The following is a 57,336-nucleotide window of genomic DNA, read 5'->3' as shown; positions in this document are numbered from 1 at the left end:
TCCGGCCTCCAAATCGTTCATAAATGCTCCATACTGAGCCATCATGAAGGTGAACGCCAGCATGGGCGGATTGAGGCAAACCGCACTCCCCCGCTCTTTCATCTCGTTCAAATACGCGGTCAAAAACGTTAGCAGCTGACGGGGATGCCGCAACCGCCGTTCTTTAAATCCGGGAATATACCGTTCATCCTTTAAAGCAATCTGGATCAGCTTGCGGTCACGGTTCATGGTCTCGTGATATTTACGGCTGATGGCCAGCAGATCGGTTTCCAAATCCCATACCAGCTTTTCGTTAAAAAGCACCTGCATCTCCTCCGCATACTGGAAACGTTCAAGAGCCGCTTCAAGCAAGTTTTGCTTGCTTCCGAAATGCCGAAACAACGTCTTCTCACTTAATTGTGCAGCGGTGGCGATTTCCTCCGTGGTGACGCCATTGTAGCCTTTTTCTGAAATCAGATCGATTGCAGCGCGTAATAATTTCTCCGCACTTCCCTGCTTGGACTGGTGCATGACCTGCTCCTTTTCTACAGACCGTCCAATATGACTGTCAGTGGTGACTGACATTATCATAACCTACCCTTCCGCCTGCCGTCAAGCGGATGCACCTGACAAGCTCTAGCCTTAGCCTGACGCCATTTTAGCAGTCTTCAAATCCAGCACGCTCCCCTCTTTCTTTAAAATGCCATCCACGCCAGCCATACAAAAAAGCTACCGACAACGTAACGTCAGTAGCTTTCTCGTATTTTCACACCAACTTTAATGGCCCATTCCTTGGCGCTGTTCTTCGCCTTCAGGCGGCTTCGTGCGGCGGATGAACAGACCGATGACAAACGCCAGAATACCGATGCAAAGACCTGCCCAGAACGCATTGTGCAAACCTTCAATCATGCCTCTGAGCGCTTCAAGCGGATCGGTCGGGCTGGCCGATTTCGCCAAATAATCCTTCGTGCCGTTAGACATAATGCTGATGAACAACGCCACGCCGATAGCTCCGGCCACCTGCTGCAGCGTGTTCATAATCGCCGTACCGTGCGGATACAGCGCGCGCGGCAACTGATTCAACGCCGTTGTTTGCGCCGGCATCATCACCAGCGAAATCCCGATCATCATCAGGATATGAACCATAATCAGATAGCCCTTCGTCGTCTCCATATCCACGCCCGTGAACAAGTAGATCGCCACGACCACAATCGCCAGCCCCGGAATCACGAGCACGCGCGGACCGAATTTGTCGAACAGAACGCCGGCAACCGGCGCCATCATCCCGTTGACGATGCCGCCCGGCAGCATAATCAGACCCGACGTGAACGCCGTCAACATCAGCGGACCTTGCAAATACAGCGGCAGCAGCGTCAACGTCGAGAACAACGTCATCATCATCGCGAGCATCAGCACTGTGACCAGCGAAAACATCGGGAATTTGAACGCGCGCATATCCATCACCGGACTTTTGAGCATCAGCTGACGAACGGCAAAAATCACAATGCCGAGTACGCCGACCGCCACCATCCAGTACACCTGCGGATTGCCCCAGCCCAAGTCACCTGACTTGCTGAAGCCGTACACCACACCGCCAAAGCCAATTGTCGAGAGCACAATCGACAGGATGTCCACTTTGGGCTTCGTGATCTTCGATACATTCTTCATATAGATGGTTGCAAAAATAATCGAAAATGCCGCAAGCGGAATAATCAGATAGAACAGCCAGCGCCATTGCAGCTGGTCAAGAATGAGACCCGATACCGTTGGCCCAATCGCCGGGGCCACCATGATCACCAGACCGATCAGCCCCATCGCTCCGCCGCGCTTCTCGGGCGGGAAAATCGCCAGAATCGTATTCATCATAACCGGGAGCATCAAGCCGGTTCCGAGGGCTTGTACTACACGCCCGACCAGCAGCACCTCAAACCCCGGCGACACAGCGGCAATGACCGTACCCGCCAGAAACAGCGTCATTGCACCGATGAACATCTGCCGCGTCGTAAACCATTCTTGCAAAATCGCCGTTACCGGCACGAGCACGCCGACCACCAGCATATATGCCGTAGATAACCATTGAATCGTAGACGGAGTTACATTTAATGCCTTGATCAAATCGGGAAAAGCATTACCGAGCAAAGTTTCGTTCAAAATCGCAACGAATGCGCCGATGATCAGCGCAATCACAATCGGGGCGCGTTTGATTTTGCTCAAATCCGGCCCATCTACATTCGTTGCAGCTTGATTTGCAGCTTCCATTGTAATCAATTTCCTCCTCATAGTGTCTTCACGACATTCGGCTCAGGTAGCGGCAGAATCCTCGCCACGAGCGGACGAATCGGCCCATTGACGGTGAACTCGCATATACCCTCGCATTTTCCCATAATCGCCGACTTGCTGCAAAAAGTCAACTGCCGACTTGTCCATCATCAAAGAAACAAGAGGCCGTCCCTCGACCACTCTCATGGCCGTCGAGACAACCCCGTTGTCGGACATCTTGGTGCCATTGCCCGCTCGTTACAACGAGCAACCGCTAGGCTACCTTTCCAGCCGCTTTCAGCTTGAACCTGGAAGTCCGGTGAAAAATCAGAGTCCTCCGGTCGATAGCGGCTTGCACTCGCTGTTCCAACTCCCTATCGACTCTCCGGCCACTTTTTCACTGGACTTCTAGAACGTATTGTATACGTTCTGACATTCTTTTGGAGTCGGTTCGTAAAAGCAGTGCTTCTTCCACCGGCCCACAAGCGGCTGATTGTACCAGGTCGGCGGACAAGGTCCGGGATTCTCGAACGTCCCGGGACGGAAATACCACAGGGAGAACTTCCCCGGCCAATCGCGCTCCCCGTTCACCGCCCGTTGCGCCAGACGGCGTTCCCGCTCCCTTGCGTTCTGGTAGTACGTAGCGTGCTGCAACGCTTCGAACGCATGCGGCTGATTAATCATTTGGGGGATCGTGCGGAGTCCTTTGAAATCCGAGCAATTCGCTCTGATCCGGTTAATGCCGACATTCCCGACAAGCAGCATGCCCTTTTCGCCTTCGGTCTCCGCTTCAGCCCGAAGCAACCTCGCCAACATATCAATATCCTGTTTCCTGGCTTTTACGACTGCCATTGGCTCACCTCTTCAGATTTATAGACACATTCATCATACTGAAGATGAACCGGATGTGTGACTCATGCGTTCGTGACAATCACAGCTGCCGCGTCTACAACTTGGCTGCATCGCTTTGCTTGACGTTCATTACGGCATGATTCTCCGCGCTGTTGTAACGGCCAAGCTTCCAGGCCATCCTTCCTTGGCTGCCGGTCAATGCCTGCCTTTAAACCGTTGAATCGCCTCCTCGGTCACCGGCTGGAAGAGGTTAACCAGATTGCCGTCGGGATCGCGGAACAGTAGCGCACGATTCCCCCACGGCATCGTGGTTGGCTCCATGACCCAAGTATCGACAACGGGCTTCAAACGCACATATTCGGCATCGACATCGTCGACATGGAACTCCAGAATGACAGTGCGATTGCTGGCTGCCTCTACAGAACTCGCGCCAAAGAACTGCGCCGTCTGGGTGTGGCCGATGGCCAACGTGCATGACGGAACAACCAGCTCAGCAAATACAGGCGCAAGCCGCGCCGCTGAAACCCCCAGAACCTTTTCATAGAACTCGACAAGACGATCCACATCGTCAGTGATGATGCGTACAGAAGCAAAATTCACAAGCTATCCTCCTTTCGTCTATAATCAGCTTCTACTCTCGTGTACAGGCTTTATTATAAAAAAACACTACTGACAACGTTCTGTCAGTAGCGGCAATCGCTAGGAACCGTCAACTTCAGCTTGCACAAGGTGCCTGGTGTACGGCTCCAGCAAAAACAACAGCTGCTCCGTAGTTTTCTGCACACTGCAAGGCATAGAATGCTGAATCCACCATTCCAATACGCCAATAAACCCGGAAGTCAAAAAATGCGTCGTGACCTCATTAGCAAGTGAGCTGTTTCCCGATTGGACCCCGACCACCTCCGTGACGGTTCCCGCAATTACCGCATACAAACGCTTGCGAAAATATCCAAAGCCTTCATTGCTAAGCAGCAGCTTGTATATCGTGAAGTGGGCCTCCAGAAATTCAAAAACACGCTGAAAAGCGCTGATGTCCAGACGCGTGTCCGCGCGGTCGACACAATGAGCGAGAAGCCGCTCCACATAGAATTCAATACACTTATCAAGCAAGTCGAATTTATCGACGTAATGCAAATAAACCGTCCCGCGGTTGATGTTCGCGCGTTCGGCGATGTCGTTGATCGTTATTTTCTCCAATCCCTTTTCCGCCAAAAGGTCAATGAACGCATTCATGATCGATTGCCTGGTTTTTTGAATCCTTCTATCCATAAAAGCCCCTCCACATATTCAACAAATGAACGCAAGGTGTTGAGTTCTCAACAAAAGAGACTCAGGCAACCATTGAACATCTCGCCGCTGACGAGTACGCTCAGAATATCAAACATTTGTTTATAATTCAACAATTGTTCATTAAGGAGGATCCGTTTTGAAAATACTATTTTTTGGACGCGGCGTCATCGGGACCCAATACGCGTGGGCCTTGGAACAAGCAGGCCATACCGTGGAATTTTATGTGCGTGAAGGCAGGAAGGCGCAATACGGCTCCCATGTAACCTTGGACATACGGGACGCACGGAGACGCAAAAAAGACCGGCTGATCCAGCAGCAATGGCCCATCGTCATTCATGAAGAAATCAAAGAGAATCACGACTACGACCTCATTGTGATGAGCGTGAACCCTGAACAAGTATCCAGTGCGGTCAAGTACCTGGCACCGCGGGTCGGCCCTGCGACCGTGCTGTTCTTCAATAATTATTGGCACGATCCCCGAGTGGCTGTTCAGCCGATTCCGCTCCGTCAGATGGTCGTGGGCTTCCCCGGTGCCGGCGGCGGATTTGAAGGAAATACCCTTTACGGCAGCCTCTACAAAATGGTTCAACTCGGAACCCTTGCATCCGAGCCTACCCCAAGAGAGATACAAGTGCGCAAGCTTTTTACAGAGGCGGGCTTCACAACCAAGGTTCAAAAAGATATCCAAGGCTGGCTGCGGAATCACTTTGCTTTGAACGTTGCAATGGAAGTCGAAGTCTTAAAAAGCGGCAGCTTTAAGCAGGTCGTCACTTCCTCCGAAGCGCTTGCCGGCATCAGCCGCAATCTGAAGGAAATGCTGCCTGTTTTGCAGGCAAAAGGCTCCAAACCGGATGCCATGACCCGACTGCTGGCCGCCCTGCCGCCGCGATGGATTGGGTATCTCATGCATTCCTTTGTTTTTACACCTACAAGCATGGCCTATATCGCGGTGGAGCATAATCATTATCCAGTTGGCCATGCCGTCAAGGAAGTTATCGCCGATGCCCGAAAGCACGGCATTCAGGTGCCGCGGCTGTTCGCGGTAGAACACTTGATTAAGTAGGCGGGGAGTCTGCCGCCCTGCGGATCAGGACTAGCAGATTCACGCTGCGCACGATAAACGGATACACCGTGGAGGCGAGCTCCGCGCCTCCGGTAAATCCACTAAACGCCACGGACCCACCAGAACGCACAAAAGCAAGACTGCATTGAAATGGACTCCAAGCAGCCTTGCTTCATTTTCTTTGAAGTTAATCCGAAATGCCCCGCCTACATAGGGTTCATCACGTCGCCGCACCTCATCTTCAGCTGCCGCTTTCAACCGCAGCAGCGCATCGTCCCAGAAAGAACTTTAAGATGCTGCGAAACAGCCGGTGCTGTGATGTCAAAGTGCGCCGCGATAGCGCTTGAGGACATCTCCTGATCTTGGATGAGCGTGAGAATTTCGCGACGCCGAGGTTCCGCCAAAGCCAAAATGGTTTGTTGTATCATGAAGGCATTGAAGCAAATCACCCCGCGGGGGATGTCGTGCTAACACCTTGAATCGTGAATTCGACCAAAGGGAAGCCAAACGATTCGTCGTCAACGACCTTTAGGAGATACGTCCTAGCCCTTGGCATCCTGCTGTTCCAGCAACCTCACAATCGCTTAGTTTGTTTCTTCCGGCTTTTCTTCCATGATCCAATGACCGCAATCCAGACTAACCACTTCCACATGGGGCACGAAATTCTTCAGGTTTTCAGACTTCTGGATCGTATCCCGGTCGCCATAGATCATGAGGGTCGGTTGAATGATGGGGTTCACATCTGCCAATAAGCGCCAGTTGCGGTCAAGGTTCCTGTACCAATTTATGCTGCCCGTAAACCCTGATGTTTCAAAAGCCGAGACGATAACGGCCAGCTCGCTTACGCTCATCAAGAGCTCACCCCTTGGTGTCTCTGCGTTGGCGAGATTGATCCACACCATACCTGGCTGTGGCTCTGTGGGAGGCTCGTTCTTCCGGTACAGGTTGCGAAGGAATCGGAACTTTCGAAATTATTTATGTCAAATGATGGACAATTATTCCTGATCAAAGTCTCGTCTCAGCCTATATGACCGATTCCACACGAGTTGGGTCTTTACGCGCTTCTTCATAGCTTTAGCCTCAAAGCTTCATCCTTCAACTCAACTTTTCGCCGTCACTTGTGATACGGTTCTCCGCGTTGTCTAAAACGCGTATCGTTAACGAAATACTTAGACCGAAGTACAGCTATTGAATATCTGTCGCCTATGTATTAGTCCACAATTTTATTATAAAAAGCGCCAGGTTTAATAACCTCAATGCCTCCGATATTTTGAGGGAAGCGCTTTGTATTACTGGTGACGATATATTTGCACTCTTCGTTAATTGCCGTTACCCAAACGTGAACATCGTTTTCGTCATAGTTACTCAACGGCTTTTGTAGTCCATGATCTTGAGCGATCGAAATGGCCTTTTCCGTATCGCATTCGCTTATTTCCGCCAGTGCTTGTCCGATGGGGCTGCCTAATCGACTAACGATATCAAGGGCGTGCCTGCCAACTTGACTGTTTACGGCTGGTTGATTATCTAGGATTGGATAAACAAAGAGATCCAAAAAATTACGAACTATTTCCAGAGGATATATTGTACCACCAATCCCTTTGAATAGGGCATTATGATAAAACTCCATCAAGCATACACGCGATAAAACAACCCGATAATCAACCGTCTGCGCGGCAAGAGTTAACAACTGACGGTTGATTCCCGGACAGCCCCGCATAGCACCGTTGTATCAAAAAGAACGCGGGGAGAGGTGTTAAATCCACTCACTCTCAGCTGCCTCCCCTGTTGATGCGTTAAATTCATTCAGTTGTTGCTCAAATGCCTTGCGCTTTTTTGCTTGCTCTGGAGTAATTTTGAAGTACCTTTGAGGAATTCTCCAGTGACCGCCCTCGGTCTGGTATGCTTCCGGATATTTACCTTTTTCACAATAGCGCCGAATCGTCTGATCCGTTACGCCTAATATTTCTGCAGCTTCCGACGATGTGTATACTTCCACCTTCTCTTCAACGAGAATGTTAGAGGGCTGTTCTGAAGAAGCCAACAAATTCGCCAATATTAATTTTCGAATCTGCTCCAGGTTACTGTCGGGAACAAACCGTGGTAGCAGATCAATGTAATCGACCAAAAGTTCATGCGCCCTGTGGTACTCCCTGGACCGAATAGATCGTCGAATTTCTCTGTCCAATCGGTGAAAGGATTGGAAAACATCTATCGAAGGTAATATAAAGGGCAAGTCATCCAAAAAGTTAGTGGACTTATGCAGCAATGCAAGGGTTCTCTCGACCATAATTTTCACGACAACGCTCACGCTATCCAGCTTACTTTCATGTTCCAGTAGAACGACGGTATCCGTAAGAACCTTCTCATCTTGCTCCTTAATCATAAAAACACCTCCCCTATATCTTATTATAGTCGGAATCATGTTGGTTATTCAACAAAAACTCAACAATACCAACTTCCTATTGAAATTTGATAAGGCAACGATATTTAACGGAAGTTTAAACGGCAGTAAAATAAAAAATCCCACTTTCAGACTGTTAGTCTCAGAGACGAGATTTGAATTTCTCATGGTACCACCCAGGTGCGCCGATAGGTCACCCAATCAGCCTCTTCAAGTACCCTCACATAAAATGTGGTTCAACTGTGCAGCTCAGATGCTTTTTCGATAACTGAATGCTTTGCTCCTTTTCAGCTTCCAGAGCTCTCTGTAAAAGAATTCATGTATTTACTGCCCTCATCATCGCCTTATAATATTGAAAATATATTGCCCAAGGAGAGCAGGCAAATTGTAAAAAACTATGTTCCTTTCAAGCGCTTCCTTAGCCCGAGACTTAGACTCATATAAACGAACCTATGCCCCGCAAGGAACTCCGCAAAAAACTTGCCATCACTTATGATAAGGTTCCCCCCGATTAATCTTAAACCCCCGATACACCTGCTCCAGCAAAAGCACCCGCATCATCTGATGCGGATACGTCATCCGTCCGAAACTCAGCTTCTTGTTCGCCCGCGCCAGCACGGCCGCCGATAAGCCCAGCGATCCGCCGATAACAAAAGTCACCGCGCCCCCGCCGTACACGGCCCGCTGCTCCAGCTGCGCAGCCAGCTGCTCGCTCGTCCAGGCTTCACCGTCAATCGCCAGCGCGATCACATACGCGCCATCTTTCACCGCGCCCAGAATCCGCTCTCCCTCGCGCACGCGCACCTGCTCCTCTTCGACAGCGCTCATGGAATCCGGCGTCTTCTCATCCGCCAGCTCTCGAATGTCCAACCGCGCATACGCGCCCAATCGCTTGGCGTATTCCGCCACCCCGTCCGACCAATATTTCTCCTTCAGCTTGCCCACACACACAATTTGAATCTGCACAACCGTAACCCCCACCCTGATATTTACGTGTAAAATCCAGCCGCAGCACGGCGCCATAACCATCCGTTAACATGCAAGGACGTTGTCCTCACCGCACCTTGCCGCCATATCTCGGTCCCTGGCCCCTGCTCTCTGACCGCCTCACAACTTCTCCACACATGAAAAAAGGAGGCCCACAGCCTCCTCCCCTTACACCACCAAAAAACGCCCCGCAGCCTGACAATGAGCGCAATGCGCCGGCGGCTGCCAGTTGGCAAACTGGACCTTCAGCAGATCGACCACATCCGGCGCTTCTTCATATTCATCGATGAACTCGTCGATGGCGATCTCTACATGTTCCTTGCAAACTACGTACATCCCTGTACCTCTTTCGTCTCGATGTCCAGCAGCCAAGCAGCGCTTTGCTTCTCTTCGTTTCACTTGCTGCCTCGGATTCCCATTATGCCCGTAAACGCTGCACTCGCCGCAGCCGGCTATCCGCTTAGCCAGAACACCCGCCAAATCGTTCTCCGGCTGTTCCCCGACCGGACCCGCCAGCCACCCTACTTCTCCCCGGCCTCCGCCAGCGTCACCGTCGCGCTCATCTTCTTGCCGCCCCGGTAAAAGCCCACGACAACCTTGTCGCCGATCTTCTTCTCATTGTACAAATATTTCCGCAGCGCCAGCGTGCTGTCAATCGGCTGATCGTCGAGCAGCACGATCACGTCCTGCGGCTTCAAGCCGGCGTCTTCGGCCGGACCCGATACGTCAAACACGATAATTCCAGTCTTCACTTCATCGGGAAGCTTTAATACGTCCGTCCCCTTAAAACTTTGCAGCTCCTGCGTCGACACGCCCAGCAGCGGCCGCTTCACCTTGTGATCCTTGATCAAGCTGTCGAGCACCGGCTTCACCGAATTGATCGGAATCGCAAAGCCCAGCCCCTCCACGCCCATATCGGCGATCTTCAAGCTGTTAATCCCGATCACCTTGCCCTCTATATTCACGAGCGGCCCGCCGCTGTTGCCCTGATTGATCGCGGCATCGGTCTGGATCACGTCCATCTCCCAATCGTAGTCCGTGCTGTCCCGGTCAATCGCTACGGGAATCGTCCGCTTCGGCGAAGAAATGATGCCCCGCGTCACCGTCGGCGAGAAGCCGAGCCCCAGCGGGTTGCCCACCGCAATCGCCGTTTCTCCCGCCTGCAAGCTGTCCGAATTGCCGAACTCGGCCACCACCTTGAACCCGCTTCCGTCGGCCTCCAGCACGGCCAGATCAGTCACCTGATCGCGCCCGACCAGCTTCGCCTTGCGATGCTCGCCCTGGAAATTCACCACCTCGAACTCCACGCCGTCCTCCACGACATGATTGTTCGTGACAATACGCACCTTATCCCCATCACGGCCAAAAATCACCCCGGACCCGATGCCCATGCCGCCCGGCGTCTCCTCATCATCCTTGCGCATACTGATCACGCTGACCACAGCCGGCTTGATCTTGTCTGCCGCCGCAATCACCGAATCGTTGCCGTTCATCGGCTGCGCCCCAGCCGCCACGGCTGCCGCAGCTCCAGGCTTCGCCGCCAGATCGTCCCCGCCGCCGGCGATCCATACTGCAAGCAGCGTCAGCAGCGCGCCGCCCAATGCGGACCCGATCATCCAATACCGCTTCCGGCCGGTCCATGCGGGCCTGCGGTAGCCGCCTCCCGTGAGGTCCCATTCCCGTTTTTTCGACGATTTCGTCGAGAAAAAATCATCATCAAATAAACTCATAGCCGGCCCCTTCCCGCTGCTGACGCCCACGCACTGCATTTTTTTGCAAAAATCAGGAATGTTTCGCCGCCAATATGCCTACAATAATAGTAAACCAGAACTTCGAAAGAAAAACTAGAGTGATAGAAAAGGAGCCGTGCTCATGAACCGAATCCATTCCCATCTCGACCAAATCAACCTGATCGGCAAGCTCGCCGATATGAAAGAGGATCATTACCAGCAGACGCTCGCGCTATCCACCGTCATCGAGCTGCTCGTCGCCAAAGGCATCATCACCGAGCAGGAGCTGCTGGACAAATCGCGCAAGCTCCATCAGGAGCCTATTCCCGGTCCATCGAATCCCACCTGGTAGATCGGTCGAAATACGTGTCCATCAGCCGCGGCTTCACGCCGCTTGCGCACGCGTTCCGCTCCTCTAATACATTATTCACCGTCAGCCTGGCCAAATCCATCAAATTGTGATCGCGGCTCAAATGCGCCATATACACGGCGTTCGTCCGGCCGCTCATGATTTCGCACAACGCCTCGCCGGCCGCTTCATTGGACAAATGGCCCTTGTCGCCGAGAATGCGGCGCTTGATGCTCCACGGATAATGGCCCATGCGCAGCATCTCGACATCGTGATTCGTCTCCAGCACATACGCGTCGGAGTCGGCAATTTTTTCCTTCACCTTGGAGCTCATATAGCCCAGATCAGTCACCAGACTCAGCTTCTGCTCACCTTCATAAAAGCAATACCCGACCGGCTCCGCCGCATCGTGGGAAATGCCGAACGACTCCACCTGCAGCGCGCCAAAATCCAGCGTCGAGCCGGTCTCCATCACCCGCTTGTTCCCCTCGGCGATTTCGCCGATCTGCTCCTCCAGCGCCCGCCACGTCTTCTCGTTGGCGTACACCGGCAAGTCGTATTTGCGCGCAAACGCGCCCAGTCCCTTGATGTGATCGGAATGCTCGTGCGTAATCACAATCGCATCAATCTCGCGCCCCGTCACCTCGCGTTCCTTCATCAATTGATCCATCTTTTTCGCGCTAAAACCAACGTCGACCAGCACCTTCGTCTCGCCGTTGTCGACCACCGTCGCATTGCCCGTCGATCCGCTCGACAGCACCGTAAACCTCAATCCCATCCTACCTGCTCCTTATACCTGCAATTCCGGTTAGTTGTCGGCGTCCTTCTTCTTGGGCAGCACATCCGCTACCGGCCCGTTATCGAAGCCGTTTTGCGGCGCCTCCACCGCTCCGTTAAACGCCTGCACGTAATAAATATCGCCATTGCCAATCGCCACCCGCCAATACGGAATCATGTATTGCGTCTGCGAATTGTATATTTGCCCATGATACCCAAGCCGGACATCGGTAATAATCGAGCCCTCGCTCAAGTAGTTCTCTACAAGACTACGCACGGCCAGCTGAGCCGGAATCAGCTTCTGCTCCTTCTGCTCGCCGCTTGCCTCCACCACCACGTAGGTCTGGCGGTACTTCGTCACCTGCCCCTGATCCTCGAACAGCTCGACGCGCACCTCAAACATTGGCAGACCGCCGTACATCTGATTAAATACATACACGCCGTCCTTGCTGGCAATTGCATCGAACTGATACAGATCCAGATGCGGAATCTCCGAGCGGGCCGGCACGTCCTTGCTTGTACCTTTCCCCAGTATACTGTTCATCGTCGTTGGTGTCTTCAGGGGAATTTTCTCATCCGGCTTCATATTCTCATCGAACTTGACCGTGATCTCCGTCAGCTTGGGCACATCCTTGGGCAGCTCTTCGCTGAGGCGAATGTTTTTGCTGCTGAGCACCCGGTTCAGCTCCTCGACAATGCCGGTCGTATCCGCCGCCAGCTCCGTCTGCTTCGATTTGCTCGTCCACAGCTGATAGCCGAGAATCATATTCAGAAACAGAAACGACAATATCAAAATCGTCTTGGCCCGGCCCCAATCCATGCCCTCACCTGCCCTTGACCAACATCGCTGGTCTATTCCATATAATCAAACGTGCCGTCGCGCAGCTCAATCGCCCATACCGGCCTCAGCAGCATCGACTGCTCGGACACCACCGGCCGGTAGGCCGGGAACATCGACACGACCGCCGAGCGCCGCTGGTACGTCTGCAGCCGCGCCTCCAGCGCCTCCCCGGACATCAGCTCGGCATCCTGGCGCGTCGCTGCCTTAGGGTCCCGCATCATCATCATCGAGCGCTCATAGGCCGACACGATGCCCTTTTGCACCTGCAGCTTGATCGTGCCGTAGCCCTCCGCCTGCGGGTTAATAATGGGAAAAGCTTCATAATACTGCCGAAACACAAACATCTGATTCGAAAACGACTGCCGCTGCGGCGTCCGCGCCACCACGTAATTGCCGTCCCAGCCGACATGCTGGTTGATAAACTGCACGCCCGCCAAGAGATTGTCGAGCATATCGTTCCGGCTTTCCACCGGCGCTACCGGGTCGGTATACGTAATCCAGCGCTTGTCGCTTTTAATCTGGAAACCGCGCTTGCCGTCGGTATAAATTTCCGAGCCGTCCCGCTCCTTGAGGTTCCGCGTAATTCCCGGATCAACGAACAGGCTGCCCTTCAACTGATCGGCCGTCAGCAGGCTGTAAGCAAACGTATAGCTCGACGTATGCAACGGCTTTGTCGGAATGTAGTAATCGCCGCCGTTCATCGGCCGGTACAGATTCGACATATCGCCGTAGGTTACGAAATTTTCGACATCCTTGCTCGTAAAATCGGCGCGAATCACCTCATAGCTCACACTCGGAGAATCCGTGAAAAAATACGTCCGCACATCGCCCTTATTGGAAAAAATCCAGATCCGCGTAATCGTATCGTTGTCCGCCGGCGTCTCTCCCTTGATCTGCAGCATCATCTGCAGCAAATTAAACGGCAGCCCGTCGCGGAACCGGATCTCCACGCCTTGCTCGTTCGTCCGCACATCCTCCCAATCGACATTAGCGAGGAACGTCGTCGTGCGGCGGAAGCCTTCAATGCTGCGCTGCTTGATATTATCGAGCAGGCGCAAGTAATTGTAGCTCTCCGGATACAGCACCGAATGCTGCTGATTCCCCAAATGCACAATAATCTGATCGGGAAACAGCATGTCCGCAATTTCCTTAGGCTTGCCCAGCGGCTCCGTCTGCACATAATCATTTTGCTGAATCGGGTCGAATTTGGGCGAGCTGTAGGCCAGCAAATAGCTTTGATACAAGCTGGCGGCAATCAGCACGACCAGCAGCAGCGATTTCAGCCTGTCCATCATATCGCTTCACTCTCCTCCGCCTGAATCGGCAGCGTGAACAGCGCCTTCGTCCCCTGCCCCAGCTCCGAATCCAGCGAGATCGTCCCGCCGTGAGCTTTGACAATTTCCCGGGCAATAGACAACCCGAGCCCGGTGCCGCCCATATTGCGCGAACGCGCCTTATCCACGCGATAAAAACGCTCGAAAATCCGCGCCAAATCCTTTTTCGGAATGCCGATGCCCGTATCCTGAATCCCGATCTCCAGGAAATCGCGGTCAATGCGCCGCGCCGACAACCGCACCGTGCCTTCATCAGCCGTGTATTTAATCGCGTTGGATACCAGATTGTCCAGCACCTGATCGATCTTGTCCCGGTCGAGCATAATCGGCGCGATGCCCGGCTCCACCGCAATTTCGACACGAATCTTGCGCTGCTGCAGCTGGAACGAGAAGCGGTCGGCCACCTCGTCCAGCATCTCCGCCACGTCCGTCGACTCCTTGCGGATGATCGACTGCCGCGAATCGAGCCGCGACAGGTGCAGCAAATCCGTCACCAGCCGGATCATCCGCTCCGTCTCGCTGCGCGTCACGCTGACGAACCGCGAAGCCAGCTGCGGCTCCTCCAGCGCGCCGTCGTCCAGCGCCTCCAGATAGCTCTTGATCGTCGTCAGCGGCGTGCGCAGCTCATGCGATACGTTGGCGACGAATTCGCGCCGTGCCTGCTCCAGCTTTTCCTGCTCCGTCACGTCCTGCAGCACGGCAATCGACCCGCCGCTCGCCCCTTCGCCCCTACGGTGAATCGACGTGAACGTCACCCGCACCGATAGCGGCTCCTCCTCGTCAGGCAGCTCAATACCCAGCAGCGTCGTATTCACATCGCCGTACACCAGCGCCTGAATGCGATCCTTCGTCATGCCGAGCAGCTCGCTGATCTCCTTGCCGAACGAGCTTTCCTCCTCGATCTGCAGAATCTGCTTCGCCCGCCGGTTCAGCACGATCACCCGCCCCGTATCGTCGGTCGCAATCACCCCGTCGTTCATGTTCGTCAGAATCGAAGCCAGCTTCTCCTTCTCCTCCTCATTCATCGACAGCGCTTCCTTCAGCCGGTCCATCATGAAATTGAACGTATGCCCAAGCTGCCCAATCTCATCCTGGCCCTGCACCTTGACCTGGTCGTCAAAATTGCCCTCGGCCACCGCCGTAACCTGCTTCGTAATCTCCTTGATCGGATTCGTAATCGTGTTCGACAAGAGAATCCCGAGCGCCGCCGTCAGCCCCAGCGCAATCAGCGTCCCCGAAATGAGAATCCGGTTAATGCTGCTCATCGTATTGTACAAATCCTCCATCGACGCGATCAGATACACCGCCCCGAGCACCCGCACCCCGCTGCCCACCGGCTTGGCAATCACCATCTTGCGATACCCGTCCGTGTCCGTAAACATCCGCTGATTATCCTTGATGCCCTGCAGCGCGCGCGTCACCTCGGTTTGCGTATTCTTTTGCCCCAGATGGCTGGGCACCGACGTACTAATCACAATCCCGTTCGCATCGATAATCTGAATTTCCGCATTGCTGATCGAAAACAAATTGTTCACGATATCGTTCAGATCGGTATACGTTTTCTTCCCCTCGCCCGCCTTGCCCGACGGATCGGGGTTGCCAAGCAAATAAGACTCCACGAAACCGGCCAGCAGCGTGACCTGCTTGTTCCGGGAGTCCAGGAAATCATTTTTGAAATAGCTCTCCAGCGTCCGGTAAAAATACACCCCGATCAGCTGCATCGCAATCAAAATCAGCAGCACATAAATCATGATCAGCTTCGCCTGAATCGACTGAAAAAAGCGAATGCCTTTCATGCTCAAAAGCCTCCGGCTTTGGGACTGCGCATCAAATAGCCCAGCCCGCGCCGAGTCATAATGTATTCCGGCCGACTCGGATCGGTCTCCAGCTTCTCGCGCAGCCTGCGGATCGTCACGTCCACCGTGCGCACGTCGCCGAAGTACTCGAAGCCCCAGACCGCTTGCAGCAGATGCTCGCGCGTCATCACCTTGCCCGAATGCTTCGCCAGATACTGGATCAGCTCAAACTCGCGGTGCGTCAAATCCAGAGGCTCGTCATCCTTGTACACCATATACATATCGTTGTCGATGAACAGGCCGTGAATCCGGATGCCGTTGCGCTGCTCCTCCGCCTCCGGCTCGGAAGCCTGCACCTTGTTGCGGCGCAAATGCGCCTTCACTCGCGCCAGCAGCTCGCGCGTGCCGAACGGCTTGGTCACGTAATCGTCCGCGCCCATCTCCAGCCCCAGCACCTTGTCCAGCTCCGTATCCTTGGCCGTCAGCATAATAATCGGCGTATTCAGCCGGGTGCGCACCTCCCGGCACACATCCATGCCGTCCTTGACCGGCAGCATCAAATCCAGCAGAATCAGGTCCGGCTTTTCCTGAAAAGCCAGCTCCACCGCGCTGCCGCCGTCATAAGCGCAGACGACCTGATAGCCCTCTTTTTCCAAATTAAATTTCAAAATATCAGCAATCGGCTGCTCATCGTCCACCACCAGAATTTTGCCAAACAAACGAACCACCGCCTTGTTCAAAGTCCACTCGCGTATCTTTTCATTTTACCATAAATCCAAGCAAAAAGAGACAAAGCCGCCCGCTTGTCCGGGCCGACCCTGCCTCTTCGTCATCTCTGTCTATCTGCTGCTCTTATCGGTTCAAATATTTCAGCGGATTCTCCAGCTTGCCGCCTTTGTGCACTTCAAAATGCAAATGCACGCCGGTCGAATCCCCGGTACTGCCCATGATGCCGATCTTGTCGCCCTTCTCCACAATCGTACCCCGGGTCGTCGTAATCTTGCTCATGTGTCCATATAACGTCTCATAACCATTCAAATGACTAATAATCACATAATTGCCGTAATCGGATTTGTACCCGGTTTCGATGACCTTGCCGTTGTCCGCTGCCATAATGTTTTTGTTGCCTGTAATGTCGATACCCTTGTGAAGCTTGCCCCAGCGCGTGCCGAACGTGCTCGTAATATTCGGCGATAATACCGGCCACGAGAACTTGCCTGTCCCTTCGCCGAGAACGACCTTCGTGCCTTTTTTCGCTTTCGCGGTCACCGGCTGCTCGATGATTTCCTCATGCAGCACTTGCTCCTCCATCATCTCGCCGTTGATCTTCGTCAGCTGGATGGTCACCTTCTTTAGCCCGTTCTTGCCGGGTGAGATCGGTTGAACGACACCCACGCGCAGCGAATCGTCCTTCACGTATTCCGTATCGTATTGAATCTCCTGATTTTGCACGACCTTCTCCAGCGTCTTCACCGAAAGCGTCGGCTGAAGCACCGTCAGATCAAGCGTATCGCCAATTTTGAGCATGTCGTCGTGAATCCACGGGTTTTGCTCGTAAATGAATTGCTTGGTCACGCCGAATTTCTGGGCAATGCAAGACACGCAGTCGCCTTCGACCACCGTATATTTCGTCGGCTGGACATCGCCGGTTTGCAGCTTCTTCACCACTTCCTCGGGATCGGCCAGCTGCTCGCTGGAAATCGGCACCTCGCTCGTCTCCACCTTCTGCACGAACCCGGCCTCCTGCAATTCGGAAGGCAAAGCGTTAATATCCTCGGCCGTCGCATTCGCTGAAAGCACACCAACCTTAGCGGTTTCCTTGCCTTTCGGGTTGAACGGCTCCTTCACCTTTTCCAGAATGGCGTCTGCCGTTTCCTGGTCCTTCACAATCGCGATCAGCTTGCCATCCACCTTGAGCTCGACGCCACGCGCTTCCGGCACAATGCGCTCGTTGAGCGCCGCAATGACCGCTTCATCGTTAGGCTTGACATTGAAAGCCTTCTCAGTTGTGTACGTAATGCCGTCCATCGGCACCACCATATGTACCTCGGGGTGGCTCATCTGTACTTCCAACGGGCGGTTCATCTTATAATTCTCAATAATCGAGCTGTCGCTCGCGATTCCTATCTCTTGACCGTTCAGCATGACATGATAAATATCCTTCATGTTCGCTTGCACGTATTGGTGTCCAGCTAAAGTTATAATAGCGGAAAAAGCTACCGCACCCGCTCCGAGTGCAATCGGCCATTTGTGCTTCTTGATTACCGCCAGCGTCGTAGTCGTTGTGTCCTGCTGCTGCTTGTCTGATTCACTTCCGGTCAAGCTTTCTCGCTTGGTTTTGAATCTCTCGACGAGATCCTTGACAAAGCGCATTCCCCTGAAACCTGTCATGATCTTCTCCCTTTAGACGGTTTTGCATCCACAGATACATAAATCAACCTTGATTAGACATAATATCCTTTGAAGTAACTCCCTTTTGTTAAATTTACCACACTTCTTCCGCCCATTTCAACAAATACTCGACAGCGGTGTGATAGACTGTGTCGATTCTACGACTGGAGGCAATTCAATGGAAAAAAATCTAACAGCGGTTTTCAAATCCGTGGACGACCTGGAGCATGCGGCAGACGAGCTGAGAAGGCAGGGCGTGCTTGATATTCGGATCGATGCAGCGGCTCCGATCAAGGTCGATTACCAAGCGGACACGCTGGTGCAGACCCTCGAAGCGCCGGTGAACGACGGCTCCTTCGGCCTGGCGGTTTGTGTGGAAAAATCCCGCTATCGTCAAGCCGAAGATACGATCGTCAAATACGGGGGTGAGCTATAGCGGCTCGCCATCCAGCTAATACTTTTGAATGATCTCCATGAGCTGTTTATATTCATCGGCAGTCAAATAGCTATGCAGCGTCTGATCGACCTCCTTCAGCTCCTCAGCGGTGATGCCGTCTTCGAGCAGGGCGGACAGGCGCTGTACCTCGTTTTGCGGCAGCTTCGCCACCACGAGGGAAAAGATCTTCATTTTATCCTCGCTCGTTAATTGCTCCTTTTTCTTGGCGAACGCTTCGGTCGACATGACCAGCTCGCGCTGCTGCGCCTCATCGTCGTGTACCTGTCCCATGACGGCTACCGCATCGTCCTCTGCGCCCGCGGAAGCAGCCGCATCCGGCGAAGCGGAAGGCAACGCGCCGGCGGCGCCACTGCCTGAGTCCGGGGAAGCGGTGCTCGCGGAGTCGGAGGTGGAACCGGCTGCCGAGCCGTTCTTTGCGCCGCTGGATGCATCCGGGCTCGCTCCGCCCGCATTCGCGTCCTGCGTTGACCCCGTTGACGACGAACCTCCGTCGGCAGCCTGCTGACCCCCCGCTCTCGGCTTAACTATATTCAACTCCTCCGATAATCTTGCGGCAAAATCCATAAATTGAATCTTTTTACCTATAGCCGGTATCTGAAATTGTCGAAGCAGCTCCTCGACATACATATTGACGACCGCCCAAGCTGTAACCACCGATAACAACGAAATAAGGACCGTGGACAAGATCAGCTTGCTTAACCAGCCCAACAACTTCATGCCGTTTCCTCACCCTTTGCAGACTCGATTTTGACCTCCCTTCCAGTATTGACGCTTTTGCTTCCAGCCAATCCCAACCCTCCAAGAAAACTGATTGATTTTACTAATGTAAAATTATATTATAAAAATGTTAACTTTCGTTTACGCCACTTGCCTGAATGGAGGAATCACGCATGTATTTTTACGATCAATTGCGGGATCTGCGTAAGCACAGGGGCTTTACCGTACGCGAGCTTTCGGAGCGCTCCGGCGTCTCGCACGCTTACATCTCACAGCTGGAGAGCGGCAAACGCCGCATTCCCTCACCGGACGTGCTGGCCAAGCTCTCCAAGGGGTTGAACATCCCTTACGCAGAACTGATGCGGGTAGCCGGCTACCTCGAGCCCCCGACTCGGGAGGAACCAACGAGCGAAGCCGGAAGCCGTCCGGTTCACCTGCGTGCTTTCCTGCGCGATAACGAACTGATGTTCGATGACGTTGTGCTGACCGAGCTGGACAAGGAATGGATCGAGCGCATGCTGACTGTGATGTTCTGGCGGAAGTCGTCGGCTGCCGGCTTGTCGGAGGAATAAACGTTAAGTTAAGCCGCCAAGGGATTCGCGCGCGGTGCGGAAGCCGACAGACACGCCCCACATACAAAAAAATCCCGACGCCACCGGGCGCCGGAATCTTCAACTTCGTATGAAAGCCGATTTGTTCTGCCTATACGTAAATCGGACGTACCAGGTTCGTCTGGTCGCGATTGCGGCCAACCGAGAAGATCGCGATTGGAATGCCGGTCAGCTGCGACACGCGCTCCACATAGTGGCGGGCGTTCTCTGGCAGATCGCTCAGCGAGCGCGCCGTCGATACGTCTTCGCTCCAGCCCGGCATTTCCTCATACACCGCCTCGCACTCGGAGAGCGCTTTGAGGCTGGCCGGATAATGCTCGATCAGCTCGCCGCGGTACATGTAGCCCGTGCAGATTTTGACCGTCTCCAGGCCCGTCAGCACGTCGATCGAGTTGAGCGACAAGCCGGTAATGCCGCTCACGCGGCGGGCGTGGCGGACGACCACGCTGTCGAACCAGCCGACGCGGCGCGGACGGCCCGTTACGGTGCCGTACTCGAAGCCTTTTTCACGGATCCAGTCGCCGGTTGCATTGTTTTGCTCTGTCGGGAACGGACCGTCGCCGACGCGCGTCGTGTAGGCTTTGGCTACGCCGATGATGCTGTGGATTTTGGTCGGGCCGACGCCCGAGCCGATGCACACGCCGCCGGCCGTCGGGTTGGACGACGTCACGAACGGATACGTGCCTTGGTCGATGTCGAGCATGACGCCTTGCGCGCCTTCGAACAGCACGCGGCGGCCCTGATCGATATATTCATTGAGCACAACCGACGTGTCGGTTACAAAAGGACGCAGCACTTCAGCGTACTTGAGGTACTCTTCGAGAATCGGCTCGACTTCGAGACCTTGAGCGCCATATACCTGCTGAATAATCACGTTTTTGTCCGCGACGAGACGGCGTACTTTTTGCTCGAACTCCTCTGCGTCCATCAGATCCGCGATCCGAATGCCGTTGCGCGCCGCTTTATCCATATAACAAGGTCCGATCCCTTTGCGGGTCGTTCCGATTTTATTGTCGCCCTTGCGCTCTTCCTCCAGTCCGTCGAGCAGCAAATGATACGGCATGATCACATGCGCGCGATCGCTGATCTTGAGGCTTTTGGTCGAAAAACCGTTGGATTCGATATAATTGATCTCTTCAATGAGAGCTGCGGGATTAATCACCATGCCATTGCCGATGACGCAGGCTTTATCTTCGTAAAAAATGCCGGATGGAATCATCGTTGTCTTGTATTTCTTGCCTTCGATCAGGATCGTGTGGCCTGCGTTGTTTCCGCCTTGATAGCGGGCAACAACCTCTGCCGTCTCCGCCAGATAATCCGTAATCTTTCCTTTTCCTTCGTCTCCCCATTGCGTTCCGACAACAACAACCGTTGACATTAAGCACTACCTCCGTACGGTGCGGCGCACCCATAATGAGCCTGTTGGCTTTGCTTTTCCCATTTTCCCATAGGAAAGCATGAAAAACGACCTTGATCGAAGCCCGGCGTTCCGCCCGATTTCGTTAAGGTATTTTTCACCGTCTTTAGTGTAGCAGTCCGCCAAAGCAAAGTCAAATAAAAACGAACAATCATACAAGAGCTTGTATAATTGTTCGGAATTTGCCGCAAGCTATGACGTTTAATATTGACCGGCCGCGACTTCCTGATGGCTGCGGTCCATATTGACGAATTTATTGAACTGCTTGAGGAACGCCAGCTCGACTGTGCCGACCGGACCGTTCCGCTGCTTGGCGATGATGATCTCAATGATGTTCTTTTTCTCCGACTCCTTGTCGTAGTAATCGTCCCGGTACAAGAAAGCCACGATATCGGCGTCCTGCTCGATCGAGCCCGATTCACGCAAGTCGGACATCATCGGCCGCTTGTCCTGCCGCTGCTCTACGCCCCGGCTGAGCTGCGACAGGGCGATGACCGGCACGTTCAGCTCCCGCGCAATCTGCTTGAGCGTCCGCGAAATCTCGGACACCTCCTGCTGACGGTTGTCGCCTTTGCCGCGGCCGTGGATCAGCTGCAGGTAGTCGATGAGGATCATGCCGAGCCCCCGCTCCTGCTGCAGCCGTCGGCACTTGGCGCGAATGTCGGCCACCGTAATCGACGGCGAATCGTCGATGTAGATTTGCGCCTCCGACAATGCGCCGATCGCCATCGTCAGCTTCTCCCAGTCGTCGCCTTCGAGGAAGCCCGTCCGCATCCGGTTGGCGTCCACGTTGGCCTCCGCGCACACCATCCGCTGGACGAGCTGGGCCGCGCCCATCTCCAGCGAGAAGATGGCGACGGTTTCCTTGGCCCGTACGCCGACGTTCTGCGCGATGTTGAGCGCGAAGGCGGTTTTGCCGACGGAAGGACGGGCGGCGACGATGATGAGGTCCGAGCGCTGAAAGCCGGACGTCATCTTGTCCAGGTCCACGAAGCCCGAAGGGATGCCTGTGGACCCGCCCTTGTGCGAGTAGAGGAACTCGACTCGCTCGAACACGTCCATGAGCACGTCACGAATGGACACGAAGCCCGTGGAGGATCGGCGCTGCGAGATCTCCATGATCCGCTGCTCGGCGTCGCTGAGCAGCAAGCCGATATCGTCGGCGCTGGCATAGCCGTTCGAGACGATTTGCGTCGCCGTGCGAATCAAGCGGCGCAGCATCGACTTCTCTTCGACGATGGCTGCATAGTAGTCGACGTTGGCAGCTGTCGGAACGGCATTGGCCAGCTCCGACAAATACGTCACGCCGCCGACGTCTTCAAGCTGCTGCTTGTTGGCCAGCCGGGACGTCAGCGTAATCAGGTCGACCGGCTCGTCTTCTTCGGCCAGCTCCACCATCGCCTCGAAGATGCGCTGATGCGAGCCGCGATAGAAATCATCGCTCGTCACCCGCTCCATCGCGGTAATGAGCGCTTCGCCGTTTAACAAAATAGCGCCGAGCACGGCCTGCTCGGCTTCTATATTTTGTGGGGGTACGCGATCCAGAAACAATTCCCCGCTCATAACGCCCACTTCTCCTTTATGCTTTGGCTCTCTGCCGACTGCAGGCCCAGCCGGCGTAACACGGCGGCAGCGCAGCACCCGACGGCTAGGACCATCTTATCCCGTTCCGTCAAGCTCCGCGCTGCCTCAATCAAGCATGTCCTGCGTGTCAATTACTTCTCTTCGCTGATCTGCACGTTCAGCGACGCCGTAACCTCGCTGTGCAGCTTAACCGGCACCTTCGTTACGCCCAACGTGCGAATCGGCTCGTCCATAACGATTTTGCGCTTGTCCACTTGGATGCCGAGCTTCTCCAGCGCTTCCGCGACCTGCTTGTTGGTGATGGCGCCGAACAACCGGCCGCCTTCGCCCGCTTTGGCTTTAATGACCACCGTCATCTCGCCCAGCTTCACGCCCAACGCCTGTGCATCGGCCTTCTCCTGATCCTTGCGGCGCTGCTCGGCTTTCTTCTGGTTGTCGAGCTGCTTGACGGTTCCTTGCGTAGCCGGGGATGCCAAACCCTTGGCAATCAGAAAATTTTGCGCATAGCCCTCGGAAACCTCTTTCACTTCCCCTTTTTTCCCTTGACCCTTAACGTCCTTCAAAAATACGACCTTCATTCGAAAAGTCCCTCCTCATCCTTCATCTCCTGAATCACATGCTTCAGCCGTTTCGTCGCTTCCTCCAGCGTGCCGTCGAGCTGTGTCGCTGCATTGGTCAAATGACCGCCGCCGCCCAGCCGCTCCATCACCAGCTGTACATTCAACTGGCCGAGCGATCGGGCGCTAATGCCGATCAGGCCGTCCTGACGCTCGCTGATTACAAAGGAAGCCATAATGTTCGTCATATTCAACAATGTATCAGCTACCTGGGCAATCATCAACTGAGAATATTTGCGATTCGGCTCCGCTACGGCTAAAGCGATATGCTCGTGCAAAATCTCCGTATGCTTGATAATCTCCGCCTTCTTGATATACGCGTCGAGATCTTCCTTCAGCATGCGCTGAATGAGCCCGGAATCGGCCCCGTTGCGCCGCAAGAACGACGCGGCTTCGAACGTGCGCGCGCCCGTGCGCAAGCTGAAGCTTTTCGTATCGACGACAATGCCGGCAAGCAGCACAGTGGCCTCCAGCACGTCGAGGCTCAGCTTGTCGTTGATGTACTGCAGCAGCTCCGTCACAAGCTCGCACGTCGAGGACGCATACGGCTCCATATAGACCAGCGTCGCTTCATTAATGAACTCCTCGCTGCGCCGGTGATGATCCACCACCACCACGCGATTGGTCAGCTGCAGCAGCTTGGGCTCGGCGACCATCGACGCTTTATGCGTATCGACGACGACGGCCAGCGTCCGCGGCGTCATCATCTGCATCGCCTGCTCCGGCGTAATGAACCTGCGGCCGAGCTTCTCGTCGCCAGCGAGCGCCTCCATCAGCTTCTGGATCGATGGGTTCACACCCTCCAGCACGATGAAGCCTTCCTTGCCAACCACCTGCACCGCCTTCAGCACACCGACCGCCGCGCCGACCGAATCCATATCCGGAAAGCGATGACCCATCACAATTACTGAATCGCTTTCCTTCATCAAATCGCGCAAGGCATGCGAAATGACCCGCGCCCGTACCCGTGTGCGCTTCTCCACCGCGTTCGTCCGTCCGCCGTAGAACGACAAGCGCTGCCCTACCTTTACCGTCACCTGATCGCCGCCGCGGCCGAGCGACATGTCGAGGCTCATCTGCGCCATCGAGCCGAGCTCCACCAACTGTTCCACGCCGGAAGCGATGCCGATGCTCAGCGTCAGCGGCAGCTTGTTCTCAATCGTCAAATCACGCACGTCGTCGAGAATTTCGAACCGGCTTTGCTCCAGACTGCGCAGAGCCCGCTGGTCCATCAGAATCAGGAAGCGGTCCGAGGCGGTACGGCGCAGGTAGAGCTGGTATTTTTGCGCCCATTCCGTAATCTCGCCCGTCACCTTGGCCATCAGCAAGCTGCGCGTCTGGTCGTCCAGCCCCTGCGTCGCTTCGTCCAGATTATCGAGCATGACGATCCCGATTGCCGTCTTCTCGTCCTCATACCGCTTCGCCAGATTGGCCTGCTCGGTGATCTCGCGGACATAGAGCAGACGCTCTTCCGCCTTGACCCACACCTGATAGATGTGCTTGCCGACCACGATTTCCAGCTTGTCGTCCTTTTCCTTCTTGCTCTTGATATCCGGAAACAGCTCGTACAGCGACTCGCCGATCACGGAATCCAGCTCCAGCATCTTGGCAATAAACGGATTGTGCCACTCGATACGCTTCTCTTCATTATAAAGAATAATACCGATCGGCAAGCCACTCATCACCTCATTGCCCGCCTTTTTCACGCGATGCGTAATCGTCCCGATGTAGCCGGCAAAGTCGCGGCGGAAAGCCGCTTCCGCTTGCAGCGTATAATAAGCCATCAAGCCGGTGAGAAGAAAAGCGACGACGCCTAACACCCATTGATAGGCAAAAATCACCGCCGTCAGCAGCAGCAGCAGCGCAAACAGCCAGACAACATGAAGTCCGTGCCACCGCTTTAACAGAAATTTGGGCATGGCCAGCAGCTCCTGCTCCTACATATTTTTCTTAAACCGCTCCCGAATGGGGAATGCCACGTCAACAACCCCCAGCAAGCTGTACACAAACATCAGCGGCCACATAATCGCCAGCAGCGCCGTCGCCGTAAACGGCAGCGCGCGGTTCCAGCCCTTCTGATGAATGATGTAATACAAGAAAGCCAACGCCTGAATCGTAAACACGAAAATCAGCAGCGGCAGCAGATTTTGCAAAATCGTGGAGACCATCGATGTCGACGTCGGGATGAACAACCCGAGAATCAAAGCCAGCAAATACAGCCAGACGAACGTCCGCGGCAGCATCCACTCGCGCATCGGGCGCAACCCGGGGATCGACTCGCCGGTCTTATTCAACAGCCAGCGGCTCAAGCCGTGCGAGACGAACACATAAAACACCGCCATCATAATCAAAAAGGTCGGAATCCACTGCACCATCGCATTCAAATACAAGTCCTGATCGCTGCCCAGCATCTGCTTGAGCGCCGGCTGCATAATATTCTGGAAATAATCGTTCATCATCGCTTTGTAGCTGCCGATCGGATTCAACCCCGACAGCGCGCTGATCATCAAGCTCAGCAGCGATTCGCCAAGCAGCGTTACCGTCCCGGCCGTCAGCACCGTGCGCGCCGCAGCCTTGCGCTTGTACAAGCTGCCCATTGCCAGCACCGGCGGCAGAAAGAACAACGAGATCGAGATCAGGAACAAGCCCTGCAGCGCCGACAGCAAATAGACGACCAGCAGGCTGCCGACATAATACAGGATAAACGATCGCGTGGTCGTTTTGACATACAGCATCAGGACAGGCACCATCAAAAATCCAATCGTCAACGGCAGCAGCGGCGTCATGAACGACAGCAGCCATACCACCGTAACCAAACTCCATATCAGGCCGTGCCAACTACGCTTCCCCAACGTGGGATCACCTCTTACGCAAATGTTCTTCCAAAGATGAAATGTCGCCGTACCAATCCTCCAGCTGGTGACCATCCTTGCGATGCTTCTTCAATTTATCGGCAATGGCTTCGTCCAGGCTCTGATAAGAGATGCCCAGCCGCCGCCCCAAGATGTAGCCGCAAGAGATCAGACTGGCCAGCCCGTCCACGATCTTCGCCTGATTGCCTTCCCAAATCCCCTTCAGCAAATGCGCGACCTGATCGACGACTTCGGTCTTCAGCCATTCGATAACCTTGACCCTTCGGGCCAAATCGACGTCCTTCTCCACTACCTTCTCCCCCAACCTGTATCGGTTTGAATATCCTCACCCTTGTACAAATGAAAACTTCGGACTGGTCAAAAAGGCTTTGCCTTCGATTATACCACAAAATACCCGCGAACAAGAAAAGGCGAATCCCTCCAGACACAAAAAAACGAAGAGCATCCTCTCGAATGCTCTTCGCCGTCAGCTCGCTTAGCCGTGGAATTCCTGGCCGCAGCGCACTTCTTTGACATAACCGGCGCGAATGACGAAATCGCCAAAATGCTCGCCGGGCGTTCTTTCTTTTGCATACTGCGTAATGATCGGCTGCAGCGAGGACAGAATCTCCGCTTCGCCGATGTTTTCTTTGTACAGCTTGTTCAGCCGGTTGCCGGCAAAGCCGCCGCCCAGATACATATTGTATTTGCCTGGCGCCTTACCGATAAACGAAATCTCCGCCAGCATCGGTCTGGCGCAGCCGTTCGGGCAGCCCGTCATCCGAATGACGATTTCCTCGTCGCTCAGGCCCGCTTCCGCCAGCATCGGCTCGATTTTGTCCATCAGCTCAGGCAGATAACGTTCCGATTCCGCCATCGCCAGACCGCATGTCGGCAGCGCTACACACGCCATCGAGCTGCGGCGCAGCGCCGAGTAATGCAAGCCGTCCGTCAAGCCGTATTGCTTGATCAGCTCTTCGATTTTCTTCTTCTTCTGCGTGCTAACATTGCCGATGATCAGGTTCTGGTTCGCCGTCAGACGGAAATCACCGTTGTGAATCTTGGCAATTTCGCGCAGGCCCGTCATCAGCAGGTAGCCGTCCTCGTCCTTGACGCGGCCGTTCTGAATGAACAGATTGAAGTGCCATTTGCCGTTGCTGCCCTTCACCCAGCCATAACGATCGCCATTGGAGTCAAAATGGTACGCGCGCGCCGGCTCCAGGCTCCAGCCCAGACGCGCGGTCAGCTCGCCCACGAACCAGTCGATGCCGCGGTCGTCAATCGTATACTTGAAGCGCGCGTGCTTGCGCACGGAGCGGTCGCCGTAATCACGCTGAATCGTGACCGTTTTCTCGGCCAGATCGACCATTTGCTCCGGCTTGATGAAGCCGATCACTTGCGCCACTTGCGGATACGTCAGCGGATCGCCGTGCGTCATGCCCATACCGCCGCCGACCGAGACGTTGAAGCCGACCAGCTTGCCGTTCTCCACGATGGCAATAAAGCCCAGATCCTGCGAGAACACGTCCACATCGTTGGACGGCGGTACGGCAATGCCGATTTTGAACTTCCGCGGCAGATAGACGCGGCCATAGATCGGCTCCTGCTCTTCATCGCTGCGGCTGTCGACCACCTTCTCGCCGTCGAGCCAGATTTCGTGGTACGCCTTCGTCCGCGGGTCCAGATGATTGCTCACCTCGCAAGCCCATTTGTACACTTGCTCGTGGACCTCGGACTGATGCGGGTTCGGGTTGCACATCACGTTACGGTTCACGTCGCCGCAAGCCGCCAGCGTGCTGAGCAGCGAATCGTTCACCTCGCGGATCGTGCTTTTCATGTTCCATTTCAGCACGCCGTGCAGCTGGAACGATTGACGCGTCGTCAGACGAATCGTGCCGTTTGCGTATTGCTGAGCAACGCGGTCCATCATCAGCCACTGCTCCGGCGTTACAACGCCGCCTGCCGCGCGCACGCGCAGCATGAACTGGTAAGCCGGCTCCAGCTTTTGCTTGGCCCGCTCGTTACGCAAATCGCGGTCGTCCTGCATATAGCTGCCGTGGAATTTCATCAAACGGTTATCGTCTTCCGGAATTGAGCCCGTTATGCGATCCTGCAGCGTTTCTTCCAGACTGCCGCGCAGGTAGTTACTGCGAATTTTAATTTCTTCAACATCGCTGTGCGGGGCGCTGTTGGGATTAAGCAAATTGTTTTCTGACATGTTGGCCGTTCTCCTCTCGTAATCTTAGGGCGCTACGCTTAGTAAACATCCCGCTGATAACGTTTCTGCTGTTGCATCCGGGTCAAATATTCCGCAGCTTCGTCCGGGCTGAAATTGCCCTCTTGCTCAAGAATCGCAAGCAACGCCGCGTGTACGTCATGCGCCATTTTCTTCTCGTCGCCGCATACATACACATGCGCGCCCTCTTGCAGCCATTGGTAGAACTCGCGGCTTTTCTCCAGCATGCGGTGCTGCACGTATACTTTTTTATCCGTATCGCGGGAGAACGCCACGTCCATGCGCGTCAGCACGCCGTCCTTGAGCCAGCGCTGCCATTCCACTTGATACAGGAAGTCCGTCGAAAAATGCTGATCGCCATAGAACAGCCAGTTCTTGCCGGCCGCTCCCGTTTCTTCACGTTCGCCGATAAAGGCACGGAACGGCGCTACGCCCGTTCCCGGTCCGATCATGATGACCGGCGTATCCGGGTTCTCCGGCAGCTTGAAGTTCGGATTATGCTGGATATAGACCGGCAGGTGATCGCCGGCTTGCACGCGCTCGGCGAGCTGTACGGAACAGACGCCGTAGCGCTCGCGGCCATTCGTTTCGTAACGAACAGCGCGCACCGTAACGTGTACTTCCTCCGAATAAGCCGACGGGCTGCTGGAGATCGAATACAGACGTGCCGGCAGCTTGCGCAGAATCGCGATGAAATCGGCGGCAGCAATGCCTTTAAGCGAGTAGTCCTGCACCAGATCCAGCAGATCCCTGCCCTGGATATAGGCCTTCAATTGCTCGTTGCCCGCTGCCAGCAATTGCTGCAGCGCTTCGTTGCCGGTCACCTTGGCGGCTTGCTCCAGCAGCGGCTTCGTCAGCACGGTAATTTCAAAATAACGCAGCAGCGCTTCGCGCACCGAGCGCTTGTCGCCGTTTTTGTTGACGGCTACTTGCTCGTCGGCGTTCCAGCCGAACGCCGCAATCAGCTCGTCCACAAGCTGCGGGTGATTCTCCGGGTAAATGCCCAGGCAATCGCCCGGCTCATATTGCAGGTTCGAGCCCGCCAGCGAAATTTCCACATGGCGCGTCTCGCGGTCCGAGCCGCGACCGTTGAGGTTCAGGTTCTCAAGCACTTCCGCCTGGAACGGATTCGTCCGCGAATATTCGGACTCCTGACCGCCTGCAGCGCTTGCCGCGGCTCCAGCCGCTGCCGCGCTAACGGCCGCAGGAGCTGCTGCTGCGCTCAGCGCGCCCAGCACTTGATTCGTCCATTCCGCAGCAGCCTCGTCAAAGTCCACGTCGCAATCCATGCGCGGTACAATTCGCTTACCGCCCAACTCCTCCAGACGCTTGTCGAAGTCTTTGCCGGTTTGGCAGAAGAATTCATAAGACGTATCGCCCAGCGCCAGTACGGAGAAGCGAAGCCCCTCCAGCTGCGGCGCGCGCTTGCTGTTCAGGAATTCATGGAAAGCGAGCGCGCTATCCGGCGGCTCTCCCTCGCCATGCGTGCTGACGACGATCAGCAGGTTTTGCACTTTTTTCAGACCGTTCGGCTTGAAATCCGCCATTGAGGACAACGTCGGCTGGAAGCCGAGCTCCTCCAGCTTTTTCGTCAGCTTCTTGGCCAAGCCCTGCGATTTACCCGTTTGCGAGCCGAAAAGCACGGTTACTTCCTTGGAAATAGCCGGTGCCGGTGTGCCAGCGGCAGCCGGCACCGCAGCCACGTTCACAGGAACGGCTCCTGCTGCTACACCAGCGCCCTGAAGCGCCGTCAAATAGCCGCTAAGCCAAATACGTTGCGAATCCGTCAGGCTCGGCAGCAGCTTGTTCAGCAGCTCCACCTGCTCCTGACTAAAAGGACTGTTCGTTACTTGAAGTTCCAACTGAATCCACCTCTCATGACATGCAAGGATGTTGATTTCCCAGACTGCATCATCTATCGATTATTCACTCTCCTGAACCTAACACAGCCAGCCTGTAGGGTCAATTAGAATGATTTTATATGATTTATCAGATAAGCTGATAAAAGCGAAAATCACCCGGCTCCGTCAAATGAGCGGTCCTTGGCAAGCAAAAACAGCCGACCCAATTGGCTGGCCGGCTGTCCGTTTAGCGCGTAGTTCCTATTCCGTTGTGTAAGGCAGCAGCGCGATTTGACGCGAGCGTTTGATCGCAATCGTCAGAGCGCGTTGATACTTCGCGGAAGTACCCGTTACACGACGAGGCAGAATTTTACCGCGCTCGCTGATGAATTTCTTGAGCGTTTCAATATCTTTATAGTCAATGTGAGTGATTTTGTTTACGGTGAAGTAACAAACCTTACGGCGTTTACCTTTTCCGCCTTTACCACGGGGAGCGAATTTGCGATCGCCACGATCGTCGCCTCCGTTATCTCTCTTTTGGAAAGCCATGATGTTGTCAGTCCTTTCTACTTTAGAATGTTCGTTCCCGCCGCTCGTTTAGAACGGCAAATCATCATCGGAGATGTCGATCGGCTTGCCGTCATCGATGAAAGGGTCCTGCTGATCGCGCGATCCACCGCCACCGTATCGATTGCCGCCTCCGCCTCCGTTGCCGCCACCATAGCTTGCGCCTGGTCCCGGTCCGCCGCCTTCTTCGCGATTGGCATTGCTCGATTCCAGGAAACGAACGTTATCGGCAATAATCTCAGTGACATATACCTTGCGTCCCTCGTTATTGTCGTAGTTACGCACCTGAATTCTACCCTCTACCGCGGCCAGTCGTCCTTTGCGCAAATAATTCGCACAAGTTTCGGCCAGCTGCCTCCAAGTCACAACCGGGATAAAATCAGCTTCCCGTTCGCGGGTCTGGGAGTTGGTGAAAGGACGATCGACTGCAAGCGTAAATTGCGTTACGGCTACTCCGGCCGGCGTATAGCGAAGCTCCGGGTCACGGGTCAATCTTCCGATGAGAATGACGCGGTTCAACATGGTCCATTCCCTCCTGACGAAATTACTGGCAGCTCTTAGGCTACGTCGGCAACGATTAAGTGACGAATGATTTCGTCCGTAATCTTCAGTACGCGATCCAATTCCGCTACAACTGCAGGCTCTGCGTTGAAGTTAACGAGCACGTAGTGACCGTCACGGAACTTGTTGATCTCATACGCAAGACGGCGTTTACCCATCAGATCTTGCTTGGTAATTTCGCCACCACCGTTGGTGATGATGTTTTGGAACTTTTCTACAGTAGCTTGAACTTGTTCTTGTTCAACATCTGTACGAATAATGTACATCACTTCGTATTTGCGCATGTGTTTCACCTCCTTTTGGACTAAGCGGCCCCGCGTTCAACCGACTCGCATCGGCTGCGGAGCAAGGAGCGAGGATTCTTTTTCAAAACTCGCACCTAAATACTATAGCAAATTCGCAAACATTTGACAAGCTCGTCCGTCCGCACTTGCAGCGGTACTGGAAATTTACGCATCACATGGCTGCGCCCGCTTTCGGGAACGCTACCTCCGAGACATCATTTCTCTGCACAGAAAGGTGGTGAACACAATGGGCGAATGGACGCAATTCAGTCCCGGGGATACCGCGCCAAACGACGGGCAGTACATCGAAATCGGTGAGGACGCGTTTCATATGGGCGTCAACAATCCGAAGATTGTCTCCTTGAAAAAAGGCGACACTTTCCCCGACACCAGCAACCACAACCGTAAATGGAAGCGTAAGGACATGAAGCAATAAAATTGCCGCTAAGGGGCGTTCCATGTGAGAACTAAAACATTTACCGTACTGTTTACCGCGATCGGCGCGGCCCTCTGCTTGATTCATTACGTGTTTCACCAGTTTGACTCCATCTACATGATCTTTTACTCGCTGAGCGTGCCGCTCTGGTTCGCCTCCATGTTCACGAGCGTTTATAACGTCTCGGCAGGGAAGCTGCTTGTCATCTATGCCCTTACCGTCGCTTCATGGGCGGTTATCGGGTATGTAATTGATCGCTTTGCTTACACCCGTAGGCGGAGCCGCTGGTAGGGCCCTTGTGACCGCTTCACGCGCTGTCTGTGCAGCCCGTTGCTGCAAGATGGAACGGAGCCGCACCAAAAAGCGCCGCGTTCGCTTCAGGACTCGTGATGAGCTGGAGCGACGCCGGCGCTTTTTATTTTTGAAATATATTCTTTTCTAAAATATTACCGTCCTTATCATACGTAATGTGTACGTAGTAATGACCTTCGCCCGAAAGCTGCAGCTCATACGTTTTTTTACCGTTCTCGTCCTTGACCAGCTTGCCTTTCGAGCCTGCCGCCTTCTCTACCTCGTTGATCTTGCTCGTCGGCTTGAGCTTATCCACCGCATCGCGGGTGATGGTCGGCAGCTTCTCCGCTGCCGGTGTCGAAGCCGTCGGCGAAGCAGCGGCTGTAGCCGCCGGCGTAGCTCCCGCTCCGGTCTGGGCGCCCGGCGACGGCGCTGTCGGGCTTCCTGCTGTCGGCGTGGCCGTCGTCTCCCCGGCTTGCTGATTCGAGCAGCCCGACACTGGCAGTGCGATCAGGCAGGCCATCGCCATTCCTATCCATGCGCGCATCCTGCACCTCCTCGTCCTTTTACCCCTATTGTGCCGGTGCCCACCCGCTTTTATGCAAAATAAAGAAAAAAGCCTCCTGCTTGAGCAGAAGACTTTCTTCTATAACCTTGGGTCTTTCTTGTTACGGAAAGAGTGGGATTCGAACCCACGCACGGCGCGAGCCGCCTAGCTGATTTCGAGTCAGCCCCCTTGGGCCTCTTGGGTACCTTTCCCCATTCAAAAGTGGCGCAAGAACTATAGTATCACAAACCCTTACGCTTGGCAAGCTCGGCAATAAAGTCAAATTTTTCAAACTGTTTCTTTGTAAAAATGCACGAAAGCCCCATACCTAGATTCTCTCATTATACGTGTATGATAGAGCAAACGAAAGTAAAAAAATGTATTTTATAGCTAAAAAACAAAAAAACTCCTGCCAACGAATCGCAAGAGATTTTAGCTCCATTTCTATATAAGCTGCTTCACGCCCTAACCTACGTCTCGCTTCCCTCGCCAGGAGCCGCCGAACGCAGCACCTTCTTCAGCTTGCTTTCGAACTTCGTCCGCGGAACGAGCACGCTATGCTTGCAGCCCACGCACTTAATGCGAATATCCATCCCCATGCGGATAATTTCCATCTCGTTCGTTCCGCAGGGATGCGGTTTTTTCATCTGAACAATATCGCCCAATTGATAGACCTTCTTTTCCATCCTATTCCGCCGCCTTCTCCGTTCTCATATACGTAATGGTTTTCGGGTAAGCCATCTCGATGCCGTGTTCATCCAGCTTCTTCTTAATTTCGGCATTCATCAGCCGTCCGATTTCCCCTTGCGCGTTCGGTAAGCATTCCGCCGTAATTCGCAGCCGCAGCTCCGAGTTGCCGAAGGCCTGCACACCGAGCACCTCCGGCTCCTTGACGATTTTCTCCGAGCTTTGATACAGCTCCCCGACCGTTTCCTTCAGCACCTTGACCGCTGCATCGACGTCTGCATCATACGCAATCGACACATCCACCACAGCCAAAGAATTATATAACGAAAAGTTCGTCACCTGCTTAATATTCCCGTTCGGAATAATATGTACCTCGCCGGTCCAGCTTTTAATCCGCGTCACCCGAATGCCGATCTCCTCCACCGTACCTTTGAACTGATCGATCTGAATAACATCCCCCACGCCGAATTGATCCTCGAAAATAATGAAAAAGCCGGTGATCACATCCTTCACCAAGCTTTGAGCGCCAAAGCCGATCGCCAGACCCAGCACCCCGGCTCCAGCCAGCAGCGGCCCCAGATTGATACCCAGCTGCCCCAAAATAAGCAAAATACTTATGAAGTTGACGGTATACGAAATTAGATTATGGACCAGCTTGCCAATCGTGTTCGCCCGCCGTTGATCAAACTTGAGCGGTGCCCGCTTCCGGGCCGTCATCATATGGGAGATCGCTTTATTGGCGATTTTGATCAGCATCCGCGCCGCCACATAGATCAGAACGATCTTGACTGCAATCAACAGCAAAGCCGCCAACCTGTCTGGGTCCGTGAAATGCAGCTTTCCCCACTCTATCAGCTTATCGACCAACACCAAAGAAGCTCCCTCCTAACCTTCCTCCATCGTAACATACTTGCCTTCTCTTTTAAAATAAATCCCGCGGATTTCCACGCTTTCGGACCTGATAATGTCCTGCACCTGCACCAGCTCCGCTCCGGGAAATTCAATCGACAACGCGCAGCCCGCCGTCACTTCCTTGGGCGTTGGCCGGATATCGATGTCGATGTCCGCATACTCCAGCAGCATCTCTGCGCGCAGCGCCTGCTGCGTCGAATCAAAGGCCAACAGCATCAGCGAATCGTTCAAGAGAATCTCTTCCCTTCCTACGTATAAATTCCCTTATTTATCCGTATACTAGTAAAAATTATAGCGACGGAGGGATCTATCCTATGAAATTTCATTTCCATGCGGACGCAACAAAAGACCAGCCCCAAGGTCCGCTTAAAATTCCGTATACCGACGCGGATTCGCTCTCGACTCTTTCTAAGCATCTGCATCATCTTTTTATGAATCTACCACGCTATCAACCTATCGTGATCATTTGCGTCGGCACCGACCGCTCAACGGGCGATTCTCTGGGGCCGCTTGTCGGCTCGCACCTCCAGCGCCAGAAAATGAACAACTTTCACCTGTTCGGCACCCTGGACGAACCCGTCCATGCCATGAATCTGGCTGAAACCGTTCAGCGCATTCAAGCGCATTTTGACAATCCCTACATCGTTGCCGTCGATGCCTGTCTGGGCCAAGTTTCAAGTGTTGGCTGCATTCAAATCGCCAATGGGCCGCTCAAGCCAGGGGCGGGCGTAAACAAAGAGCTGCCTCCTGTCGGCAACATCCACGTCACCGGCATCGTCAACGTATCTGGATTTATGGAGTATTTTGTGCTGCAAAATACCCGGCTCAGCCTGGTCATGAGCATGGCCCATATTATCGGCGACGCCATCCATCACGCGCTAAAGCGGCTGCAATTTACAACCGCAGCTTCTGCTTTGCCGTTAGAGTAATCGCTTCCTTCTCCTCCGGACTCAGCGTATACGTCGACTGTCCTTTTTGCACCGGCTTCGCATAGATATAAGTTTGCTCCCGGCTGTGAATCCCGGTCATAATCAGACCATTATCCTGGTCATCCAGCATCGCTACCGTGAAGCTCAAATCGCTTCCCGGCTCTCCAAACGCATTATAGCGATGAATCGCCACATTCGATTTCATGGATTTTACATTGGTAATGATTTGTTCCACCTTGGCTGCAGTCTGATCAGACTCAGCCTTTTGCGTATTTAGCTTCATCTGAATTTCGGTCAGTAGCCCCTCCAGATCGTCGACCTGACCGCCGTTCATCATTTGCGTGTATTTCCTGCGCAGCTTGGAAAGCTTGACTGCCCATACGATGAATAATATCAGCAAAATCAACGAAACAACCATATTTCCTGCCAGCAAAACACCTTCTGTGGTTTGAAACAGTTCCCCCATGACCTTACTCCCTCTTTTCGCGCCTTCTATCCCAGCTGTGCGCTGATCTCTTGAATAGCTGCAATAAATTGTTCAACCTCATCGTCCGTTGTAAAATACCCCAGACTCGCCCTCACGGCTCCGGCTCCCAGCGTACCGGCCGCTGCGTGCGCCAACGGCGTACAATGATAGCCCGCACGCACCGCAATGCCAAAGGATTGATCAAGAATGAACGCGACCTCCGAAGCTTCCGCTTGCTGGAGGGTAAAGGCGACGATCCCCGTTTTATCTTGTCCCAATTCCGGACCCAGCACGCGCACCCCTGAGATTCCCAACAAACCTTCCATCATTCGTTGCGTCAATCTCCATTCCTTCTCGTGGATGCGTGCTACCGTTTCATTCAAGACAAACTTGATTCCTTCGTTCAATCCGGCCAACCCAGGCGTATTTTGCGTACCTGCTTCATATCTGTCCGGTCTCACCTTTGGCTGCTGAATAGCCTCCGATTGACTGCCTGTTCCTCCATGCATCAGCGGTTCAAACTCGATGTCGGGATGGATATAAAGCCCCCCCGTCCCCTGAGGCCCTAGGAGCCCCTTGTGGCCCGGGAAAGCCAATAGATCAATATTCATACTTTCTACATCAACAGGCAGCACACCGGCGCTCTGAGCCGCGTCTACGAGCAGCCTCACACCTTTGCTCCGGCACAACTCGCCAATCTCACCTACCGGCATGATGGTTCCCATTAAATTAGAGCTATGATTGACAACAACAAGCGACGTATTCGGTCGGATAGCCTGTTCCAGCTCCTTCAAATCCATATACCCACGTTCATCGTTACGAATGTAAGTAACCTGTACATGCCGTGCCTCGCGTAAATACTCTAACGGCCTGCGCACTGAATTATGTTCAATGCTCGTACAAATCACATGATCGCCCTCGCGCACAAAGCCTTTGATCGCTTGATTCAAAGCATGTGTCGTATTCAAAGCAAATGAAATATCGTTAGGGTTTTTGATCCCGAATAGCTTCGCGGCATGCTTTCTCGTTTCAAACAAAATCCGGCTCGCCTGCACCGCCATCCGATGGCTTCCCCGTCCCGGGTTGGCGGCATATTCCAGTATACACCGACTCATCGCATCTACCACCATCGGCGGCTTGGGCCACGACGACGCGGCGTTATCGAAATATAACTGTGCGTTCATTTACTCTCCCCCTCCGCACACAAATATAGCATACCTTAGTTTGCTCCTTCTTTCGAAAGATTAACGTGGGTATGCTACATGAAGTATTACGAGATTTTCCCTTGCAGCAACTCAAGCAATCGGTTCAAATCATCCTTGGAATAGTAAAGCAGTTCAATCTTCCCTTTGTACTGATTGTTTTTGATCTTCACCGTCGTCCTATACAAATCTCGCAGCTGATCCTCGGCTTGATGAATATAAGGATCTCGATTCTTTTCTTTTGCTTTCGGCTTTTCTTTATCCTTGCCCTGCTGTTCTTCAAGCTGCTTGATGGCTTCTTCCAGCTCTCGAACGCTCCATTGCTTACTAATCGCCGTTTCAGCCAATTCCTTTTTCAGCTTATCATCCTTGACGCCTACAATGGCTCTGGCATGGCCCATCGATAATGTTCCACGTGAAACATATTGCTTGATCGATTCCGGCAGCTGCAGCAATCTCAAGAAATTCGCAATGTGCGAACGACTTTTACCCACCTTGGCCGATAGCTCTTCCTGCGTTAGCGAGAACTGATCGATGATCGATTGATAGGCAACCGCAATCTCCAAAGCATTCAAATCTTCCCGCTGCACATTTTCAATCAGAGCAATTTCCATAACCTGCTGATCATTAAAATTACGCTCTACCGCAGGAATTGTGGCCAAGCCAGAAGCTTGGGACGCGCGAAAGCGCCGTTCGCCAGCAATAATCTCGTAGCCTTTAAGAACCTTCCGAACAATAATAGGCTGAATAACGCCGTGTTCTTTAATCGAATCAGCAAGCTCTTTCAAGCTATCTTCATTAAAGTTTTTACGTGGTTGATATGGATTGGCGCGCAATTGGGCGAGAGGAATTTGAATAACCTTATCATTCTCGTCAATGTGAAGCGATGTTATTAAAGCATCTAGTCCCTTTCCCAGCCTCTTGCTCATATCGAAATCACTTCCTTCGCAAGCTCCAAATAAACCTCTGCACCTTTGGAACGCGGATCATACGTAATGATGGATTGACCGTGACTCGGCGCCTCGCTCAAACGAACATTTCGCGGAATGATCGTCTGATAGACCTTCTGTTGAAAATATTTCTTTACCTCTTCGATCACCTGAATGCCGAGATTCGTCCGCGCATCAAACATCGTCAGCAAAACGCCTTCGATTTGCAACGTCGTATTCAAATGCTTCTGTACCAAGCGAACCGTATTCAACAGTTGGCTAAGTCCTTCCAAAGCGTAATACTCACACTGAATCGGAATGATCACTGAATCTGCCGCGGTTAACGAATTGACCGTCAAAATCCCGAGCGACGGCGGACAATCAATTAAAATGTAATCATACATATGCTTCACAAGCTGTAAAGACTTCTTGAGTCGAACCTCCCTGGAAATCGTCGGTACCAGTTCAATCTCAGCACCCGCTAATTGGATCGTCGCAGGAATGACCTTCAGGTTCGGAATATTTGTATCCATTGTTGCATCTTTCGGATGAATATCATTAATAATGACATCGTATATGCAATAATTCACGTCCGCTTTATTTACACCAATGCCGCTTGTCGTATTGCCCTGTGGATCGATATCTACGAGTAACACTCGCTTCCCCAAAGAAGCAAGAGAAGCACCGAGGTTCACAGAAGTCGTCGTTTTGCCAACGCCGCCCTTCTGATTCGTTATTGCAATTGTTTTAGCCAACCTATTTCACCTCATCACATTTCTTACACCAAACCGTTCGAGCAATATTTCTATCTTACCATATCTTCCAACACGTTACCTTACTAAAATTTTACTAGGGTAAAACCGTGCCTAAAGAAGCAAAAAAACGGCTGGCGCCGTTTAATAACAACCCTGACTTCTCTATCTTTTAGGTATCTTAATAATAATTTCGTAGTGGTCCTCGTGATCCTTTTCCGATGTATCGATATGAAGTCCGGAATTCGTAACCATCTCAACGGACTGGCGAATCGTGTTCAGAGCAAGACGAACGTCTTTCGTAAAGGAGACTCGTTTACTTTTCTTCAACTTCGCAGCTTCTTTGAAAAAGCTGATGCGCGCTTCAGTCTGCTTCACATTCAGTTCTTTGGTGATGATCTCTTCCAGCACCTTTAACTGAAGTTCTTCCTGATCCAGCGCCAGTAGTGCTCGAGCATGTCGTTCAGTGATTTTCCGCTCCATCAAGGCCAGCTTGACAGGCTCTGTGAGGTGTAGCAAGCGAATTTTATTGGCAATCGTCGATTGACTTTTTCCCAAACGCTGAGCGAGACTTTCCTGAGTCAAATCATGCATTTCAATCAACTGCTGATAGGCCGCAGCTTCTTCAATCGCAGTAAGTCCCTCACGCTGTAAATTCTCAATTAAAGCGATCGATGCCGCTTGTGAATCGTTAAATTCGCGAATAATCGCCGGGATCGTATCCAATCCCAGCTTCTTGACAGCACGTAACCTGCGTTCACCAGCAATCAACTCAAAGGTGTTGTTACGCACACGCACCACAATCGGTTGAATAACCCCGTGGGTCTTAATCGTTTGACATAGCTCGTCAATCCGTTCATCGTCAAAAACCGTTCTCGGCTGATAAGGACTCGGTACGATGCTATTTACAGGGATATTTTTCACTTCATCGGTCGCATTACGCTCCGTAAAGCCAAACAGCTTCGAAATCTGTTCTTTCATAGGAAAACTTACCACCAACTCTTCCCCGTAGTTTTACAACCAACGCCTGTAAGAGAGCTTTGGCATAGGATGACGAGAAAAATCTTGCTACTAAACTAATTCTCCATAAAAGGTGAAGTTCCTGCTAAACAAATATGAACATTGTTTCACGTGGAACAAATTTCATTTTCCCACCAGCGGTAACTTAATAGGAAGCCCGGCTTTACGCGGATACTTGCCAGGAGTTGCTCCGACCTTATCCACCCGTACAAAATGGCGAACGGATCGCTCAATGGGAAGCTCCATCTGATCCACTTGCTTCATAACACCCTTCAATTCAGCAAAGCTAAAGGCTGCTTCCTTCAGCTCGCCTTCTACCTCAGAACCCTTCATCGCCAGGAATGCTCCGCCTTTACGAGCAAAGGGTAAACAGAACTCTGCCAGAACATTCAGCCGAGCAACCGCCCGTGCTGTGACCAAATCAAATCGATCCCGATACACAGGCAGACGCGATACATCCTCTGCTCGCCCATGCACACATTCGACGTACTCAAGCCCCAATACCTGAACCACTTCGCGTAAAAACAAAATCCGTTTATTCAACGAATCCACGATCGTTACACGTAAATGCGGAAACGCAATTTTTAATGGAAGACTCGGAAACCCCGCCCCCGAACCAATATCGGCCAGCGTCGTAACCTCCGTCAACGGATAAAAAAAGGAAAGCGAGAGAGAATCATAGAAATGCTTCAAATAGACCTGCTCCCGCTCCGTAATCGCTGTCAAATTAATCTTCTCATTCCATTCAACCAACAGCTTGTAGTAAGCTTCAAATTGCTCAAGCTGTCGCTCGGATAATGAAATCCCCTGCTGCGCCAGCAGTTCAACAAATGGCTTCTGAACCGTATCCTTCATCATCGACCCTCTTTTACCCTCGTGAAGCAATTACTTTATTATAATGCTCGATATAGACCAGCAAAATCGAAAGATCCGCCGGCGTCACGCCGGAAATCCGCGAAGCTTGACCAATCGAAATCGGCCGGATTTTTGCCAGCTTTTGCTTGGCCTCTGTAGCAATACCGTGAATATCAGAATAATCGATATCGTCCGGAATTTTCTTTTTCTCCATCTTGCGCAAGCGCTCCACCTGAGCCAGCTGTTTTTCAATATAGCCGGCATATTTAATCTGGATCTCCACTTGCTCCTTCATTTCATCGTTCAGCTCCAACGGAGACGGCGACATCTGTTCGATGTGCACGTATTCTACCTCCGGACGACGCAGCAGCGAAATCAAATCGACAGCATTGTTCAACAGCACGCTGTTCAAGCTTTCCAGAATCGCCTGCACGTGCGGCTCCGGTCGGATTTTTGTCGTTTTCAAGCGCTCAATCTCGCGTTCAACCAGATCTTTTTTATTCAAAAAAGCATCGTAACGCTCTTGCGAAATAAGCCCGATTTCGTGCCCGATCGGAGTCAGCCGCAGGTCGGCGTTGTCATGACGCAGCAGCAGGCGGTATTCGGCCCGTGAAGTGAGCAGCCGGTACGGCTCATTCGTCCCCTTGGTGACCAAATCGTCAATCAGCACGCCGATATAGCCCTCAGAACGATCAAGAATGACCGGCTCCTTCTCCTGTACCTTGCGCGCTGCATTAATGCCGGCCATAATCCCCTGGCCCGCCGCTTCCTCATATCCCGAGGTGCCGTTGATTTGCCCGGCCGTGAACAAGCCGCTGACCGCTTTCGTCTCCAGGGAAGGCTTCAACTGTGTCGGCACAACCGCATCATATTCAATCGCGTAGCCGGTCCGCATCATCTCCACCTTTTCCAGTCCCGGAATCGAACGCAGAATGCTCAGCTGCACATCCTCCGGCATACTTGTCGATAAGCCCTGGACATAATATTCAGAAGTGTTTCTTCCTTCCGGTTCAAGAAAAATCTGGTGCTTGGGCTTATCGCTGAAACGGACGATCTTATCTTCAATCGACGGACAATAGCGGGGTCCCGTTCCTTCAATCGCTCCCGAGAACATCGGCGCCCGATGCAGATTCGAATTGATAATTTCATGCGTCGCTTCCGACGTATACGTCAGCCAGCACGGCAGCTGATTCGGCACGCCCGTTTTTGTCTCATAGGAGAAAAATTTCGGGCTTTCATCACCTGGCTGAATTTGCGTTTTGTCAAAATCAATCGTATCCTTATGCACACGCGGCGGCGTGCCGGTTTTGAAACGCACCAGCTCCAGACCAAGCTTGCGCAGCGACTCCGACAGCTTCACCGACGGCTGCTGGTTGTTCGGGCCGCTTTCATACATCAATTCGCCCATGATCACCTTGCCGCGTAAATACGTGCCGGTTGTGACCACGACCGCTTTCGCCGTATACTCCGCTCCCGTCTTCGACACAACGCCTTTGCAGACGCCGTCCTCAACGATCAGCTCTTCCACCATGCCTTGACGCAATGTCAGATGCGGTGTCTTCTCAATCGTTTCCTTCATCACATGCTGGTACATGAATTTGTCCGCCTGCGCGCGCAGCGCATGGACCGCTGGTCCCTTGCCCGTATTCAGCATACGCATCTGAATGTACGTTTTATCAATATTGCGTCCCATCTCTCCGCCCAGTGCGTCAATCTCCCGGACGACGTGGCCCTTTGCAGGACCACCAACCGACGGATTGCATGGCATGAACGCAACCATATCCAGATTGATCGTCAACAGCAGCGTCTCACAGCCCATGCGCGCAGCCGCCAAAGCAGCCTCACAGCCGGCATGACCCGCTCCCACTACGATCACATCGTAATTTCCTGCCTGATAACCCATATCAAACCCTCCTTTATATGCACCCTATTTGCCCAGACAAAACTGGGTAAAAATCTGATCGATCAACGATTCGCCAACCGAATCGCCAATAATCTCTCCAAGCTGCTCCCAGGCAGCGCGTATGTCAATTTGTATCATATCAATCGGCACATACTGCTCGTTCGCGGCGAGCGCATCCTCCAACGACCGCAAGGCCAGCTTCAGCAGATGAATATGCCGGACATTGCTCACATACGTCAAATCGGACGCATCCAGCTTGCCGTCGAAGAAAATGTGCGAAATCGCCCGCTCCAGCTCCCCGACGCCGCGCCCCTCTAGCAGCGAAAGCTCAACCACCCGCTCTTGCGGATACAACCGTTCCACAGCAGAGGCGTCCAGTTGGCGCGGTAAATCCGTTTTATTCAAAATAACGATTGTCTGCCGGTCAGCCAGCTCCTCCAGCATGTGCAGCTCGCCCTCCTGCAGCTCCTCGCTGCTATTGAGGACAAGCAGGATCAAATCCGCCTCTGCAAGCGCCGTCTTCGAGCGCTCTACGCCAATCTGCTCGACAATATCCGACGTTTCGCGAATACCCGCCGTATCCAGCAGCTTTAGCGGCACGCCGCCGACATTGACGAACTCTTCAATCACATCACGCGTCGTGCCCGGAATATCGGTGACGATCGCCCGGTCCGTCTGCGCCAGCTCGTTAAGCAGCGACGATTTGCCGACATTCGGACGACCGATAATGGCCGTTTCGATGCCCTCGCGTAGAATCTTACCCTGATTCGCCGTATGCAGCAGCTGCCTGATATCGCCCATAACCCGCTCGCACTTGTCGCGAATGAACGCATTCGTCATTTCCTCGACATCATGCTCCGGATAGTCAATATTGACCTCAATATGAGCCATCAGCTCGACCAGCTCGTGGCGCAGCGCCTTGATCCGCTTGGACAAGCTGCCCTCCACCTGCTTCAAGGCTACCTTGAACGCCTTGTCCGACTTTGCGCGAATCAAGTCGATGACCGCTTCCGCTTGCGTCAGATCGATGCGGCCGTTCAGGAACGCGCGCTTCGTGAACTCGCCCGGCTCCGCCAGACGAATCCCCTGCAGCAGCAGCAGATCCAGCACCTTTTTCACGGAAACAATCCCCCCGTGACAGCTGACCTCCACCACATCCTCCATCGTAAAAGAACGCGGCGCCCGCATCAACGTAACAAGAACCTCCTCCATCCGTTCCGATGTAGCAGGATCAACAATGTGGCCGTAATGCACCGTATGCGTATCAGCGGCGGACAGCGGAAGCTTGGAGCGAAATACCCGCTCGACCCGCATCACAGCTTCATCCCCGCTAACACGAATAACCGATATTCCACCTTCACCAAGCGGAGTGGAGATAGCGGCAATCGTATCGTTTATCATCACCATAACACCTCTGCACAAGTTCCTCAATGTAAAGAAAAAGCAATGACATATAACTAGCCATTGCCGGTACGTTTATTTTAGAGCGATGACGACCCGACGGTTCGGCTCGTCGCCCTTGCTGTACGTTTTGACGGAAGGATGATTCTGCAGCTCTGAATGAATGATCTTGCGCTCCTGCGCATTCATCGGCTCCAGAATGACCTCCTTCTTGGTCTTGATCACGCGGCCGGCCAGCCGAACGGCAAGCTCCTCCAGCGTTTTTTTGCGGCGTTCGCGAAAATTCTCGGCATCGAGCAAAATGCGAATATGCGAGTCCGAATAACGATTCGCTACAATATTCACGAGATATTGCAGCGCATCGAGAGTTTGTCCTCTTTTGCCGATAAGAATGCCCAGCTCCGAGCCGCTCATATTAAACAGGGCGCCTTCCTTGTCCTTCTGCTGATCGATGGTGATGGAAATTTGCATCGTTTTAAAAATCTCCTGCAAAAAAAGCGTCGCTTCTTCAAGCGGATCCGGAATCAATTCCAGTTCAACCTTCGCTTCCTTCGAGCCAATGAGACCAAAGAGCCCCCGAGAGGGCTGCTCCAGAACATGAATTTTTACACGATCTTCGGTAACGTTCCATTGAACAAGACCGCTTTTGACGGCATCCTCAATGGTTTTTCCAGTCACCACGATTTTTTTCATTTGGACAGGCCACCTTTATTTTGTTGAGGTCTGTAAATAAAGTAAGACTGAACAATCGTGAAGATATTGCCATATACCCAGTACAACGGGAGCGCCGCGGCGAAATTCATCGACATGACGAAAATCAATACCGGGAAAACGAAAAGCAAACTTTTCATTTGTTGATTCATCTGCGAGGACATCATCCGTTGCTGAATGAACGTCGTCAAGGCTGCAAGAATCGGAAGAATGAAATAGGGGTCCTTCGAGCCCAAGCTCATCCATAAGAAGGTGTGCTGCTGGATGTTGGTATTATGCAGAATCGATTGGTACAACGCGATCAGAATCGGCATTTGCACGAGGATCGGGAAGCAGCCGGCCATCGGGTTCACGCCTTGCGACTGGAACAGCTTCATCGTTTCTTCCTGCTGTTTCTTCGGATCGTCCTTGTACTTGTCCTTAATTTTCTTCAATTCCGGCTGCAATTCCTGCATCCGCTTCGAGCTTTTGTACTGCTTCAGCGTAAGCGGCAAAATAATCAAGCGAATAATGATCGTGACAACCAAAATCGATAATCCGTACTGACCCCACAGATGGCTTGCAAACCAGTCCAGCGTATGTGAAAGCGGCAACACGAAGTATCTGACGAAAAAGCCCCAAAAGCCGCCTGCATTCGGGTCGAGCGGAGCATTGGCCTTGCTTGCCGACGTACACCCGGACAGTAAAAGCGGCAAACAAAACAGTAAAGCAAGCGCATAAGATCGACGAATCAAAATAAGGTCCTCCTAATCATCTTTTCCACCATTCACTATACCACATCTTCTATCCACAAGGAAACGCCAACTCTATTTTTTGACCGTTTCGGTCCTTTTTAATAAAGAAGCTTTCCGAATGACGTGAAAAAGGCTCTTTTCCATATCATGATAATCCATGTCGGCGACGGGCTTGCGCGCAATCAGCACGTAATCGTAGTGCGGCGCGATCTGGTCCTTGCCCAACCGCACAATCTCCTTCATCATCCGGCGCAGCCGGTTGCGTACCACGGCGTTGCCGAGCTTCTTGCTGACCGACACGCCCAGGCGGAAGGCCTCCCGCTTCGGCTGCGGCAAATAGTACAGCACAAATTGATGGTTCGCCATCGATTTGCCGTACCGGTACACTTTATTGAAGTCTTCTCTTTTTGCCAGACGGTATTCCTTTTCCACGTTATACACTCCAGACAGGCATCATCCAAGTATATGACCAAAATGCTGAAAATAAACATTCAAGTCCAAACACAAAAGAACCCCACGCATGTGGGGGCTGGCTCCGAGGCTGACTCAGGTACTTGGCGTTGGCCCCGAAACGGATCATAGCTTATTCATAGTAAAAAAAGCCCCTTTCGGAGCTTCTTCTTATGCGCTGATAACTTTTCTTCCTTTTTGACGGCGAGCGCTCAGCACTTTGCGGCCGTTCTTCGTGCTCATTCTTTTACGGAAGCCGTGATTCTTCTTGCGCTTTCTCGTATTCGGGTTAAACGTTGGACCCATCTATAGCACCTCCCTGTGAAGGATTTCCCATCCCACAAAATTCTCTAACCATTAAACCATTTTCCGCGGCAAAAGTCAACCGAGAAAGCGGCGTTTCCCAGCGCTCGAACAACCTGTGCATAAAAAGTCGAAGCATGCGGACGCTTTTTGTCGAAAGTGAACATCCTATCAACAATATCTTGTGTTGTTGACAACAACTATGCACAAGTTATTGAAGTTGTGGATAATATCAAACATTTCGTTGATTACCAAGCCTTCTTTTGATAAGATAAGAATGTTTCTGCTGTGGATACACTCCATAAATCCTCCGATTTATCAACATCCTGTGGATAACATTGTGAACAATTTCCCTCTTAAAGAATAAGTCACTTCTACCGATCCTTAAGAATGTGGATAAAACGACAAGATGCGTTCTTTTCTGACACACCGGTTTTTGCTGGCCATAAGCCACGTGTCTTTTTATTTATAAAGGAGTGAATATCTGTGGACGGCCCGACCAACGAAATGTGGCAGCAAGTGCTCTCCATTATCCAGACCAAGCTCAGCAAACCGAGCTTCGATACGTGGCTGAAATCGACCAAAGCCAACGTCTTCAACGACACGACCGTCGTCGTCTGCGCGCCGAACAATTTTGCCCGCGAATGGCTGGAAAGTCGTTATACCAAGCTGATTGAAGGCACGATCTTCGATTTTATGAACAAGCGTGTCGAAGTGAAGTTCGTCATTGAGACCGAGGAGCAAAAAGGACAAGGCGCAGCTGCCGCCCAGCCGGCGATCCCGCCCAAAGGTCCGGCCATCGTGGCGCAGGAAGAAACGTTCACCAATATGATGAACGCCCGCTATACATTTGATACATTCGTCATCGGCTCGGGCAACCGCTTTGCGCATGCCGCGTCGCTGGCTGTCGCCGAAGCGCCGGCCAAGGCCTACAATCCGTTGTTCCTGTACGGCGGCGTCGGCTTGGGCAAGACGCATTTGATGCATGCCATCGGCCATTACGTGCTGGAGCACAATCCGGAAGCGCGCGTGCTTTATATTTCGTCCGAGAAATTCACGAATGAATTCATTAACGCCGTCCGCGACAACCGCGGCGAAGGCTTCCGCAACAAATACCGCACGATCGACGTGCTGCTGATTGACGATATTCAATTTCTTGCCGGCAAAGAAGGAACGCAGGAGGAATTCTTCCATACGTTCAACGCGCTGCACGAGGAAGGCAAACAAATCATCATTTCCAGCGACCGGCCGCCCAAAGAAATCCCGACGCTGGAGGATCGGCTCCGCTCCCGGTTCGAATGGGGCCTGATCACCGATATCCAGCCGCCGGACCTGGAGACGCGCATCGCGATCCTGCGCAAGAAAGCACGCGCCGAGAACCTGGAAATCCCGAATGAGGCGATGATTTACATAGCCAACCAGATCGATACGAACATCCGGGAGCTTGAAGGCGCATTAATCAGAGTCGTCGCCTACTCGTCGCTGATCAACCAGGACATCTCGGTCCATCTGGCTGCCGAAGCGCTCAAGGATATTATTCCTTCCAGCAGGCCGAAGGTGATAACCATTCAGGACATTCAACAGCGCGTCGGCGAATTCTACGGCTTGAAGCTGGAGGATTTCAAAGCCCGCAAGCGCACCAAGGCCGTGGCGTTCCCGCGGCAGGTGGCGATGTATTTGGCCCGCGAGCTAACCGACTTCTCCCTGCCCAAGATCGGCGAGAATTTCGGCGGACGCGACCACACGACCGTCATTCATGCCCATGACAAAATATCCGAATCCCTCAAGTCGGATCAGGAATTATATAAGATCATCACCAATTTGACCGAGCGCATCAAAAATCCATCATCTTAATAAGTCCAAAGCCTATGCACAATCTATTCACATGTGGATAGGCTTGATTTTTGAAGACTTCATCCACATATCCACATATTCAGCGCCCCTACTGCTATTCCTAAAAAAATGATATTATAAAATGAATATGCTGCCGCATATCCAAATAGAACCACAGGAGTGAAATCATGAAACTGACCATTCTCAAAGACCACCTGATCGAAGCCATCGGTCACGTGTCCAAAGCTATTTCCAGCCGTACGACCATACCTATTCTCACCGGGATCAAAATAGACGCAACCGCCAGCGGCGTAACCTTAACCGCGAGCGATACGGACATCTCCATTCAAAGCTTCACTCCGATCGAAAACGATTCGATCAAAATCATCGACCTGTTTAAATCCGGCAGCGTAGTCCTTCCCGCGAAGTTTTTTGTGGAAATCATCCGCAAGCTTCCTTCGCAAACGATTGAAATCGAAGTGAAGGACCATTTTCAAACCACGATCCGCTCCGGCTCCTCGGAAATTCAAATCATGGGACTGGACCCGGAAGAATATCCGCTGTTGCCGCAAATTGAAGAAAACAAAATGATTCGCATTCCGAGCGATCTGCTCAAAACCATGATCCGGCAAACGTCCTTTGCCGTGTCGACCAACGAATCGACGCCAATTCTGACAGGCGTGCTGTGGCATATCAGCGGCACCAAGCTGAAGTTTATCGCCTGCGACCGGCACCGGCTCGCCAGCCGCGAAATTACGATCGAGCACGACGTATCGCAAAATTTGCAAAATATCGTTATTTCCGGCCGGACACTCAACGAGCTGAGCAAAATTTTGCCGGACCAGAATTCACTGATCGACATTGTCATTTCCGACAACCAGGTGTTGTTCAAAATCCATTCCATCCTGTTCTATTCCCGCATTCTCGACGGTACGTATCCCGATACCTCCAAGCTGATTCCGCAGTCGTATCAGACGGAAATGCTCGTGCCGACCAAACAGCTGGCCGATGCGATTGACCGCGCCTACCTGCTGTCCCGCGAGGACAAATCGAACATCGTCAAGATGATCATGCGCGAGGATCAGACGATTGAAATTTCCTCCAGCTCCTCCGAGCTGGGCAAAGTGACCGAACAAATCAACCTGCAGCGTTTTTCCGGCGAGCTGCTGCGCATCTCCTTCAACTCCAAATATATGCTCGACGCGCTCAAGGTGCTCGACAGCGAACATATTCATATCGGGTTTACCGGCGCGATGCAGCCGATCATCATCAAGCCGGAAGAAAGCTCCAGCCTGCTGCAGCTGATTTTGCCGTACCGGACGACCAACTAAAGGAGCTGCCGCATGAAATCCATTTCGATCCGCACGGATTACATTACGCTCGGACAATTTTTAAAGCTGGCCGACTGCATATCCACAGGTGGACAAGCCAAATTTTTTGTTCAAGAAACGAAAATTCAAGTGAACGGCGTGGACGAGAACCGCAGAGGACGCAAGCTGGTACCGCAGGATGTGGTGGTCGTCGAGGGTCATGGCGCGTTCCAGGTGACCGGTCCCTGACGGGATCGGCCAGGAGGTGCCGGGATGTTTTTGAGGAAGCTGTCTTTAGCGCATTACCGCAATTACGAGCAGTTCGAGCTGACCACCGATAGCAACGTCAACATCTTCGTCGGCCGCAATGCCCAAGGCAAAACGAATCTGCTCGAATCGATCTATGTACTTGCTTTGACCAAATCGCACCGCACCCATCAGGACAAAGAGCTGATCGGCTGGAATCACGACCATACCCAGCTTCATGCCGAGATCGACAAGCGTTATGGCAGCTGCAAGCTCGATTTGATCATTTCGAACAAAGGCAAGAAAGCGAAGATCAACGGACTGGAGCAAAAAAAACTAAGCGGCTTTATCGGCGCTCTCAACGTCGTCATGTTCGCCCCGGAAGACCTTGAAATCGTCAAGGGTACTCCCGGGGTCAGACGGCGTTTTCTCGATATGGAAATTGGACAGGTGCAGCCGTCCTACTTGTACGACCTGACGCAATATCAAAAAATTTTGCTGCAGCGCAACAATTTTCTGAAATCCGGCACAGCCTCATCCGGCGCCTCCGCAGCCATGCTGGACGTCTGGAATGAACAATTAGCCCGCTATGGTGTTAAAATTTTGAAAAAACGTCAAAACTTCATAAAGAAGCTGCAGCAATGGGCGGAAACGATTCATAAAGGCATTACGAACGATGGCGAGCAGCTTACGCTGCGCTATGCCCCATCTCTTGAAATACAAGACTTTGAAGATGAATCTGTTTTATTCGACCAATTTATGATAAAGTTATCACAGGTAAAAGATCAGGAATTTCGAAGAGGCGTAACGCTTGTCGGTCCGCATCGCGACGATCTTCTTTTTTTCATTAACGGCAAAGAAGTTCAGACCTACGGCTCACAGGGACAGCAGCGGACGACGGCGCTTTCTTTGAAACTGGCGGAAATCGAGCTCATCCAGGAGGAGGTCGGGGAATATCCGCTTCTTCTGCTTGACGACGTGCTCTCTGAACTGGATGAATACAGGCAGACGCAGCTGATCCGGACCTTCCAGCAGAAGGTGCAGACCTTTATTACGACGACGAGCCTGGAGAGCGTACGGCTAGAGCAGCTGAATCATGCATCCGTATTTCATGTCTCGCAAGGAAATGTGAGCGGCAGGAGCTGAGAAATCATGTTTATTCACTTAGGCGGCGAGAAGATTATCCGGGCGTCTGAGCTCATCGCTATTTTCGATTTGTCGATTGAGAAATCTTCGAAGATATCCAAGCAGTTTATCCAGCAGGCCGGCAAAGAGAAGCGGATTGAGGTTATCGGCGAAGAGGAATGCAAATCGCTGGTTGTGACCGAATCGAAGGTCTACTACTCCCCGATCTCTTCCACCACGCTCAAGAAGCGAGCGAATCATTTGTTAACGAACTAACCGGGTTTTGACTATAAAAAAGCAGGTGAAGATTAGATGTCTGTGAATCAGAATGCGTATGATGAAAGTCAGATTCAGGTGCTGGAAGGATTGGAAGCGGTACGCAAGCGTCCCGGCATGTATATCGGCTCCACCAGCAGCCGCGGCCTTCATCATCTCGTGTGGGAAGTAGTCGATAACAGCATCGACGAAGCCTTGGCCGGATTTTGTACCAAAATAGACGTCATCGTGCATAAAGACAACAGCATTACCGTCATCGACAACGGACGGGGCATCCCGGTCGGCGAGAACGAGAAGCTGAAGCGCTCGACGCTGGAGGTCGTGCTGACCGTACTGCACGCAGGCGGCAAATTCGGCGGCGAAGGCTATAAGGTGTCCGGGGGACTGCACGGCGTCGGCGTGTCTGTCGTGAATGCACTCTCGGAGAGGCTGACCGTTCAAGTCAAGCGGCAGGGCTTTATCCACCAGCAGGAATACCGTCGCGGCATTCCGCAATATGACGTCAAGATTGTTGGCGAAACCGAAGATACCGGTACACAGACTACGTTCAAGCCGGACCCGGAGATTTTTACGGAAACGACCGAATATGACTATGACGTGCTGCAGGCGCGGATTCGCGAGCTCGCTTTTTTGAACAAAGGCATTGAGATCAATCTGACCGACGAACGCACAGACGTGTCGAACAGCTATATGTACGAGGGCGGTATTGTCTCCTTCGTTGAATATTTGAACCGCAATCGCGAGGCCGTCAACCAGACGCCGATTTATGTAGAGGGCTCCCGCGACAACATTCAGGTGGAAATTGCGCTGCAATACAACGACAGCTATTCCGAGAACATTTATTCGTTTGCGAATAATATCAATACACACGAGGGCGGCACGCATGAGTCGGGCTTCAAGAGCGCGCTTACGCGGATTTTGAATGACTATGCCCGCAAAAGCAACCAGCTGAAAGAGAGCGATTCCAACCTGTCCGGCGACGACGTGCGCGAGGGCTTGGCTGCGATCATTTCCGTGAAAATCCCCGAACCGCAGTTCGAGGGCCAGACGAAGACAAAGCTCGGCAACAGCGAGGTGCGCGGGATCGTCGAATCGTTATTCGCCGAGAAGCTGCAGGAGTTTATGGACGAGAACCCGTCCGTGGCCAAGCGTATTTTGGAAAAAGGCATCCAGGCCTCGCGCGCGCGTGAAGCGGCCCGTAAAGCGCGGGAGCTGACCCGCCGCAAAAGCGCGCTGGAAGTCAGCTCGCTGCCCGGCAAGCTTGCCGATTGCTCGTCCAAGGACGCGTCGATCAGCGAAGTCTACATCGTCGAAGGCGACTCTGCCGGCGGCTCGGCCAAACAGGGACGCGACCGCCATTTTCAGGCGATTTTGCCGTTGCGCGGCAAGATTTTGAACGTGGAAAAAGCCCGCTTGGACAAAATTTTGTCCAACACGGAAATTCGCGCCATCATCACGGCGCTGGGCACCGGCATCAGCGATGATTTTGATATTGCCAAAGCCCGTTATCACAAAATTATTATTATGACCGACGCAGACGTCGACGGCGCGCACATTCGGACGCTGCTGCTCACGTTCTTTTACCGATACATGCGCAAGCTGATTGAAGTCGGCTATGTATATATTGCTCAGCCGCCGCTCTACAAGCTGGAGAAAAACAAAGTCATTCGTTATGCGTACAACGATCGGCAGCGCGAAGCGATCATGCAGGAATTCGGCGAAGGCAAGGTCAACGTTCAGCGCTACAAAGGCTTGGGCGAGATGAATCCGGGCCAGCTGTGGGAAACGACGATGGACCCGGACAGCCGGACGCTGCTGCAGGTGACGATCGAGGACGCGATCGAAGCCGACGCGATTTTTGATACGTTGATGGGCGACAACGTTGAGCCCAGAAGAGATTTTATTCAAGAGCATGCGAAATATGTGAAGAATCTGGACGTCTAGCGCGTGCAGATGTACATATGGCTGTGAGCTTCCAGGAGGCTAAACATGAGCGAAGAATTGCGTTCGCAAATCAAAGAAATCGACATCGGCTCGGAAATGCGCACGTCCTTTATGGACTATGCGATGAGCATTATCGTCAGCCGCGCTCTGCCCGATGTGCGAGACGGCCTGAAGCCGGTGCACCGCCGTATTTTGTATGCGATGTCCGAGCTGGGGATGTCTCCCGATAAACCTTACAAGAAATCGGCGCGGATTGTCGGCGAGGTCATTGGTAAATACCATCCTCACGGCGATTCCGCCGTGTATGAGACGATGGTGCGGATGGCGCAGGATTTCTCGCTGCGTTATATGCTGGTTGACGGTCACGGCAACTTCGGGTCCATCGATGGCGATATGGCGGCGGCAATGCGTTATACGGAAGCCCGTCTGTCCAAAATTGCAATGGAGCTGCTCCGCGACATCAACAAGGAAACGATTGATTTTGCGCCTAACTATGACGGTGAAGAGCAGGAGCCGGTCGTGCTTCCTTCGCGTTTTCCGAATCTGCTGGTGAACGGGATTTCCGGAATTGCCGTAGGGATGGCCACCAACATTCCTCCGCACAATCTGCGCGAGGTGATTGACGGCATTCAGCAGCTGATCGAGAATCCGAACGTGACGCCGCTGGAGCTGATGCAATCGATCAAGGGACCGGATTTCCCGACCGGAGGCTTCATTCTCGGACGCGAAGGCATTCGTCAGGCTTACATGACGGGCCGCGGCTCCGTAACCATGCGTTCCCGCGTGGAGATCGAAGAGGTCGGCAACAAAGCGCGCATTATTGTTAACGAGCTGCCTTATCAGGTGATCAAGGCCCGATTGATCGAGAAAATCGCCGAGCTGGTCCGTGAAAAGAAAATCGACGGCATTACCGACCTGCGCGACGAATCCGACCGCAACGGCATGCGCATTGTCATCGAGCTGCGTCGCGACGTCAATCCGCACGTCGTCTTGAACAATCTGTACAAGCAGACCGCGATGCAGTCCAACTTTGGCATCATCATGCTAGCGTTGGTCAACGGCGAGCCGAAGGTGCTCAATTTGCGCGAGGTGCTCCAGCACTACCTCAAGCATCAGCAAGAGGTCATTCGCCGCAGAACCGAATACGATTTGAAAAAAGCCGAAGCCCGCGCGCACATTCTCGAAGGCTTGCGCATTGCGTTGGATCATCTCGACCAGGTGATCGCGCTGATTCGCGCTTCCCAAACGACCGATGAAGCCCGCGAAGGCTTGATGAATACATTTAACTTGAGCCACGATCAGGCTCAGGCGATTCTCGATATGCGTTTGCAGCGCCTGACCGGCCTGGAACGCGACAAGATCGAAGCCGAATACGCCGAGTTGATGAAGAAAATCGCCGAATATCGGGCGATTCTTGCCGATGAGCAGCTGATTCTCGCGATCATCAGCGAAGAGCTGAAGGAAATCCGCGACAAATTCGGCGACGACCGCCGTTCGGAAATTACGATTGGCGAAGAGAGCATCGAAGACGAGGATCTGATTCCGCGTGAAGATGTGGTTATTACGATTACCCATACGGGATATATCAAACGTCTTCCCGTCACGACCTATCGCAGCCAGAAACGCGGCGGTCGCGGCGTAGTCGGCATGGACACGAAGAACGACGACTTCGTCGAGCATCTTTTTGTCACGAATACGCACCACTACCTGATGTTCTTTACGAACAAGGGCAAGGTGTATCGCCTGAAAGCTTACGAGATTCCGGACCTCAGCCGCACGGCCAGGGGGACGCCGATCATCAACCTGATTCAGATTGAGCAAGGGGAGACGATCAACGCGGTTATTCCGGTGGAGAGCTTCGAAACCGAACAATATTTGTTCTTTGCGACCAAGATGGGCATTGTGAAGAAGACGCCGATTGACGACTATTCGAATATTCGCAAGGGCGGATTGATTGCGATTAATCTGCGCGAAGACGATGATCTGATCGGGGTTCGCCTGACCGATGGCAACCAAGGCATCATCATGGGCACGAAGATGGGCATGTCCATTCACTTCCCTGAGCAAGATGTCCGTTCGATGGGACGTTCGGCTACCGGCGTGAAAGGCATTCATCTGGACGACGACGATGCCGTGATCGACATGGACGTTGTAGACCCGGAGAACAGCGTGCTGATTGTTACTTCCAAAGGCTTCGGCAAACGTACGCCGGTGTCCGAATACCGCACGCAGTCCCGTGGCGGCAAGGGGATCAAAACCCTCAACATCACGCCGAAAAACGGGCCTGTCGTCAGTCTGAAGATCGTACGCGATGACGAGGATCTGATGATCATTACCGCTTCCGGCACGATTATTCGGATGAGTATGGCCGGTATTTCGATGATGGGCCGCTACACGCAAGGCGTTCGCTTGATCAATATCCGCGAAGAGGATGAGGTCGCAACGCTGGCACGCGTAGAGAAGAGCGAAGAATCTCCAGACGGCGACGAAGCTGACGGAGACTGGGAAGAGACGACGGAGCAATAAAAAACCAAGGATGGGTAGTTACAACCCATCCTTTTTGTTTTACAATATACAGTAGATGAACAAGTAAGGTGAGTGAACAAAAGTGCCCATAATAGCTGTGAATCAACTGAAATATGGCGAGAAGCTCAGCGAGAATGTTCTCACAAAGCTTGGAAGCACGCTTTTTTATAAAGGCAAGGTTGTCTCTGAACGGGATATTGAAATTTTGAAGGCATTTCTGATTCAGTCCGTTTCCATCGAATCCAAGCAAGGCGGGGTGGAGCAGGAAGAGCATAGCGAGGAGCCGAAAGCGGCCGAATCGGTGGTTATTCCTCAATTTTTTGTAGAATACAATAACATGCTCCTGCTGTTGAAACGTGTGTTTAATCTGGTCAATGGCGGGCAAAGTTTGCCGATTCTTGATATTCGTACGCGTCTGGAAGCGCTTATCCAGCATATCGATCAATATCAGGTGCTGACGTTTTCCCCTAAGAACGCTTTGCTAGCGGACTATTTATATCACAAGAGCATTATGGTGGCTTTAACCTCTTATTCTCTGGCCAAATGGAACAATATGCCGCAGAAGGATCTGATGCAGATCGCGCTGGCCGGCTTGCTGCACGATATCGGCAACGTAAAAGTTGATTCGGTGATCCTTGAGAAACGAAAAGCGCTGAATGATGGCGAGATGGAAGAAGTCAAGAAACACACGGTCATCGGCTATAATCTTCTCAAAAATATTCCGGCGCTCAACGAAGGCGCCAAGCTCAGTGCGCTGCAGCATCATGAACGGGAAGACGGCTCGGGTTATCCCTTGGGCGTTAAAGGGGACAAAATTCACGTTTACGCCAAAATTGTCGCGATCGCTGATATTTATCACGCGATGACCAACGATCGTTTCTACAAGACGGCCATGTCGCCGTATCTGGTACTGGAGCAGCTGTTTACAGAGTCGTTCGGCAAAGTAGATCCCGGTCTCGTCCAGACCTTTATCAATAAATCCACGCAAATCAGTAACGGCACGCTGGTAAAGCTGAGCGATAACCGGGTAGGCGAGATTGTATTCTCAGATCGCGCACATCCTACGCGCCCTTGGGTGAATATCAACGGAACCATTGTCAATCTTGCTCTTGAGCGCAGCTTGTTCATCCAAGATGTGATCAGCGGCATCTAAACAAAAGAACGCGTTGGAAGTCCTCCTTGAGTCAAGGGGGATTTTTTTTTGAAATAAAGCTTGCATTCCCTCTCGGAATTTGTTATATTACTCCTTGCCGCTTCAAAAGCAGCACGATTCGACAAACAAGTTGAAAAAAAGTGCTTGCAATCAGATAGGCAGATGTGATATATTAATCAAGTCGCCTTCGAGAGACGGCGCGGCAATGAAACACCGATTGCTCTTTGAAAACTGAACAACGAGTGAGGAAGCACAACGGTCGCGCAAGCGGCCACAACAAGAGATTGCAAAATCTCGCTAGCAGTAAATTTTGAGCAATTGAGCTTAACAATAACGGACAAGCGATTGTCCAGACCTTATTGGAGAGTTTGATCCTGGCTCAGGACGAACGCTGGCGGCGTGCCTAATACATGCAAGTCGAGCGGATTCTTTCCTTCGGGAAAGGGTTAGCGGCGGACGGGTGAGTAACACGTAGGCAACCTGCCCTTGAGATCGGGATAACTATCGGAAACGATAGCTAAGACCGGATAGCTGGTCTCTCCGCATGGAGAGATCATGAAACACGGAGCAATCTGTGGCTTGAGGATGGGCCTGCGGCGCAT

Annotated in this window: 61 protein-coding genes, 1 tRNA gene and 1 rRNA gene (1 of these 63 only partly in view); 16 read left to right on the top strand and 47 right to left on the bottom strand. The window is 52.8% G+C overall.

The annotated features are described in order from the left end of the window. The 5 genes from B5M42_RS23865 to B5M42_RS23845 form a co-directional block, all read right to left on the bottom strand. On the bottom strand, positions 1-510 hold the 5' portion of the coding sequence (locus B5M42_RS23865) for a TetR/AcrR family transcriptional regulator (protein ID WP_134755665.1). 105 nt of this gene lie to the left of the window's left edge; only the first 510 of its 615 coding nucleotides appear in the window; its start codon is at positions 508-510; its stop codon lies beyond the left edge, outside the window. 246 nt (positions 511-756) lie between these two features. Then, entirely contained in the window at positions 757-2,238 is a 1,482-nt protein-coding gene (locus B5M42_RS23860) for a DHA2 family efflux MFS transporter permease subunit (protein WP_134755555.1), read from the bottom strand. A gap of 408 nt (positions 2,239-2,646) precedes the next feature. Continuing rightward, positions 2,647-3,090, bottom strand: coding sequence for a cell wall hydrolase (locus B5M42_RS23855; protein ID WP_134755557.1), 444 nt, complete (start codon positions 3,088-3,090; stop codon positions 2,647-2,649). A gap of 195 nt (positions 3,091-3,285) precedes the next feature. Next, positions 3,286-3,690: a VOC family protein gene (locus B5M42_RS23850; protein WP_134755559.1), complete on the bottom strand. Its 405-nt coding sequence runs from the start codon at positions 3,688-3,690 to the stop codon at positions 3,286-3,288. A gap of 99 nt (positions 3,691-3,789) precedes the next feature. Beyond that, positions 3,790-4,359, bottom strand: a complete 570-nt coding sequence (locus tag B5M42_RS23845; protein ID WP_134755561.1) for a TetR/AcrR family transcriptional regulator — start codon at positions 4,357-4,359, stop codon at positions 3,790-3,792. Between the two features lie 157 nt (positions 4,360-4,516). Between B5M42_RS23845 and B5M42_RS23840 the strand changes: the two genes are divergently transcribed. Then, entirely contained in the window at positions 4,517-5,443 is a 927-nt protein-coding gene (locus tag B5M42_RS23840; RefSeq protein ID WP_134755563.1) for a ketopantoate reductase family protein, read from the top strand. 254 nt (positions 5,444-5,697) lie between these two features. Here B5M42_RS23840 and B5M42_RS25805 read toward each other — a convergent pair whose 3' ends face one another. From B5M42_RS25805 to B5M42_RS23805, 7 genes are all read right to left on the bottom strand, one after another. Next, positions 5,698-5,871 carry an ArsR family transcriptional regulator gene (locus tag B5M42_RS25805; protein ID WP_134755565.1) on the bottom strand — a complete coding sequence of 58 codons (174 nt, stop codon included), beginning with the start codon at positions 5,869-5,871 and terminating at the stop codon, positions 5,698-5,700. A 156-nt stretch (positions 5,872-6,027) separates the two neighbouring features. Continuing rightward, positions 6,028-6,294, bottom strand: a complete 267-nt coding sequence (locus B5M42_RS23830; protein ID WP_209280761.1) for an alpha/beta fold hydrolase — start codon at positions 6,292-6,294, stop codon at positions 6,028-6,030. Between the two features lie 359 nt (positions 6,295-6,653). Beyond that, complete coding sequence (locus B5M42_RS23825; protein ID WP_167690161.1) at positions 6,654-7,130, bottom strand: PIN domain-containing protein; 477 nt, start codon at positions 7,128-7,130, stop codon at positions 6,654-6,656. Between the two features lie 66 nt (positions 7,131-7,196). Beyond that, complete coding sequence (locus B5M42_RS23820; RefSeq protein WP_167690164.1) at positions 7,197-7,826, bottom strand: helix-turn-helix domain-containing protein; 630 nt, start codon at positions 7,824-7,826, stop codon at positions 7,197-7,199. 504 nt (positions 7,827-8,330) lie between these two features. Then, positions 8,331-8,810, bottom strand: coding sequence for a 23S rRNA (pseudouridine(1915)-N(3))-methyltransferase RlmH (rlmH, locus tag B5M42_RS23815; protein ID WP_134755571.1), 480 nt, complete (start codon positions 8,808-8,810; stop codon positions 8,331-8,333). A gap of 189 nt (positions 8,811-8,999) precedes the next feature. Further along, entirely contained in the window at positions 9,000-9,167 is a 168-nt protein-coding gene (locus B5M42_RS23810) for a CxxH/CxxC protein (RefSeq protein ID WP_134755573.1), read from the bottom strand. 185 nt (positions 9,168-9,352) lie between these two features. Next, entirely contained in the window at positions 9,353-10,561 is a 1,209-nt protein-coding gene (locus B5M42_RS23805; RefSeq protein ID WP_134755575.1) for a S1C family serine protease, read from the bottom strand. A gap of 142 nt (positions 10,562-10,703) precedes the next feature. Here B5M42_RS23805 and B5M42_RS23800 point away from each other — a divergent pair, with 142 nt between their 5' ends. Further along, entirely contained in the window at positions 10,704-10,913 is a 210-nt protein-coding gene (locus B5M42_RS23800) for a hypothetical protein (protein WP_134755577.1), read from the top strand. Here B5M42_RS23800 and B5M42_RS23795 read toward each other — a convergent pair. From B5M42_RS23795 to B5M42_RS23770, 6 genes are all read right to left on the bottom strand, one after another. Further along, a complete protein-coding gene (locus B5M42_RS23795) occupies positions 10,882-11,688 on the bottom strand; it encodes an MBL fold metallo-hydrolase (RefSeq protein ID WP_134755579.1) in 807 nt (268 codons plus the stop codon). The two genes, B5M42_RS23800 and B5M42_RS23795, sit on opposite strands and share 32 nt — an antisense overlap. 30 nt (positions 11,689-11,718) lie before the next feature. After that, positions 11,719-12,507 carry a two-component system regulatory protein YycI gene (gene yycI, locus B5M42_RS23790; protein WP_134755581.1) on the bottom strand — a complete coding sequence of 263 codons (789 nt, stop codon included), beginning with the start codon at positions 12,505-12,507 and terminating at the stop codon, positions 11,719-11,721. Between the two features lie 32 nt (positions 12,508-12,539). Beyond that, positions 12,540-13,823, bottom strand: a complete 1,284-nt coding sequence (locus B5M42_RS23785; RefSeq protein ID WP_134755583.1) for a YycH family regulatory protein — start codon at positions 13,821-13,823, stop codon at positions 12,540-12,542. Beyond that, positions 13,820-15,658: a cell wall metabolism sensor histidine kinase WalK gene (gene walK, locus B5M42_RS23780; RefSeq protein ID WP_134755585.1), complete on the bottom strand. Its 1,839-nt coding sequence runs from the start codon at positions 15,656-15,658 to the stop codon at positions 13,820-13,822. Before walK ends, B5M42_RS23785 begins: the two co-directional genes overlap by 4 nt. A gap of 2 nt (positions 15,659-15,660) precedes the next feature. Continuing rightward, positions 15,661-16,377 carry a response regulator YycF gene (gene yycF / locus B5M42_RS23775; protein WP_134755587.1) on the bottom strand — a complete coding sequence of 239 codons (717 nt, stop codon included), beginning with the start codon at positions 16,375-16,377 and terminating at the stop codon, positions 15,661-15,663. Between the two features lie 133 nt (positions 16,378-16,510). Beyond that, on the bottom strand, positions 16,511-18,049 hold the full coding sequence (locus B5M42_RS23770) for a M23 family metallopeptidase (protein WP_134755589.1): 1,539 nt from the start codon (positions 18,047-18,049) through the stop codon (positions 16,511-16,513). A gap of 178 nt (positions 18,050-18,227) precedes the next feature. Between B5M42_RS23770 and B5M42_RS23765 the strand changes: the two genes are divergently transcribed. After that, entirely contained in the window at positions 18,228-18,485 is a 258-nt protein-coding gene (locus B5M42_RS23765) for a hypothetical protein (protein ID WP_134755591.1), read from the top strand. 15 nt (positions 18,486-18,500) lie between these two features. On the opposite strand, the gene B5M42_RS23760 is transcribed toward B5M42_RS23765, so the two are convergent. After that, positions 18,501-19,223 carry a hypothetical protein gene (locus tag B5M42_RS23760; RefSeq protein ID WP_134755593.1) on the bottom strand — a complete coding sequence of 241 codons (723 nt, stop codon included), beginning with the start codon at positions 19,221-19,223 and terminating at the stop codon, positions 18,501-18,503. A 173-nt stretch (positions 19,224-19,396) separates the two neighbouring features. Here B5M42_RS23760 and B5M42_RS23755 point away from each other — a divergent pair, with 173 nt between their 5' ends. Then, on the top strand, positions 19,397-19,795 hold the full coding sequence (locus B5M42_RS23755) for a helix-turn-helix domain-containing protein (RefSeq protein ID WP_134755595.1): 399 nt from the start codon (positions 19,397-19,399) through the stop codon (positions 19,793-19,795). A 130-nt stretch (positions 19,796-19,925) separates the two neighbouring features. Here the strand turns inward: B5M42_RS23755 and B5M42_RS23750 are convergent, their stop codons facing one another. The 11 genes from B5M42_RS23750 to rpsF form a co-directional block, all read right to left on the bottom strand. After that, positions 19,926-21,212, bottom strand: coding sequence for an adenylosuccinate synthase (locus B5M42_RS23750; RefSeq protein ID WP_134755597.1), 1,287 nt, complete (start codon positions 21,210-21,212; stop codon positions 19,926-19,928). 240 nt (positions 21,213-21,452) lie between these two features. Continuing rightward, a complete protein-coding gene (dnaB, locus tag B5M42_RS23745; protein ID WP_134755599.1) occupies positions 21,453-22,814 on the bottom strand; it encodes a replicative DNA helicase in 1,362 nt (453 codons plus the stop codon). Positions 22,815-22,966: 152 nt separating this feature from the next. Further along, positions 22,967-23,413 carry a 50S ribosomal protein L9 gene (rplI, locus tag B5M42_RS23740; protein ID WP_134755601.1) on the bottom strand — a complete coding sequence of 149 codons (447 nt, stop codon included), beginning with the start codon at positions 23,411-23,413 and terminating at the stop codon, positions 22,967-22,969. After that, on the bottom strand, positions 23,410-25,371 hold the full coding sequence (locus tag B5M42_RS23735) for a DHH family phosphoesterase (RefSeq protein WP_134755603.1): 1,962 nt from the start codon (positions 25,369-25,371) through the stop codon (positions 23,410-23,412). Before B5M42_RS23735 ends, rplI begins: the two co-directional genes overlap by 4 nt. An 18-nt stretch (positions 25,372-25,389) precedes the next feature. Continuing rightward, positions 25,390-26,304, bottom strand: a complete 915-nt coding sequence (locus B5M42_RS23730; protein ID WP_230633165.1) for a DUF2232 domain-containing protein — start codon at positions 26,302-26,304, stop codon at positions 25,390-25,392. 7 nt (positions 26,305-26,311) lie between these two features. Then, on the bottom strand, positions 26,312-26,614 hold the full coding sequence (locus B5M42_RS23725) for a MazG-like family protein (protein WP_134755607.1): 303 nt from the start codon (positions 26,612-26,614) through the stop codon (positions 26,312-26,314). Positions 26,615-26,800: 186 nt separating this feature from the next. Beyond that, complete coding sequence (cysI, locus tag B5M42_RS23720) at positions 26,801-28,522, bottom strand: assimilatory sulfite reductase (NADPH) hemoprotein subunit (protein WP_134755609.1); 1,722 nt, start codon at positions 28,520-28,522, stop codon at positions 26,801-26,803. Between the two features lie 38 nt (positions 28,523-28,560). Beyond that, positions 28,561-30,402: an assimilatory sulfite reductase (NADPH) flavoprotein subunit gene (locus tag B5M42_RS23715; RefSeq protein ID WP_134755611.1), complete on the bottom strand. Its 1,842-nt coding sequence runs from the start codon at positions 30,400-30,402 to the stop codon at positions 28,561-28,563. A gap of 240 nt (positions 30,403-30,642) precedes the next feature. Further along, positions 30,643-30,930, bottom strand: coding sequence for a 30S ribosomal protein S18 (rpsR, locus tag B5M42_RS23710; protein WP_134755613.1), 288 nt, complete (start codon positions 30,928-30,930; stop codon positions 30,643-30,645). 48 nt (positions 30,931-30,978) lie between these two features. After that, positions 30,979-31,470 (bottom strand): single-stranded DNA-binding protein, encoded by a 492-nt coding sequence (ssb, locus tag B5M42_RS23705; protein ID WP_134755615.1) that lies wholly within the window; start codon positions 31,468-31,470, stop codon positions 30,979-30,981. A gap of 35 nt (positions 31,471-31,505) precedes the next feature. Continuing rightward, positions 31,506-31,793, bottom strand: coding sequence for a 30S ribosomal protein S6 (gene rpsF / locus B5M42_RS23700; RefSeq protein ID WP_134755617.1), 288 nt, complete (start codon positions 31,791-31,793; stop codon positions 31,506-31,508). A gap of 247 nt (positions 31,794-32,040) precedes the next feature. On the opposite strand from rpsF, the gene B5M42_RS23695 reads away from it, so the two are divergent. Next, positions 32,041-32,229, top strand: coding sequence for a YjzC family protein (locus tag B5M42_RS23695; protein ID WP_134755619.1), 189 nt, complete (start codon positions 32,041-32,043; stop codon positions 32,227-32,229). 24 nt (positions 32,230-32,253) lie between these two features. Beyond that, entirely contained in the window at positions 32,254-32,520 is a 267-nt protein-coding gene (locus B5M42_RS23690; protein WP_134755621.1) for a hypothetical protein, read from the top strand. A gap of 124 nt (positions 32,521-32,644) precedes the next feature. On the opposite strand, the gene B5M42_RS23685 is transcribed toward B5M42_RS23690, so the two are convergent. The 5 genes from B5M42_RS23685 to B5M42_RS23665 all read right to left on the bottom strand — a co-directional run bounded on the left by B5M42_RS23685 (position 32,645) and on the right by B5M42_RS23665 (position 34,882). After that, positions 32,645-33,067, bottom strand: a complete 423-nt coding sequence (locus tag B5M42_RS23685) for a hypothetical protein (protein ID WP_134755622.1) — start codon at positions 33,065-33,067, stop codon at positions 32,645-32,647. Positions 33,068-33,191: 124 nt separating this feature from the next. Next, positions 33,192-33,279 (bottom strand) — tRNA-Ser (locus B5M42_RS23680). A 258-nt stretch (positions 33,280-33,537) separates the two neighbouring features. Next, positions 33,538-33,753, bottom strand: coding sequence for a DUF951 domain-containing protein (locus B5M42_RS23675; protein ID WP_134755624.1), 216 nt, complete (start codon positions 33,751-33,753; stop codon positions 33,538-33,540). A 1-nt stretch (position 33,754) separates the two neighbouring features. Further along, entirely contained in the window at positions 33,755-34,624 is an 870-nt protein-coding gene (locus B5M42_RS23670; protein WP_230633166.1) for a mechanosensitive ion channel family protein, read from the bottom strand. 15 nt (positions 34,625-34,639) lie between these two features. Beyond that, positions 34,640-34,882 carry a DUF3343 domain-containing protein gene (locus tag B5M42_RS23665; RefSeq protein WP_134755667.1) on the bottom strand — a complete coding sequence of 81 codons (243 nt, stop codon included), beginning with the start codon at positions 34,880-34,882 and terminating at the stop codon, positions 34,640-34,642. Positions 34,883-34,980: 98 nt separating this feature from the next. Between B5M42_RS23665 and yyaC the strand changes: the two genes are divergently transcribed. Further along, complete coding sequence (gene yyaC / locus B5M42_RS23660) at positions 34,981-35,595, top strand: spore protease YyaC (protein WP_134755625.1); 615 nt, start codon at positions 34,981-34,983, stop codon at positions 35,593-35,595. On the opposite strand, the gene B5M42_RS23655 is transcribed toward yyaC, so the two are convergent. The 12 genes from B5M42_RS23655 to rpmH form a co-directional block, all read right to left on the bottom strand. Next, positions 35,561-36,061 (bottom strand): DUF4446 family protein, encoded by a 501-nt coding sequence (locus B5M42_RS23655; RefSeq protein ID WP_134755627.1) that lies wholly within the window; start codon positions 36,059-36,061, stop codon positions 35,561-35,563. The two genes, yyaC and B5M42_RS23655, sit on opposite strands and share 35 nt — an antisense overlap. 26 nt (positions 36,062-36,087) lie before the next feature. Beyond that, positions 36,088-37,245: an aminotransferase class V-fold PLP-dependent enzyme gene (locus B5M42_RS23650; RefSeq protein ID WP_134755629.1), complete on the bottom strand. Its 1,158-nt coding sequence runs from the start codon at positions 37,243-37,245 to the stop codon at positions 36,088-36,090. A gap of 86 nt (positions 37,246-37,331) precedes the next feature. After that, complete coding sequence (locus tag B5M42_RS23645; protein ID WP_134755631.1) at positions 37,332-38,192, bottom strand: ParB/RepB/Spo0J family partition protein; 861 nt, start codon at positions 38,190-38,192, stop codon at positions 37,332-37,334. Then, entirely contained in the window at positions 38,189-38,947 is a 759-nt protein-coding gene (locus B5M42_RS23640; protein WP_134755632.1) for a ParA family protein, read from the bottom strand. Before B5M42_RS23640 ends, B5M42_RS23645 begins: the two co-directional genes overlap by 4 nt. 162 nt (positions 38,948-39,109) lie before the next feature. Further along, positions 39,110-39,925, bottom strand: a complete 816-nt coding sequence (gene noc, locus B5M42_RS23635; protein WP_134755634.1) for a nucleoid occlusion protein — start codon at positions 39,923-39,925, stop codon at positions 39,110-39,112. Between the two features lie 162 nt (positions 39,926-40,087). After that, positions 40,088-40,819: a 16S rRNA (guanine(527)-N(7))-methyltransferase RsmG gene (gene rsmG / locus B5M42_RS23630; RefSeq protein WP_134755671.1), complete on the bottom strand. Its 732-nt coding sequence runs from the start codon at positions 40,817-40,819 to the stop codon at positions 40,088-40,090. 13 nt (positions 40,820-40,832) lie between these two features. Continuing rightward, a complete protein-coding gene (gene mnmG, locus B5M42_RS23625) occupies positions 40,833-42,722 on the bottom strand; it encodes a tRNA uridine-5-carboxymethylaminomethyl(34) synthesis enzyme MnmG (RefSeq protein ID WP_134755636.1) in 1,890 nt (629 codons plus the stop codon). Positions 42,723-42,746: 24 nt separating this feature from the next. After that, positions 42,747-44,123, bottom strand: a complete 1,377-nt coding sequence (gene mnmE, locus B5M42_RS23620; RefSeq protein WP_134755638.1) for a tRNA uridine-5-carboxymethylaminomethyl(34) synthesis GTPase MnmE — start codon at positions 44,121-44,123, stop codon at positions 42,747-42,749. 75 nt (positions 44,124-44,198) lie between these two features. Next, complete coding sequence (gene jag, locus B5M42_RS23615) at positions 44,199-44,816, bottom strand: RNA-binding cell elongation regulator Jag/EloR (RefSeq protein WP_134755639.1); 618 nt, start codon at positions 44,814-44,816, stop codon at positions 44,199-44,201. Further along, positions 44,813-45,568 carry a membrane protein insertase YidC gene (gene yidC, locus B5M42_RS23610; protein ID WP_134755641.1) on the bottom strand — a complete coding sequence of 252 codons (756 nt, stop codon included), beginning with the start codon at positions 45,566-45,568 and terminating at the stop codon, positions 44,813-44,815. The genes jag and yidC overlap by 4 nt, the downstream gene beginning before the upstream one ends. 72 nt (positions 45,569-45,640) lie before the next feature. Next, positions 45,641-46,000 (bottom strand): ribonuclease P protein component, encoded by a 360-nt coding sequence (gene rnpA, locus B5M42_RS23605; protein WP_134755643.1) that lies wholly within the window; start codon positions 45,998-46,000, stop codon positions 45,641-45,643. A gap of 189 nt (positions 46,001-46,189) precedes the next feature. Beyond that, positions 46,190-46,324, bottom strand: a complete 135-nt coding sequence (rpmH, locus tag B5M42_RS23600) for a 50S ribosomal protein L34 (protein WP_134755645.1) — start codon at positions 46,322-46,324, stop codon at positions 46,190-46,192. A 483-nt stretch (positions 46,325-46,807) separates the two neighbouring features. On the opposite strand from rpmH, the gene dnaA reads away from it, so the two are divergent. From dnaA to B5M42_RS23555, 9 genes are all read left to right on the top strand, one after another. Continuing rightward, the gene (gene dnaA, locus B5M42_RS23595) at positions 46,808-48,175 is read left to right on the top strand and encodes a chromosomal replication initiator protein DnaA (RefSeq protein ID WP_134755647.1); all 1,368 of its coding nucleotides are present in this window, start codon (positions 46,808-46,810) and stop codon (positions 48,173-48,175) included. A gap of 167 nt (positions 48,176-48,342) precedes the next feature. Continuing rightward, positions 48,343-49,485, top strand: coding sequence for a DNA polymerase III subunit beta (dnaN, locus tag B5M42_RS23590; RefSeq protein ID WP_134755649.1), 1,143 nt, complete (start codon positions 48,343-48,345; stop codon positions 49,483-49,485). 12 nt (positions 49,486-49,497) lie between these two features. Continuing rightward, a complete protein-coding gene (yaaA, locus tag B5M42_RS23585; RefSeq protein WP_134755651.1) occupies positions 49,498-49,713 on the top strand; it encodes a S4 domain-containing protein YaaA in 216 nt (71 codons plus the stop codon). 24 nt (positions 49,714-49,737) lie between these two features. After that, positions 49,738-50,856 (top strand): DNA replication/repair protein RecF, encoded by a 1,119-nt coding sequence (recF, locus tag B5M42_RS23580; protein WP_134755653.1) that lies wholly within the window; start codon positions 49,738-49,740, stop codon positions 50,854-50,856. Between the two features lie 6 nt (positions 50,857-50,862). Further along, positions 50,863-51,111 (top strand): extracellular matrix regulator RemB, encoded by a 249-nt coding sequence (remB, locus tag B5M42_RS23575; RefSeq protein ID WP_134755655.1) that lies wholly within the window; start codon positions 50,863-50,865, stop codon positions 51,109-51,111. A gap of 36 nt (positions 51,112-51,147) precedes the next feature. Then, positions 51,148-53,055 (top strand): DNA topoisomerase (ATP-hydrolyzing) subunit B, encoded by a 1,908-nt coding sequence (gene gyrB / locus B5M42_RS23570; RefSeq protein ID WP_134755657.1) that lies wholly within the window; start codon positions 51,148-51,150, stop codon positions 53,053-53,055. A gap of 45 nt (positions 53,056-53,100) precedes the next feature. Then, a complete protein-coding gene (gyrA, locus tag B5M42_RS23565; RefSeq protein WP_134755659.1) occupies positions 53,101-55,581 on the top strand; it encodes a DNA gyrase subunit A in 2,481 nt (826 codons plus the stop codon). A 97-nt stretch (positions 55,582-55,678) separates the two neighbouring features. Continuing rightward, complete coding sequence (locus tag B5M42_RS23560) at positions 55,679-56,734, top strand: HD-GYP domain-containing protein (protein ID WP_407946144.1); 1,056 nt, start codon at positions 55,679-55,681, stop codon at positions 56,732-56,734. Positions 56,735-57,090: 356 nt separating this feature from the next. Then, positions 57,091-57,336: ribosomal RNA gene (locus tag B5M42_RS23555) — 16S ribosomal RNA — on the top strand; the annotation flags it as partial.

The organism is Paenibacillus athensensis, assembly GCF_004514475.2.
Classification (GTDB): Bacteria; Bacillota; Bacilli; order Paenibacillales; family NBRC-103111; genus Paenibacillus_AL; species Paenibacillus_AL athensensis.
The sequence above is the reverse complement of the archived record's forward strand: the minus strand, read 5'-3'. Positions and strand labels throughout refer to the sequence as shown.

Excerpts from the sequence above, each read along its gene's own strand:
- B5M42_RS23860 (WP_134755555.1), bottom strand. The coding sequence starts at position 2,238 with ATGGAAGCTGCAAATCAAGCTGCAACGAATGTAGATGGGCCGGATTTG.
- B5M42_RS23855 (WP_134755557.1), bottom strand. The coding sequence starts at position 3,090 with ATGGCAGTCGTAAAAGCCAGGAAACAGGATATTGATATGTTGGCGAGG.
- B5M42_RS23845 (WP_134755561.1), bottom strand. The coding sequence starts at position 4,359 with ATGGATAGAAGGATTCAAAAAACCAGGCAATCGATCATGAATGCGTTC.
- B5M42_RS25805 (WP_134755565.1), bottom strand. The coding sequence starts at position 5,871 with ATGATACAACAAACCATTTTGGCTTTGGCGGAACCTCGGCGTCGCGAA.
- B5M42_RS23830 (WP_209280761.1), bottom strand. The coding sequence starts at position 6,294 with ATGAGCGTAAGCGAGCTGGCCGTTATCGTCTCGGCTTTTGAAACATCA.
- B5M42_RS23820 (WP_167690164.1), bottom strand. The coding sequence starts at position 7,826 with ATGATTAAGGAGCAAGATGAGAAGGTTCTTACGGATACCGTCGTTCTA.
- B5M42_RS23810 (WP_134755573.1), bottom strand. The coding sequence starts at position 9,167 with ATGTACGTAGTTTGCAAGGAACATGTAGAGATCGCCATCGACGAGTTC.
- B5M42_RS23805 (WP_134755575.1), bottom strand. The coding sequence starts at position 10,561 with ATGAGTTTATTTGATGATGATTTTTTCTCGACGAAATCGTCGAAAAAA.
- B5M42_RS23800 (WP_134755577.1), top strand. The coding sequence starts at position 10,704 with ATGAACCGAATCCATTCCCATCTCGACCAAATCAACCTGATCGGCAAG.
- B5M42_RS23795 (WP_134755579.1), bottom strand. The coding sequence starts at position 11,688 with ATGGGATTGAGGTTTACGGTGCTGTCGAGCGGATCGACGGGCAATGCG.
- yycI (WP_134755581.1), bottom strand. The coding sequence starts at position 12,507 with ATGGATTGGGGCCGGGCCAAGACGATTTTGATATTGTCGTTTCTGTTT.
- B5M42_RS23785 (WP_134755583.1), bottom strand. The coding sequence starts at position 13,823 with ATGATGGACAGGCTGAAATCGCTGCTGCTGGTCGTGCTGATTGCCGCC.
- walK (WP_134755585.1), bottom strand. The coding sequence starts at position 15,658 with ATGAAAGGCATTCGCTTTTTTCAGTCGATTCAGGCGAAGCTGATCATG.
- B5M42_RS23770 (WP_134755589.1), bottom strand. The coding sequence starts at position 18,049 with ATGACAGGTTTCAGGGGAATGCGCTTTGTCAAGGATCTCGTCGAGAGA.
- B5M42_RS23765 (WP_134755591.1), top strand. The coding sequence starts at position 18,228 with ATGGAAAAAAATCTAACAGCGGTTTTCAAATCCGTGGACGACCTGGAG.
- B5M42_RS23760 (WP_134755593.1), bottom strand. The coding sequence starts at position 19,223 with ATGAAGTTGTTGGGCTGGTTAAGCAAGCTGATCTTGTCCACGGTCCTT.
- B5M42_RS23755 (WP_134755595.1), top strand. The coding sequence starts at position 19,397 with ATGTATTTTTACGATCAATTGCGGGATCTGCGTAAGCACAGGGGCTTT.
- B5M42_RS23750 (WP_134755597.1), bottom strand. The coding sequence starts at position 21,212 with ATGTCAACGGTTGTTGTTGTCGGAACGCAATGGGGAGACGAAGGAAAA.
- dnaB (WP_134755599.1), bottom strand. The coding sequence starts at position 22,814 with ATGAGCGGGGAATTGTTTCTGGATCGCGTACCCCCACAAAATATAGAA.
- rplI (WP_134755601.1), bottom strand. The coding sequence starts at position 23,413 with ATGAAGGTCGTATTTTTGAAGGACGTTAAGGGTCAAGGGAAAAAAGGG.
- B5M42_RS23735 (WP_134755603.1), bottom strand. The coding sequence starts at position 25,371 with ATGCCCAAATTTCTGTTAAAGCGGTGGCACGGACTTCATGTTGTCTGG.
- cysI (WP_134755609.1), bottom strand. The coding sequence starts at position 28,522 with ATGTCAGAAAACAATTTGCTTAATCCCAACAGCGCCCCGCACAGCGAT.
- rpsR (WP_134755613.1), bottom strand. The coding sequence starts at position 30,930 with ATGGCTTTCCAAAAGAGAGATAACGGAGGCGACGATCGTGGCGATCGC.
- ssb (WP_134755615.1), bottom strand. The coding sequence starts at position 31,470 with ATGTTGAACCGCGTCATTCTCATCGGAAGATTGACCCGTGACCCGGAG.
- rpsF (WP_134755617.1), bottom strand. The coding sequence starts at position 31,793 with ATGCGCAAATACGAAGTGATGTACATTATTCGTACAGATGTTGAACAA.
- B5M42_RS23695 (WP_134755619.1), top strand. The coding sequence starts at position 32,041 with ATGGGCGAATGGACGCAATTCAGTCCCGGGGATACCGCGCCAAACGAC.
- B5M42_RS23685 (WP_134755622.1), bottom strand. The coding sequence starts at position 33,067 with ATGCGCGCATGGATAGGAATGGCGATGGCCTGCCTGATCGCACTGCCA.
- B5M42_RS23675 (WP_134755624.1), bottom strand. The coding sequence starts at position 33,753 with ATGGAAAAGAAGGTCTATCAATTGGGCGATATTGTTCAGATGAAAAAA.
- B5M42_RS23665 (WP_134755667.1), bottom strand. The coding sequence starts at position 34,882 with ATGCTGTTGGCCTTTGATTCGACGCAGCAGGCGCTGCGCGCAGAGATG.
- yyaC (WP_134755625.1), top strand. The coding sequence starts at position 34,981 with ATGAAATTTCATTTCCATGCGGACGCAACAAAAGACCAGCCCCAAGGT.
- B5M42_RS23655 (WP_134755627.1), bottom strand. The coding sequence starts at position 36,061 with ATGGGGGAACTGTTTCAAACCACAGAAGGTGTTTTGCTGGCAGGAAAT.
- B5M42_RS23650 (WP_134755629.1), bottom strand. The coding sequence starts at position 37,245 with ATGAACGCACAGTTATATTTCGATAACGCCGCGTCGTCGTGGCCCAAG.
- B5M42_RS23645 (WP_134755631.1), bottom strand. The coding sequence starts at position 38,192 with ATGAGCAAGAGGCTGGGAAAGGGACTAGATGCTTTAATAACATCGCTT.
- noc (WP_134755634.1), bottom strand. The coding sequence starts at position 39,925 with ATGAAAGAACAGATTTCGAAGCTGTTTGGCTTTACGGAGCGTAATGCG.
- rsmG (WP_134755671.1), bottom strand. The coding sequence starts at position 40,819 with ATGAAGGATACGGTTCAGAAGCCATTTGTTGAACTGCTGGCGCAGCAG.
- mnmG (WP_134755636.1), bottom strand. The coding sequence starts at position 42,722 with ATGGGTTATCAGGCAGGAAATTACGATGTGATCGTAGTGGGAGCGGGT.
- mnmE (WP_134755638.1), bottom strand. The coding sequence starts at position 44,123 with ATGATAAACGATACGATTGCCGCTATCTCCACTCCGCTTGGTGAAGGT.
- jag (WP_134755639.1), bottom strand. The coding sequence starts at position 44,816 with ATGAAAAAAATCGTGGTGACTGGAAAAACCATTGAGGATGCCGTCAAA.
- rpmH (WP_134755645.1), bottom strand. The coding sequence starts at position 46,324 with ATGGGTCCAACGTTTAACCCGAATACGAGAAAGCGCAAGAAGAATCAC.
- dnaN (WP_134755649.1), top strand. The coding sequence starts at position 48,343 with ATGAAACTGACCATTCTCAAAGACCACCTGATCGAAGCCATCGGTCAC.
- yaaA (WP_134755651.1), top strand. The coding sequence starts at position 49,498 with ATGAAATCCATTTCGATCCGCACGGATTACATTACGCTCGGACAATTT.
- recF (WP_134755653.1), top strand. The coding sequence starts at position 49,738 with ATGTTTTTGAGGAAGCTGTCTTTAGCGCATTACCGCAATTACGAGCAG.
- remB (WP_134755655.1), top strand. The coding sequence starts at position 50,863 with ATGTTTATTCACTTAGGCGGCGAGAAGATTATCCGGGCGTCTGAGCTC.
- gyrB (WP_134755657.1), top strand. The coding sequence starts at position 51,148 with ATGTCTGTGAATCAGAATGCGTATGATGAAAGTCAGATTCAGGTGCTG.
- gyrA (WP_134755659.1), top strand. The coding sequence starts at position 53,101 with ATGAGCGAAGAATTGCGTTCGCAAATCAAAGAAATCGACATCGGCTCG.